The sequence below is a fragment of the Mycobacterium kyorinense genome, assembly GCF_001672775.1.
Lineage (GTDB): Bacteria > Actinomycetota > Actinomycetes > Mycobacteriales > Mycobacteriaceae > Mycobacterium > Mycobacterium kyorinense_A.
Genome location: NZ_LZKJ01000080.1, coordinates 57,235 through 98,543 on the forward strand (window position 1 = coordinate 57,235; position 41,309 = coordinate 98,543).

38 protein-coding genes and 1 pseudogene (1 of these 39 running past the window's edge) are annotated in these 41,309 nt (G+C 67.6%); 16 read left to right on the forward strand and 23 right to left on the reverse strand.

All coding sequences use genetic code 11. The annotated features are described in order from the left end of the window. From ruvX to A5707_RS08390, 3 genes are all read right to left on the reverse strand, one after another. A protein-coding gene (gene ruvX, locus A5707_RS08380) for a Holliday junction resolvase RuvX (protein ID WP_065014037.1) crosses the window boundary here: on the reverse strand, positions 1-372 show its 5' portion. 129 nt of this gene lie to the left of the window's left edge; only the first 372 of its 501 coding nucleotides appear in the window; the start codon lies at positions 370-372; the stop codon falls past the left edge of the window. Continuing rightward, a complete protein-coding gene (gene alaS, locus A5707_RS08385) occupies positions 373-3,066 on the reverse strand; it encodes an alanine--tRNA ligase (protein WP_065014038.1) in 2,694 nt (897 codons plus the stop codon). It lies immediately after the preceding gene. A gap of 92 nt (positions 3,067-3,158) precedes the next feature. Beyond that, entirely contained in the window at positions 3,159-3,548 is a 390-nt protein-coding gene (locus A5707_RS08390; RefSeq protein WP_197495289.1) for a secondary thiamine-phosphate synthase enzyme YjbQ, read from the reverse strand. A 177-nt stretch (positions 3,549-3,725) separates the two neighbouring features. Here A5707_RS08390 and A5707_RS08395 point away from each other — a divergent pair, with 177 nt between their 5' ends. Continuing rightward, positions 3,726-4,346: an antibiotic biosynthesis monooxygenase gene (locus tag A5707_RS08395; protein ID WP_065014075.1), complete on the forward strand. Its 621-nt coding sequence runs from the start codon at positions 3,726-3,728 to the stop codon at positions 4,344-4,346. Positions 4,347-4,395: 49 nt separating this feature from the next. On the opposite strand, the gene A5707_RS08400 is transcribed toward A5707_RS08395, so the two are convergent. The 3 genes from A5707_RS08400 to A5707_RS08410 are packed head-to-tail and all read right to left on the reverse strand — an operon-like array spanning position 4,396 to position 7,854. Beyond that, positions 4,396-5,304, reverse strand: a complete 909-nt coding sequence (locus A5707_RS08400; RefSeq protein ID WP_065014040.1) for an HpcH/HpaI aldolase/citrate lyase family protein — start codon at positions 5,302-5,304, stop codon at positions 4,396-4,398. 16 nt (positions 5,305-5,320) lie between these two features. Then, positions 5,321-6,505, reverse strand: coding sequence for a CaiB/BaiF CoA transferase family protein (locus tag A5707_RS08405; protein WP_065014041.1), 1,185 nt, complete (start codon positions 6,503-6,505; stop codon positions 5,321-5,323). Continuing rightward, complete coding sequence (locus A5707_RS08410) at positions 6,505-7,854, reverse strand: LLM class flavin-dependent oxidoreductase (RefSeq protein ID WP_065014042.1); 1,350 nt, start codon at positions 7,852-7,854, stop codon at positions 6,505-6,507. Before A5707_RS08410 ends, A5707_RS08405 begins: the two co-directional genes overlap by 1 nt. A 68-nt stretch (positions 7,855-7,922) precedes the next feature. Here A5707_RS08410 and A5707_RS08415 point away from each other — a divergent pair, with 68 nt between their 5' ends. Then, positions 7,923-8,573 carry a GntR family transcriptional regulator gene (locus tag A5707_RS08415; RefSeq protein ID WP_065014043.1) on the forward strand — a complete coding sequence of 217 codons (651 nt, stop codon included), beginning with the start codon at positions 7,923-7,925 and terminating at the stop codon, positions 8,571-8,573. Here the strand turns inward: A5707_RS08415 and A5707_RS08420 are convergent. Next, a complete protein-coding gene (locus A5707_RS08420) occupies positions 8,570-9,910 on the reverse strand; it encodes a replication-associated recombination protein A (RefSeq protein WP_065014044.1) in 1,341 nt (446 codons plus the stop codon). The genes A5707_RS08415 and A5707_RS08420 overlap by 4 nt on opposite strands. 97 nt (positions 9,911-10,007) lie before the next feature. On the opposite strand from A5707_RS08420, the pseudogene A5707_RS24920 reads away from it, so the two are divergent. Further along, a pseudogene (locus A5707_RS24920) lies at positions 10,008-10,912 on the forward strand (hypothetical protein); the annotation flags it as partial. Positions 10,913-10,916: 4 nt separating this feature from the next. On the opposite strand, the gene A5707_RS08430 reads toward A5707_RS24920, so the two are convergent. Beyond that, positions 10,917-11,762: a DUF3097 domain-containing protein gene (locus tag A5707_RS08430; protein ID WP_065014046.1), complete on the reverse strand. Its 846-nt coding sequence runs from the start codon at positions 11,760-11,762 to the stop codon at positions 10,917-10,919. A gap of 10 nt (positions 11,763-11,772) precedes the next feature. Continuing rightward, a complete protein-coding gene (locus tag A5707_RS08435; RefSeq protein WP_065014076.1) occupies positions 11,773-12,699 on the reverse strand; it encodes a DUF389 domain-containing protein in 927 nt (308 codons plus the stop codon). A 36-nt stretch (positions 12,700-12,735) separates the two neighbouring features. Here A5707_RS08435 and A5707_RS08440 point away from each other — a divergent pair, with 36 nt between their 5' ends. Continuing rightward, positions 12,736-13,125, forward strand: a complete 390-nt coding sequence (locus A5707_RS08440) for an MmcQ/YjbR family DNA-binding protein (RefSeq protein WP_065014047.1) — start codon at positions 12,736-12,738, stop codon at positions 13,123-13,125. A gap of 308 nt (positions 13,126-13,433) precedes the next feature. Then, positions 13,434-13,826 (forward strand): transglycosylase family protein, encoded by a 393-nt coding sequence (locus A5707_RS08445; protein WP_082969345.1) that lies wholly within the window; start codon positions 13,434-13,436, stop codon positions 13,824-13,826. A 19-nt stretch (positions 13,827-13,845) separates the two neighbouring features. On the opposite strand, the gene A5707_RS08450 is transcribed toward A5707_RS08445, so the two are convergent. Beyond that, positions 13,846-14,238 carry a PaaI family thioesterase gene (locus A5707_RS08450; protein WP_065014049.1) on the reverse strand — a complete coding sequence of 131 codons (393 nt, stop codon included), beginning with the start codon at positions 14,236-14,238 and terminating at the stop codon, positions 13,846-13,848. Positions 14,239-14,366: 128 nt separating this feature from the next. On the opposite strand from A5707_RS08450, the gene A5707_RS08455 reads away from it, so the two are divergent. Then, the gene (locus tag A5707_RS08455; RefSeq protein WP_065014050.1) at positions 14,367-15,221 is read left to right on the forward strand and encodes a hypothetical protein; all 855 of its coding nucleotides are present in this window, start codon (positions 14,367-14,369) and stop codon (positions 15,219-15,221) included. Between the two features lie 26 nt (positions 15,222-15,247). Here A5707_RS08455 and aspS read toward each other — a convergent pair whose 3' ends face one another. After that, positions 15,248-17,023 (reverse strand): aspartate--tRNA ligase, encoded by a 1,776-nt coding sequence (aspS, locus tag A5707_RS08460; RefSeq protein ID WP_065014051.1) that lies wholly within the window; start codon positions 17,021-17,023, stop codon positions 15,248-15,250. A gap of 176 nt (positions 17,024-17,199) precedes the next feature. Between aspS and A5707_RS08470 the strand changes: the two genes are divergently transcribed. Both A5707_RS08470 and A5707_RS08475 read left to right on the forward strand, forming a co-directional pair. Then, positions 17,200-18,081 carry an oxidoreductase gene (locus tag A5707_RS08470; protein ID WP_082969343.1) on the forward strand — a complete coding sequence of 294 codons (882 nt, stop codon included), beginning with the start codon at positions 17,200-17,202 and terminating at the stop codon, positions 18,079-18,081. Between the two features lie 87 nt (positions 18,082-18,168). Continuing rightward, positions 18,169-19,047, forward strand: a complete 879-nt coding sequence (locus A5707_RS08475) for a neutral zinc metallopeptidase (RefSeq protein WP_065014053.1) — start codon at positions 18,169-18,171, stop codon at positions 19,045-19,047. Here A5707_RS08475 and A5707_RS08480 read toward each other — a convergent pair. From A5707_RS08480 to A5707_RS08490, 3 genes are read right to left on the reverse strand one after another with little or no spacing between them, the layout of a single operon-like run. Further along, positions 19,044-20,054, reverse strand: a complete 1,011-nt coding sequence (locus A5707_RS08480) for an Rv2578c family radical SAM protein (RefSeq protein WP_065014054.1) — start codon at positions 20,052-20,054, stop codon at positions 19,044-19,046. The two genes, A5707_RS08475 and A5707_RS08480, sit on opposite strands and share 4 nt — an antisense overlap. Positions 20,055-20,084: 30 nt before the next feature. Next, entirely contained in the window at positions 20,085-20,960 is an 876-nt protein-coding gene (locus A5707_RS08485; RefSeq protein WP_065014055.1) for a dihydrodipicolinate synthase family protein, read from the reverse strand. Positions 20,961-20,975: 15 nt separating this feature from the next. Then, positions 20,976-21,761 carry an aldolase gene (locus tag A5707_RS08490; protein WP_065014056.1) on the reverse strand — a complete coding sequence of 262 codons (786 nt, stop codon included), beginning with the start codon at positions 21,759-21,761 and terminating at the stop codon, positions 20,976-20,978. 153 nt (positions 21,762-21,914) lie between these two features. Between A5707_RS08490 and A5707_RS08495 the strand changes: the two genes are divergently transcribed. Together A5707_RS08495 and A5707_RS08500 are read left to right on the forward strand one after the other, a co-directional pair. Then, positions 21,915-23,468 carry a purple acid phosphatase family protein gene (locus A5707_RS08495; protein WP_065014057.1) on the forward strand — a complete coding sequence of 518 codons (1,554 nt, stop codon included), beginning with the start codon at positions 21,915-21,917 and terminating at the stop codon, positions 23,466-23,468. A gap of 77 nt (positions 23,469-23,545) precedes the next feature. Continuing rightward, on the forward strand, positions 23,546-24,772 hold the full coding sequence (locus tag A5707_RS08500; protein WP_065014058.1) for an acyl-CoA dehydrogenase family protein: 1,227 nt from the start codon (positions 23,546-23,548) through the stop codon (positions 24,770-24,772). Between the two features lie 74 nt (positions 24,773-24,846). On the opposite strand, the gene hisS is transcribed toward A5707_RS08500, so the two are convergent. Together hisS and A5707_RS08510 are read right to left on the reverse strand one after the other, a co-directional pair. Next, on the reverse strand, positions 24,847-26,109 hold the full coding sequence (gene hisS, locus A5707_RS08505; RefSeq protein WP_065014059.1) for a histidine--tRNA ligase: 1,263 nt from the start codon (positions 26,107-26,109) through the stop codon (positions 24,847-24,849). A 45-nt stretch (positions 26,110-26,154) separates the two neighbouring features. Beyond that, positions 26,155-26,814 (reverse strand): MBL fold metallo-hydrolase, encoded by a 660-nt coding sequence (locus tag A5707_RS08510; RefSeq protein ID WP_065014078.1) that lies wholly within the window; start codon positions 26,812-26,814, stop codon positions 26,155-26,157. 90 nt (positions 26,815-26,904) lie between these two features. On the opposite strand from A5707_RS08510, the gene A5707_RS08515 reads away from it, so the two are divergent. Both A5707_RS08515 and A5707_RS08520 read left to right on the forward strand, forming a co-directional pair. After that, a complete protein-coding gene (locus tag A5707_RS08515; protein WP_065014060.1) occupies positions 26,905-27,777 on the forward strand; it encodes a peptidylprolyl isomerase in 873 nt (290 codons plus the stop codon). 21 nt (positions 27,778-27,798) lie between these two features. Then, complete coding sequence (locus A5707_RS08520; protein ID WP_065014061.1) at positions 27,799-28,635, forward strand: peptidylprolyl isomerase; 837 nt, start codon at positions 27,799-27,801, stop codon at positions 28,633-28,635. 119 nt (positions 28,636-28,754) lie between these two features. On the opposite strand, the gene A5707_RS08525 is transcribed toward A5707_RS08520, so the two are convergent. From A5707_RS08525 to yajC, 6 genes are all read right to left on the reverse strand, one after another. Beyond that, entirely contained in the window at positions 28,755-31,118 is a 2,364-nt protein-coding gene (locus A5707_RS08525; RefSeq protein WP_065014079.1) for a RelA/SpoT family protein, read from the reverse strand. Positions 31,119-31,167: 49 nt separating this feature from the next. Continuing rightward, positions 31,168-31,674, reverse strand: coding sequence for an adenine phosphoribosyltransferase (locus A5707_RS08530; protein WP_065014080.1), 507 nt, complete (start codon positions 31,672-31,674; stop codon positions 31,168-31,170). Positions 31,675-31,700: 26 nt separating this feature from the next. After that, positions 31,701-33,353: an ABC transporter substrate-binding protein gene (locus A5707_RS08535; RefSeq protein WP_065014062.1), complete on the reverse strand. Its 1,653-nt coding sequence runs from the start codon at positions 33,351-33,353 to the stop codon at positions 31,701-31,703. Between the two features lie 5 nt (positions 33,354-33,358). After that, entirely contained in the window at positions 33,359-34,597 is a 1,239-nt protein-coding gene (secF, locus tag A5707_RS08540) for a protein translocase subunit SecF (RefSeq protein WP_065014063.1), read from the reverse strand. Between the two features lie 4 nt (positions 34,598-34,601). Continuing rightward, positions 34,602-36,326 (reverse strand): protein translocase subunit SecD, encoded by a 1,725-nt coding sequence (gene secD, locus A5707_RS08545; protein ID WP_065014064.1) that lies wholly within the window; start codon positions 36,324-36,326, stop codon positions 34,602-34,604. Between the two features lie 71 nt (positions 36,327-36,397). Further along, positions 36,398-36,721, reverse strand: a complete 324-nt coding sequence (gene yajC, locus A5707_RS08550; protein ID WP_065014065.1) for a preprotein translocase subunit YajC — start codon at positions 36,719-36,721, stop codon at positions 36,398-36,400. Between the two features lie 59 nt (positions 36,722-36,780). On the opposite strand from yajC, the gene A5707_RS08555 reads away from it, so the two are divergent. Both A5707_RS08555 and A5707_RS08560 read left to right on the forward strand, forming a co-directional pair. Next, positions 36,781-37,452: a nitroreductase family protein gene (locus tag A5707_RS08555; RefSeq protein ID WP_065014066.1), complete on the forward strand. Its 672-nt coding sequence runs from the start codon at positions 36,781-36,783 to the stop codon at positions 37,450-37,452. A gap of 58 nt (positions 37,453-37,510) precedes the next feature. Further along, entirely contained in the window at positions 37,511-37,756 is a 246-nt protein-coding gene (locus tag A5707_RS08560; RefSeq protein WP_065014067.1) for a hypothetical protein, read from the forward strand. Positions 37,757-37,761: 5 nt separating this feature from the next. Here A5707_RS08560 and A5707_RS08565 read toward each other — a convergent pair whose 3' ends face one another. Further along, on the reverse strand, positions 37,762-39,195 hold the full coding sequence (locus A5707_RS08565) for a serine/threonine-protein kinase (protein ID WP_065014068.1): 1,434 nt from the start codon (positions 39,193-39,195) through the stop codon (positions 37,762-37,764). Positions 39,196-39,316: 121 nt separating this feature from the next. On the opposite strand from A5707_RS08565, the gene gabT reads away from it, so the two are divergent. Further along, a complete protein-coding gene (gabT, locus tag A5707_RS08570) occupies positions 39,317-40,657 on the forward strand; it encodes a 4-aminobutyrate--2-oxoglutarate transaminase (RefSeq protein WP_065014069.1) in 1,341 nt (446 codons plus the stop codon). Positions 40,658-40,880: 223 nt separating this feature from the next. Continuing rightward, complete coding sequence (locus A5707_RS08575; protein WP_065012709.1) at positions 40,881-41,222, forward strand: hypothetical protein; 342 nt, start codon at positions 40,881-40,883, stop codon at positions 41,220-41,222. Positions 41,223-41,309 lie beyond the last annotated feature (87 nt).

Consider the following 41,309-nt stretch of genomic DNA (forward strand, 5'->3'; position numbering starts at 1 on the left):
GGATCGCTGCGCGGTGACCGTCGTCAGCCGCTCGTCGGCCAGCCGCACCGGGACCGGCGCGATCCGGCGGGCCAGCAGATCGGCCAACTCGATCGCGTCGCGGGCCGACGGGCCGGTGCGATCGGCCAGGGTGCGCGGCAGCCCGACGACCACCTCGACCGCCTCGAGTTCGGCGACCAACTCAGCGAGCCGGCGCAGATGGCTGCCGGACCGGTCGCGGCGCACGGTCTCCACCGGAGTGGCCAGGATCCCGTCCGGGTCACTACAGGCCACACCGATGCGCACGCTGCCGGCGTCGACACCGAGCCGCCGGCCCCGCCCGGGGTCGTCCCGACCCGGGCGATCCGGAAGGCGGTGCGCTGCAGTGTCCACTCAGCTGACCCGCGCAATCTGCGCTCGCAGCGCATCGAGCGCGGCGTCGATGCCCGTCGGGTCCTTGCCCGAGCCCTGAGCCAGATCCGGTTTGCCTCCGCCGCGGCCGGACACCGCGCCGGCCAGCTGCTTGACCAGGTCGTCGGCGCGGAACCCGAGATCCTGGGCGGCCGGGTTGGTGGCGACCGCATACGGCACTGTGCCGCTGTCGCCTTCGGCGATCAACGCGACGACGGCCGGATCGTTGCCGAGTTTGCCGCGGATATCACCGACCAGCGAACGCAGATCACCGGCCGTCATTCCCGCCGACATCCGCTGCGCCACCACACGCACGTTACCGATGCGCTGTGCCCCGGCTGCGGCGTTCACCGCAGCGGCGCGGGCATTCGCCAGCCGCGCGCGTTCGAGCTCTTTCTCGGCGGCCTTGAGACGCTCCACCAGGTTGGCCACCCGGGCGGGCACCTCCTCCGAAGGCACCTTCAGCGACGACGCCAACCCCGCCATCAGCGCGCGTTCCTTGGCCAGGTGCTTGAACGACTCCAGCCCGACGTAGGCCTCCACGCGGCGTATCCCGGAGCCCACCGAAGACTCCCCCAGGATGGTCACCGGACCGATCTGCGCCGAATTGTGCACGTGCGTGCCGCCACAGAGTTCCAGCGAGAACGGCCCGCCGATTTCGACGACCCGCACCTCGTCGGGGTAGCTTTCGCCGAACAGCGCCAGCGCGCCCATCGCCTTGGCCTTGTCGAGTTGCTCGGTGAACGTGTGCACCTCGAAATCGGCCTGCACCGCCTGGTTGGTCACTTCTTCGATCTGGCTGCGCTGCTCGTCGGTCAACGCGCCCTGCCAGTTGAAGTCGAACCGCAGATAGCCCGGCCGATTCAGCGAGCCAGCCTGAACGGCGTTGGGGCCCAGCACTTGTCGCAACGCGGCGTGCACCATGTGGGTGCCCGAATGTCCCTGGGTGGCGCCCTTGCGCCAGCCGGCGTCGACCGCCGCGACGACGGTGTCGCCCTCGACGAATTCGCCGGACTCCACGTTGACGCGGTGCACCCACAGGGTTTTGGCGACCTTCTGCACATCGCTGACCGCCGCCCGGGCGGTCTCGCCGGCGCCGGTGCCACTGATCGTGCCGGAGTCGGCGACCTGCCCGCCGGATTCGGCGTAAAGCGGCGTGCGGTCCAAGACCAGCTCGACGCGATCAGCGCCATCGGTGCCGTGGGCGATCACCGGGACCCGCTTGCCGTCGACGAAAATGCCCAGAATCCGTGCCTCCGAGGTCAATTCGTCGAAGCCGGTGAACTCGGTCGGGCCGGCGTCCACCAACTCGCGGTAGGCGCTCAGGTCGGCGTGGGCGTGTTTGCGCGCGGCGGCGTCGGCTTTGGCCCGGCTGCGCTGCTGGGCCATCAACTCCCGGAAGCCGGCTTCGTCGACCTGCAGCCCCGCTTCGGCGGCCATCTCGAGCGTCAGCTCGATCGGAAACCCGTAGGTGTCGTGCAGCGTGAAGGCATCCGGTCCGGTCAGCACCGTGGCGCCCGACGCTTTGGTGGCGCCGGCCACCTCCTCGAACAGCCGTGAACCCGACGCCAGGGTGCGGTTGAACGCGGTTTCTTCGGCCACCGCGATCCGGTTGATCCGGTCGAAGTCGGCGACGAGTTCTGGATACGACGGGCCCATCGCGTCGCGGACGGTGGCCATCAGGTCGCCCACGATGGGGTCCTCGATGCCCAGCAGCTTGGCCGAGCGGATGACCCGGCGCAGCAGCCGGCGCAGCACGTAACCGCGGCCGTCGTTGCCGGGGCTGACCCCGTCGCCGATCAGGATCGCCGCGGTGCGGCTGTGGTCGGCGATGACCCGGTAGCGCACATCGTCGTCGTGGTTGCCGACGTCGTAGGGGCGCGCCGCCACCCTGGCGACCGTGTCGATGACCGGGCGCAGCAGGTCGGTTTCGTAGACGTTGTGCACGCCCTGCAGCAGAAACGCAACCCGCTCGACTCCCATGCCGGTGTCGATGTTCTTGCGCGGCAGCGGGCCGAGGATTTCGAAGTCCTCCTTGGTGGTGCCTTCGCCACGCTCGTTTTCCATGAACACGAGATTCCAAATCTCGATGTAGCGTTCCTCGTTGACCGCTGGGCCGCCCTCGACGCCGAACTCCGGTCCGCGGTCGTAGTAGATCTCCGACGACGGGCCGCACGGCCCGGGAATGCCCATTGACCAATAGTTGTCGGCCATGCCGCGGCGCTGGATCCGCTCGGCCGGCAGACCGGCGACCTCCTGCCACAATTGCGCGGCCTCGTCATCGTCGAAATAGACTGTGGCCCACATTCGTTCCGGGTCAAAGCCGTATCCGCCATCGGCGATGCTGTTGGTCAGCAAACTCCACGCCAGCTCGATGGCACCGCGCTTGAAGTAGTCGCCGAACGAGAAATTGCCGGCCATCTGAAAAAACGTGTTGTGCCGGGTGGTGATACCGACTTCGTCGATGTCCGGCGTGCGGATGCACTTCTGGATGCTGGTGGCCGTGGGATAGGGCGGAGTGCGCTGCCCCAGAAAAAACGGCACGAACTGGACCATGCCGGCGTTGACGAACAGCAAGTTGGGGTCGTCGAGGATCACCGAGGCGCTGGGAACCTCGGTGTGGCCCGCTTTCACGAAATGATCCAGGAAACGCTTCCTGATCTCGTGTGTCTGCACGTGTCCGTCGCTGTCCTTGTAATTAAATCGACCGCATTACCTTACCGGCCTGCACAGATCAGGGATCGTGCCGACCGGCGCCGCCCGGATGGCTACCCGCTGACGAAACTCAACCGCACCGACCGCTTGGGGTTGTCCCGGTTGAGGTCGACGAGGACCACGCTCTGCCAGGTGCCCAGCAGCGGTTCGCCACCGGCCACCGGCACCGTCACCGACGGCGCCACCAGAGCCGGCAGCACATGGTCGGCGCCGTGGCCCGGTGAACCGTGCGCGTGGCGGTAGCGGTCGTCGCGGGGCAGCAACCGCTCCAGCGTGTCGACGAGGTCGTCGTCGGAACCGGCGCCGGTCTCGATGATCGCCACCCCGGCCGTCGCGTGCGGGACGAACACGTTGCAGAGCCCGTCTGCGCGGGCAGCGCAAAACGAGCGCACCGCCTCGGTCAAATCGACGATGCGGCGGCGCTTGGTGTCCACTTCCAGCACATCGCTGTCCACGTCGACCAGCCTACGGGCCGGACTCGGCACCGTTCCAATTGCAAGCCTCCGACCCGCGGCAAAACCATTGCGACGCTTATCGGGTTGGAGGAAGGTGGTTACTGGACCGGTGGCGCCACCGGGGCGTTGCCGCCGAGCGGATTCGACCAGAAAGGGAGGGTGATCGTGTACGCGCGCTCTACCACCATCGAGGCGCACCCGTCGTCCATCGACGCGGGCGTCGCGCACGTTCGTGATGTGGTCATGCCCACACTCCAGCAGATCGACGGATGTGTCGGTGTGTCGTTGTTGGTCGATCGTGAGGCCGGCCGCTGCATCGCGACCAGCTCCTGGGAGACGCTGCAGGCGATGCAGGCCAGCGCCGAGCAAGTACGACCGGTTCGTGATCAGGCCGCCGGGGTGTTCGGCGGCAGCCCGACCGTGGACGACTGGGAGATCGCCGTGCTGCACCGCGACCACCACTCCGCTCCGGGCGCCTGTGTGCGGGCCACCTGGCTCAAGGTGCGGCCCGATCAATTCGACAAGGCCATCGAGTTCTACCGGGAATCGGTGCTGCCCGCGATCGAAGAACTCGAGGGTTTCTGCAGTGCCAGCCTGATGCTGGACCGCACGTCCTGGCGGGCGGTGTCGTCGTCGACCTTCGACAGCCTCGAGGCGATGGAGCGCAACGGAGACGCCGCGCGTTCCCTGCGCACCTCCCGGCTTCGCGACCTGGGCACCGACCAGTACGACGTCGGCGAGTTCGAGCTGGCGCTGGCCCACTTGCGGGTGCCCGAGCTGGTCTAGGCGATCGCAAGCGCGGCGAAGCCGGGCGCCGCGGGTCGCCGCTAGACCACTAGCCGGCCCGTCCGTCGATCAGGGCGGCGCGCGCCAGCGTCGCCTGCGCCATCTTGACGTGGGCGGCGTCGACCAGGACGCCATCGACTCCGACCGCGCCCAGGCCCTTCTCCTCGCCGTCGCGGTAGGCGGCGACGTTGCGCTCGGCGAGTTCGATCTCCGCGCGCGTCGGTGCATACACCTGGTTGGCAACCGGGACCTGGCTCGGGTGGATCGCCCACTTGCCGGTGTAGCCGAGCAGCCCGGCCCGCCGCGCGTCGCGCTCATACCCCTCGAGGTCGTGGTAGTCGGGGTAGGGCGCGTCGATCGCTTCGATGCCGGCGATGCGGGCGGCGACCAACACCTTGTTGCGGGCGTAGTGCCAAAAGTCACCGGGGTAGTCGCCGAGCGGGACGAAGTTGGTGTCCACCCGGGCCCCCTGCGACAGCGAGAAGTCGCCGACACCGAAGATCAACGCGTCCAGCCTGGGGCTGGCCGCCGCGATCTGCTCGGCGTTGGCCAGGCCTTCGACTTCCTCGATCAGCACCTCAAGGGCGATCGGGCGCCCTAACCCCAGCTTGGCTTCCAGCTGCGTCAGCAGCACGTCGACCCACCAGACGTCGCGGGCGGTGCAGACCTTGGGGATGATGATCGTGTCGAGGTGATCGCGCGCCTGGGTGACGACGTCGATGATGTCGTCGTGGCACCACGGGGTGTCCAGGCCGTTGATGCGAATCGCTCGGACCGTGCGCCCCCAGTTCAATTCCTTCAGCGCCGCAATGGCTTTGGCGCGTGCCGTTTCTTTGTGCGCCGGCGCGACGGCGTCCTCGAGGTCGAGGAACACCAGGTCGGCGCCGGAGCCGGCGGCGTGGGCGAACATGTGGTCGTTGCTGGCCGGGACGGCCAACTCCGAGCGGCGTAGCAGCATCGGCGGATCTCCTTGGTTACAGCACGCCGCGGGCGTGCAGGTCGTCGATGTCGGTGGTGGTCAGCCCGAGCAGCTCGCCGTAGATCTCGGCGTTGTGTTCGCCGAGCCGGGGGCCGAGGTGCTCGACGCGGCCGGTCGCCGCCGAGAACCGCGGCACCGGTGCTTGCACGGTCATGGCGCCCAGTTGGTCGTCGGCGACTTCGACGAACACTTCGCGGTGGGTCAACTGCTCGTCGGCGACCAGCTCGGTGATGTCGTAAACCGGTGCGGCCGCGACGTTTTCAGCTTCGAGGATCGTCATGGCCTCGGCCAGTGTCTTGCCGGCCACCCAGTCGGCGACCACCTGGTCGACGTCGCGGGCTCGCGCCAGCCGCCGCTGCGGATCGGCGAAGTCGGCGTCGTCGACCAGGTCAGCACATCCGATGGCCCGAAACACCCTCAGCGCCAACGCCGGTGAGCTGCCCGACATCGCCAGCCAGCGGCCGTCGGCGGTGCGGTAAGTGTTGCGCGGCGCCGAGATGTCCCAGCGGTTGCCCGCCCGGCTCGGCACCAGCCCCAGTTGGTCGTAGCCCAACAGCGTCTGTTCCAACAGCCGCGCCAGCGGGTCGATCAGGTTGACGTCGATCAACTGGCCGGGCGCCCCGTGCACGTCGCGGTGATACAGCGCCATCATCACCGCGTAGGCGGCGTTCAGCGACGCCACCCCATCGGCCAGCATGAACGGCGGCAGGGTGGGCGGCCCGTCGGCCTGGCCGGTGATGTTGGCGAAGCCGCTCATCGCCTCGCCGAGTGTGCCGAAGCCGGGCCGGTCGCTTTTCGGGCCGGACAGGCCGTATCCGGTGATGTGGCACATGATGATCCGGTCGTTGACCGCGCGCAGCGCGGCGTAGTCCAGCCCCCACCTCGCCAATGTCGAGGGCCGGGCGTTGACGATCACCACGTCGGCGTGCCCGGCCAGCCGGCGCAGCAACGCTTGACCCTCGGTGACCCGCAGATCGCAGGTGATCGACCGCTTGTTGCGCGACACCGACTTCCACATCAGCCCGACGCCGTCGCGCTGGTGTCCCCAGCTGCGGATCGGGTCTCCACCGCCGGGTTGTTCGACCTTGACGACGTCGGCGCCGAACTCACCGAGGTAGGTGGCCACCAGCGGCGCGGCCGCCAGCGTGGCGACGTCGAGCACCCGGATGCCGTCGAGCATCACGCGCTGAGGCAGGCCGGCCGCTGCAAACCCAGGTGGTCGCGCAGGGTCGCGCCCTGGTAGCCGGTGCGGAACAGCCCGCGACGCTGCAACTCCGGAACCACCATCCGCACCACATCTTCGAACGCCCCGGGCAAATGTGTTGCGGCCAAAACGAATCCGTCGCATGCCCCGGTGTGAAACCACTCCTCCATCTGGTCGGCGACCTGCGTGCCGGTGCCCACGAAGCGGGGCCCCTGCAGCAGGGTGGCGCGGTGGCCGGCCAAATCGCGCAGCGTGACGGTGTCGCCACCGATGTGGGCGCGCAGGTTTTGCACCAGCCCGCGGATGCCGGATACCGATGCGATCAACTCGTCGGTGATCGGGTCGTCGAGGTCGTGGCGGGAGAAGTCGTAGTTCATCAGCTCGGAGAGCAGCGTGAGCGACGCCATCGGGTGCACCAGGTCGTTGAGGAAGACCTGTTCGCGGTGCTTGGCGTGATCTTCGGACTCGCCGACCACCGCATAGGCCATCGGGCACAGCTTGACCGACTCCGGGTCGCGGCCGGTGGCGGCGATGCGCTCTTTCTGGTCGGCGTAGTGGCTACGGGCCACCTCGATGCCAGGGTCGCCGGTGAAGATCAAATCCGCCCAGCGCGAGGCGAATTCGCGGCCCCGTCCCGACGAGCCGGCCTGGATGATGACCGGTCGGCCCTGCGGACCGCGGGGCACGGTCAACGGTCCGCGCACCGAGAAGTACTCGCCGACGTGGCCGAGCTCGTGCACCTTGTCCGGGTCGGCGTAGTGCCCGCCGGCCCGGTCGTGCAGCACCGCGTCGTCCTCCCAGGTGTCCCACAGGCCGACCACGGCGTCGAGGAACTCGTCGGCGCGGTCATAGCGCGCGTCGTGACCCAAATGCGCGTCGATACCGAAGTTTTGGGCCTCGCTGTCGTTGACCGAGGTGACCACGTTCCACGCCGCGCGACCACCCGACAGGTGGTCGAGGGTCGCGAACGTGCGGGCCACGTGGAACGGCGGGTAGTAGGTGGTCGAGCAGGTGGCGCCCAACCCGATGCGCGACGTCGCCTGCGCGAGCACCCCGAGCACGATGGACAGGTCCAGCTTCACCGGCCGCGCGCCGTAGCGCACCGCGTCGGCGACCGAGCCGCCGTAGATGCCCGGCATCGCCAGCCGGTCGTCGAAGAACATCAGGTCGAAGCAACCCTCTTCGAGTTGCCGGCCGATCTTGGCGTAGTAGGAGGCGTCGAGGTAGCGGTGCTCGGTGGCGGGGTGGCGCCACGATCCTGCGTACACCGAGGTGCTGCCGGCCTGCATGAAGGCGACGAGCGCTATCTGTCGGGTGGTGGTCATGTCTGATGTCTAACATCTGATATATCAGATTTCAAGTGTTAGATGTCTGTTTCGGTTACAGTCGCGCTATGACCAGCAGCGACGTCGATATCGCCGGGACCGTGCGGGAGCGGGCTGCGCGCGAGTTGCGCGACCGCATCCTCACCGGCACGCTGCCCGCCGGCACCCGGCTCGACCTCGACGCGATCACCAAGGAGTTCGCCACCAGTCGCACCCCGGTGCGCGAGGCGCTGCTGGAGTTGTCCTACGACGGGCTGGTGCGGGTCGCGCCGCGCAGCGGCGTTACGGTGATCGGCATCCGCCCCGACGACGTGCTCGACAGCTTCACCATCCTGGGCGTGTTGACCGGTCAGGCCGCGGCCTGGGCGGCGCAGCGGGTCACTCCCGACGGCATCGAGCGGTTGCGCGAGTTGGCTACCGACGTGGAATCGCGCTCGGGGCAAGGCCGCATCGTCGACGCGAACTGGCGGTTTCATCGCGAGATCCACCGGGCCGCGCACTCGCCGCGACTGATGGCGCAGATCCGCCAGGCCGTGCGGGTGGTGCCGTCGAACTTCCTGGCGGTGTTTCCCGAACACGAGCATCACGCGCTGGACGACCACCAGGCCCTGGTCGCCGCCCTCGCCGACGGCGATGCCGAGCGGGCCCGCGAGACCGCCGAACGCCACGTGTTGGACGCGGGCCGGTCGCTGGCGAACTCGCTGGCGGCTAGCGGCTAGCCGCGCTTGCCGCGGATGATCGCGCGCAGCCGTTCGAGCCGGCCGGCGATTTCGCGTTCGCCGCCGCGCCCGGTTGGGCGGTAGTAGTCCGAGCCGACGAGTTCGTTCGGCGGATATTGTTGTGCGACAACGCCATCCGGGTGATCGTGGGAGTATGTGTAGCCCTGGGCATTGCCCAGTGCGGCGGCACCCGAATAGTGGCCATCGCGCAGATGCGGCGGCACCAGGCCGGCCTTGCCGGCCTTGATGTCGGCCATCGCGGCGCCCAGCGCGGTGGTCACCGCGTTGGACTTGGGCGCGGTAGCCAGGTGCACGGTGGCATGCGCGAGGGTCAACTGGGCTTCGGGCATGCCGATCAGCGCGACGGTCTGCGCGGCGGCGACCGCAGTCTGCAGCGCGGTCGGGTCGGCCATCCCGATGTCCTCGCTGGCCAGGATCATCAGCCGGCGGGCGATGAACCGCGGGTCCTCGCCGGCGACCAGCATCCGCGCCAGGTAGTGCAACGCGGCGTCGACGTCGGAGCCGCGCACCGACTTGATGAACGCGCTGATGACGTCGTAGTGCTGGTCGCCGTCGCGGTCGTAGCGGACAGCGGCTTCGTCCAGAGACTGCTCGATCGTCTCGACGCTGACCTGCTCCCCCGCTTCGGCTGCCACCTCGAGCGCCGTCAGCGCGCGGCGGGCGTCACCGGCGGCCAGCCGCACCAGCAGGTCGACCGCATCGGCGGCGACCTGGACGCGACCGTTCAGGCCGCGCGGGTCCTCGATGGCGCGCTGCACCACCGTGCGGATGTCGTCGGTGGACAGGGGCCGCAGCTGCAGGATCACCGACCGTGACAGCAGCGGCGCCACCACCGAGAACGACGGGTTTTCGGTGGTCGCCGCCACCAGCAGCACCACCCGGTTCTCCACGGCCGACAGCAGCGCGTCCTGCTGGGTCTTGGAGAACCGGTGCACCTCGTCGATGAACAGCACCGTCTGCTCGCCGTGCGCGGCGGCCCGGCGCGCCAGGTCGATCACCGCCCGGACTTCCTTCACGCCGGCGGAGAGCGCCGACAGCGCCTCGAACCGTCGGCCGGTGGCCTGCGAGATCAACGCCGCCAGCGTGGTCTTCCCGCTGCCCGGCGGACCGTAGAGGATGACCGACGCCACGCCCGAGCCCTCGACCAGCCGGCGCAGCGGCGACCCGGATTGCAGCAGGTGATCCTGACCGACCACCTCGTCGAGCGTCGCCGGCCGCATGCGCACCGCCAGCGGCGCAGCCGCCGACCCGTCGTGAGCGGGTTCGGGGAGACTCGCCGGGACGTCGAACAGACCGTCGGACACGAACTCAGGCATACCACGTCACCGTCGGCGGCGCGTTCCCGGCGATGACGCCGAATAGTTGTTACGTTCTGCGCACGCGATACTTCAGCCCACCACCGAGGAGCGGCAGATGAGCGGACCCGAACAGCACCCCGGCAGCCCGACCGACCCGCCGGGCCCGCCCCCCGGCTATCCGGCGCCCGGCTACGGGCGGCCCCCCGCTCCCCGGCCCCCCCTCCTCCGCCGCCCGGGTATGGTCCCCCGCCAACCGGGTATGGCGCTCCGCCCGGCCATGCGCCTCCCCCGCCCGGCTATCCGCAGCCGGGCGGCTACCCGCCACCGCATCAGGGATTCGACGTCGGTGATGCGTTCAACTGGGCGTGGAACAAGTTCAGCCAAAACGCCGGCCCGCTGATCATTTCGACCCTGCTCTACGTTCTGGCGCTGCTGGTCCTCGGTGGTGGGCTGATCGCGCTGATCTTCGCGACCGCCGATACCGACACGGTGACCGTCAGCGGCGACGGCTACTACGACACCTCGGTCACCGGAACGCTGACTGCCACCTCGATCGTGGTCATGATCATCGGCTACCTCGTCATCTTCGTGGCGTCGATGTTCATCCAGGCCGCCTTCCTGTCCGGCTGCCTCGACATCGCCGACGGCAAGCCGGTGAGCGTCGGGTCGTTCTTCAAGCCACGCCACTTCGGCGCGATGATCCTCACGGCCCTGCTGGTCGGGGCGCTCACCGCGGTCGGCTTGGCGCTGCTTGTCGTCCCCGGAATCATCGTCGGATTCCTCGCCCAGTTCGCCATTGCGTTCGTCGTCGACCGGTCCCTCTCACCGGTGAGCGGACTGAAGGCCAGCTTCGGCGCGGCCAAGAACAACGTCGGCGGCGCGCTGCTGTCTTGGCTGGTGCAGTATGCGGTGTTGCTGGTCGGCACGGTGATCTGCGCCGTGGGTCTGCTGGTGGCCGGCCCGCTGGCAACACTCATCCAGACCTACACCTATCGACGCCTCTCCGGTGGGCAGGTAGTGCCGATCAGCTGAGCTGCGGCTGCGTCACGAAGTCGATCAACTCCTCCACCCGGCCGATCAGCGCCGACTCGAGATCCTGCCAGTCCCGCACCCGGCTACGGATGCGCCGCCAGGCCGCGGCGATGTCGGCCTGGCTGGCGTGCGGCCAGCCCAGCGCCTGGCAGATGCCGTGCTTCCAGTCCACGCCGCGCGGTATGACGGGCCACTCGGACAAGCCCAGCCGGTTGGGTTTGACGGCCTGCCAGATGTCGACGAAGGGGTGGCCGACCACCAGCGTGTGCGGCCCACCGGGTCCCCGCTGGACGGCTGCGGCCAGCCGGGCCTCTTTGGAGCCGGGCACCAAATGGTCGACCAGCACACCCAGCCGCCGCGTCGGACCCGGGCGGAACTCCTCGACGACGCCGACGAGGTCGTCGACGCCACCGAGATACTCGACCACCACGCCCTCGAGCCGCAGATCGTCACCCCACACCTGCTCGACGAGCTCGGCGTCGTGGCGGCCCTCGACGTAGATCCGACCGGCCGACGCCACCCGGGCGCGGGCCCCCGTCACCGCCACCGAACCCGACGCCGTCCGCGCGGCGGCCGTGGGCGCGTGGCGGCGCGGCGCGGTCAGGATCACCGGCTTGCCGTCGATCAAGTAGCCCGGGCCCACCGGGAAGCCTTGGCGGCGACCGTGCCGGTCCTCGAGGTCCATGCGCCCGTATTCGATGCGCACCACCGCGCCCACGTAGCCGGTCTGCGCGTCTTCGACGACCATGCCCAGCTCCACCGGCAGCTCGACCGAGCGGATTCGTCGCGCTCGGTGCGGGTCGTTGGCAAGAGCGTCGGTTCCGTAGCGGTCGGTCACCCGAGCGATCCTAGGAACGCATCAGCCGATTTGAGGTGCCGCCGCGCCGCACGGTCAGCACCAGGACACCGGCCACCGTGATGCAAACCAGGTTGATCGCCAACTGCGCCACCGATTTCGCGACCACATCCCAGTCGCCAGTGGTGGCCGCCACCACCGCGAACCCGGCGGCGGGCACCGTGGTGACCGAAATGAACACGCCGACCAGTGCCGCCGACTTCGCCGACACCAACGACAGCATGCCGGCGGCGCCGGCGAACAGCGCAACAACCACCGACAGCGGACCCACTTGAAAGATGAAGTCGACGTGCCTGAACTCCCGCAGGTTGCCCAGATCCACCCAACCGACCGCCTCGCCGGCCAGCGTGGCGAGCGCGGTCACCACCATCGCCACCGGGAACCCGACGGCCAGTGCCGTCGATGCCCGCCGGGCCAGGTCCATCCGCCGCCGTACCAGCGCCACCGAGAGCGCCGCCAACGGGCCGAACTCCGGGCCGACCACCATCGCGCCGACCACGGTCACCGTCGAGTCGGTGATCACCCCGATCGCGGCGATCAGGCAGGCCAGGCACAAAAACAACAGGAACGTCAGGTTGAGCGTGGACTCCTCTCGGGTGCGCCCGATGAGCTCCTCCCAGACCAGCGCGTCGGCGGGGTCTCCCGGCGCTTTCTTCTCGGCCCGGTAGGCGGCCTTGGAGACCACGGTGTCGATGGCCTCCATGGTGATGGCGCCGCGATCGGCCAGCCCCAGCGCCTTGAGCTGTTCGACGACGTCGTTGGCCACTTCCCGGGCGATATCGGCGGTCAGCAGATCGCCGGCCGGGTCGATGCCGGCCTGCTTGTGCAGCGCGATGTGCGCGACGCCGGGCTCGCGCTCGAGCAGCTCCACCAGGTCGTCCCGCAACTCCGGCGGCGCGATCACCCGCAAGTGCAACACGATCCGCACACTAGCTTGCGGGCGCACAATCATGGGGTGGCCACCTGGGACGACGTTGCCAGTATCGTCGCCGAGCTCCCGCTCACCGAGGAGCGGTCACCGCACGATTGGCGGGTCGGCCGAAAACTGGTCGCCTGGGAGCGGCCGCTGCGCGCCTCCGATCGGGAAGCCTTGGCGGCGTTGGGTATTGAGCCTCCCACCGGCGACATCCTGGGTATCCGGGTAGCCGACGAGGGCGTCAAGTTCTCGCTGATCGCCGACGAGCCGGAGGTGTATTTCACCACTCCGCATTTCGACGGCTACCCGGCGGTGCTGGTTCGGCTGGCAGCGATCGACGAGCTGGGACTGGCCGAATTGCTCACCGAGGCGTGGTTGACACAGGCGCCGAAACGTCTGGTCGAGGAATTCCTCAACGAGCCGAACTGACGGCCCAGCGTTTGCCGGAAGCGTCTACTCACACCAGTCACTGCTGTAACTCTAGCAACGCATGCATCTTTAAGCACTTCAGTATCATCAATCACAGAAGCATAAATGCGATATCTCAAACATCAGATATCACTGCAATAACACCGGCATCATCGGCATCGATTTACCGTTTAAAACCGCAGGACAACACCTATCTCGTTAAGTCAATTCAGCCTCAGCTGTTGACACCTTTCACTATGGTTTGTTACATGTCGTTAATGGCACATCGCAGTGCGGCACCCATTTCGAAAACGTTGTGCAAGTCATTGATGAAAGGCGCAATCGTCGTCGTCGCCATTTCGCTGGTGATTGATCCCGCCACCGGCGTGGCGTATGCCGATGCGGTCAATTGGGACGCCGTGGCCGAGTGCGAGTCCGGAAGTGACTGGTCGGCCGATACCGGGAACGGCTTCTACGGCGGTCTGCAGTTCAAGCCGTCGACGTGGGCCGCCAATGGCGGTGTCGGCTCGCCGGCGGACGCCTCCCGCGAGCAGCAGATCGCTGTGGCCGAACGAGTGTTGAAGACGCAAGGGCCTGAGGCCTGGCCCAAATGCGGTCCTAATCAAGCGCTGTTTCCGACGGAAGTGGTCAACATTTTGCGGTCGGGCCATCCCGTTCGAACCACGCTGAGAAAACTGTGGTCGAAAGCGATCCCGCATTAGCGACCGCTGGCCGCACCGCCTATCGGGTCAGCACGGCCTGGGTCTGGGTGACCTGAGCGACCAATTTCCCGCTGTCGTCGGTGAGGTTGGTCTGCGCGACGATCGTGGTGCGGCCGACGTGCAACGGCTCGCAAATCGCGGTGACGGTGCCCGCGCGCACCGCCCGGAATAAGTTCGTTTTCGACTCGATCGTGGCGGTGCCCGCCCCCGGCGGAAGGTTTGCCACCGCGCATAGGGCGCCGATCGTGTCGGCGAACGCCATCAGCGCGCCCCCGTGCAGAATCCCGCCCGTCGTGCAACGGTCCTCGGCCCAATCCATGGTGGCCGTCACCCGCTGCGGGGTCACCTCGACGACGTCGATGCCCAAAGTGCCGGCGAAGGGGATGAGAGTAGCCAGGTTGTCGGTGTCCATATACGCAGCTTGCCCCAACCCGCGTTCCTTGCTATCGCCGAGATCGACGTTAGCGCTCAAATGCGCGCGGAAATCGGCTCTACCGTCGATCTCGGCGACGTGTTGGTGCCCGCTGCCATCATGCCGCCATGGCCGAAGTCTTCATCGGCAGCGAGGCGGTGACGCGCGGCGAACTCACCAAGTCCGACCTACGCGTACGGCATCGCGCCATTTTCCGTGGCGTCTACGTGCCCGGAAACATCGAGCCGTCATTGCGTGACCGGACCATCGGAGCATGGCTGTGGTCTCGTCGACGGGCGGTTATCGGTGGAATTGCCGCATCGGCGTTGCACGGCGCCCAGTGGGTTGACGCCGGTGTTCCCATCGAATTGGTCGCACCGAATGCCCGTCCGCAACGTGGCCTCGTCGTACGCAACGAGACGCTGGATGACCACGAAACGACCCATGTCGTAGGGCTTCCCGTCACTACGCCTGCGCGCACTGCTTATGATCTGGGCCGACGTCTCCCCCGCGGGCAGGCAGTCGCACGACTCGATGCGCTGATGCGCGCAACTCCGTTCTCGGTAGAGGATGTCCTGTTGACCGCTAAGCGTCGTCGGGGCGCTCGGGGTCTACAGCAGCTGCGCGCCGCGCTTCCCCTCGTCGATGGTGGTGCAGCTTCTCCCAAAGAAACGTGGCTGCGGCTGCTATTGATTGACGCCGGGTTGCCCGCTCCGACCACGCAAATACCCATCCTCGACGGCTACCGGCCGGTGGCGTTTCTGGACATGGGTTGGGAGGAGTTCAAGGTTGCCGCCGAATATGACGGCGATCAACATCGCAGCGATCGCCGACAATACGTCAAGGACATTCGCCGCCACGAGATCGTCGGCGATCACGGCTGGATCGCTGTGCGGGTGGTTTCTGAAGACAGGCCGGGCGACGTCATCAACCGCGTCTACGCCGCACTTCGGCGGCGCGGATATCGCCGAGATCGACGGTAGCGCTCAAATGACGGCGGAAATCTGCTCTAACGTCGATCTCGATCTTCGGGGCGAGCATCGATCCCCGATTCCTTGCGCTGCTGCGCGGTGATCGGCGCCGGCGCGTCGGTCAGCGGGTCCACCCCACCGCCGGATTTCGGGAATGCGATGACTTCCCGGATGGAATCCATGTCGGCCAGCAGCGCGACGATGCGATCCCAGCCGAACGCGATGCCACCGTGCGGCGGCGCTCCGAAGGTGAAGGCGTCCAGCAGGAATCCGAATTTCTCCTGGGCTTCCGCCGCGTCGATGCCCATCATCGCGAACACCCGCTCCTGGATGTCGCGGCGGTGGATACGAATGGAGCCGCCGCCGATTTCGTGGCCGTTGCAGACGATGTCGTAGGCGTCGGCCAGTGCGCTGCCCGGGTCGGTGTCGAAGGTGGCCTCCGATTCGGGTTTGGGCGCGGTGAACGCGTGGTGCACCGCGGTCCACGCGCCGGCGCCGACGGCAACCTCGCCGGCGGCGGCGGCCTCGTCGGCCGGCTCGAACAGCGGAAAGTCCACCACCCACGTCAGCGCCCAGGCAGCGGGATCGATCACGTTCAGTCGCTTGGCGATCTCGATGCGGGCCGCGCCCAGCAGGGTGCGCGACGCCTTCGGCGGCCCGGCCGAGAAGAAGATGCAGTCACCGGGCCCGGCACCGACATGGTCGGCCAGGCCGGCACGCTCGGTCTCGGACAGGTTCTTGGCCACCGGGCCGGACAGCGCACCGTCCTCGCCCACCAGCACATAAGCCAGACCCTTGTGTCCGCGCTGCTTGGCCCAGTCCTGCCAGCCGTCCAGCGTCCGTCGCGGCTGCGACGCCCCGCCCGGCATCACCACCGCGCCGACATAGGGGGCCTGGAACACCCGAAATGTGGTGTCTTTGAAGAACTCTGCGCATTCGACGAGCTCCAGCCCGAACCGCAGGTCGGGTTTGTCGGAGCCGAAACGTCGCATCGCCTCGGCGTAGCTGATCCGCGGCAACGGCAACGGCAGATCGTAGCCGATCAGGGCCCACAGCGCCCGGAGCACCTGTTCGGAGATCGCCAGCACGTCGTCGGCGTCGACGAAGCTCATCTCCATGTCGAGCTGGGTGAACTCCGGCTGGCGGTCGGCGCGAAAATCCTCGTCCCGGTAACAGCGGGCGATCTGGTAGTAGCGTTCCATGCCAGCGACCATCAGCAGCTGCTTGAACAGCTGGGGGCTTTGCGGCAGGGCGTAGAACGAGCCGGGCTGCAGCCGGGCGGGAACCAGGAAGTCGCGGGCGCCTTCCGGGGTGGAGCGGGTCATCGTCGGTGTTTCGATCTCGACGAAGTCGTGTTCGGCCAGCACCGCGCGGGCGGCGGCGTTCACCTTGGAACGCAACCGAATTGCCCCGCCCGGCCCGTCGCGGCGCAGGTCGAGGTAGCGATACTTCAGCCGGGTCTCCTCGCCGGCGGATTCGTCGAGCTGAAACGGCAGCGGCGCACACTCGCCGAGCACGGTCAGCGTCGTCGCGTTGACCTCGATCTCGCCGGTGGCGATGTCCGGGTTGGCGTTGCCTTCCGGGCGGATCTCGACCACCCCCTCGACGGCGATGCAGAACTCGGCGCGCAGTCGGTGCGCCTGCTCCAGCACATCAGCCGCGCGGAACACCACCTGCGACACACCGGATGCGTCCCGCAGGTCGATGAAAATCACCCCGCCGTGGTCGCGGCGGCGCGCCACCCAACCGGCCAACGTCACCTTCTGACCGGCATCGGCGGCGCGCAACGAACCGGCGACGTGACTGCGCAGCACGAACTACTCCTCTGCATCGGTTGGGACACCGTGGCGATCGCAAGCGCGGCGGAGCCGGGCGCCGCGGGTCGCCACGCGGCTAGTCTCGTGGCGATCGCAAGCGCGGCGGAGCCGGGCGCCGCGGGTCGCACGCGACAAGCACTGCTCAGTGTAGAGCCGGTAATTTCGGGATAACCATGGATATTGCCCTTGTCGGTCCCGGCGCTGTCGGCACGACGGTCGCGGCGTATCTGCACGCGGCCGGTCACCGGGTGCTGTTGTGCGGACGAACGGCGCGGGACCGGATCGAACTGCGGCCCGACGACGCCGATCCGATCGTGGTGCCCGGCCCGGTGCACACCCAGCCGAGCCAGATCAGCGGCCCGGTCGAGGTTGTCATCCTTGCGGTCAAAACCACCCAGAACGACGCCGCAGCCGACTGGCTGGCCCGCCTGTGCGATGAGCGCACCATCGTGGCCGTGCTGCAGAACGGGGTGGAGCAGGTCGAGCAGGTGCAGCCGCTTTGCCCGTCGTCAACGGTGGTGCCGGGCATCGTCTGGTACACCGCCGAGAACCATCCGGACGGCTGGGTGCGGCTGCGCACCGAACCCCGGCTGGTGCTGCCCACCGGACCGGCCGGCGGCCGGCTCGCCTCGTTATTGCGGGACGCCGGCTGCGTGGTGGACTGCGAACCGGATTTCACCACCGCGGCCTGGCGCAAGCTGCTGGTGAACGCGGTGGCCGGACTGATGGCGCTGACCGGCCGGCGGTCCGGCATGTTCGGGCGCGACGACGTTGCCGCGCTGGCTCGCCGCTACCTCACCGAATGCCTGGCCGTGGCCCGCGCCGAGGGCGCCGCGCTCGGCGACGACGTGGTCGACGAGCTGGTCGAGATCTTCCGGCGGGCCCCGGCAGATATGGGCACCTCGATGCTGGCCGATCGGGAGGCGCACCGGCGGCTGGAGTGGGATATCCGCAACGGGGTGATCGTCCGCAAAGCGCGCACACATGGCCTGGCCACCCCGATCAGCGACGTCGTCGTACCGCTGCTGGCCGCCGCCAGCGACGGCCCGGGCTGAGCCTCGCGGCGCTCATCCACCGGCGCGCCGCACCGTAGTGTGAAAAGCTGGTCCGGCCACCCGATCTAGCGGCAAACGGAGCGTGCGATGACCTTCAACGAGGGTATGCAGATCGACACCAGCACCACGTCGTCGTCCGGTGGCGGCGGTCGGCGGATGGCGATCGGCGGCGGTCTCGGCGGGCTGGTGATCGTGGTGGTGGCGATGTTCCTTGGCGTCGATCCGGGCAATGTGCTCAGCCAGCAACCGATGACCACCAACGAGGACGTCGCGCCGGGCTTCGACTTGAGCACCTGCCGCACCGGAGCCGACGCCAACAAGTACGTGCAGTGCCGCGTGGTGGCCACCGGCAACTCGGTGGACGGGGTGTGGAAGCAGCTGATGCGCGGCTACACCCGCCCGCACGTGCGGCTGTTCAGCGGCCAGGTCAGCACCGGCTGCGGCGCGGCCACCAGCGACGTGGGCCCGTTCTACTGCCCGGTCGACAAGACAGCGTATTTCGACACCGACTTCTTCGACGTGCTCAAAACCCAATTCAATTCCAGCGGTGGGCCGTTGGCGCAGGAATACGTGGTCGCGCACGAGTTCGGCCACCATGTGCAGAACCTGCAGGGAGTCCTGGGACGCGCCCAGCACGGGGCACAGGGCGCCGGCGGCAACGGCGTGCGCACCGAGCTGCAGGCCGACTGCTATGCCGGGGTGTGGGCGCACTACGCGTCGATCACCAAGCAGGAGAGCACCGGGGTGCCGTTTTTGGAGCCGTTGAGCGACAAGGACATCGACGACGCGCTGTCGGCGGCGGCGTCGGTGGGCGACGACCGTATTCAGCGTAAGGCGACCGGGCGCACCAACCCCGAGTCGTGGACCCACGGATCCTCCGAGCAGCGGCAGCACTGGTTCACCGTCGGCTACCAGACCGGTGACCCCAACCAGTGCGACACCTTCCGCGCGGCAGAACTCGGCTAGAACAGCGTGGGCTGCAAAGCCTTTACGGGCACCGCTGCCGGCGCAGGATCGGGGCGGCGCCGATCACCGGTCAGCCGGTATTTTGCGATCAGCGGCGTAACCCGATCTCGTAGCTCGTCTCGGTATCGAGGCGGCAAATATGCTCCGCGCCGGTATAACTCGCGGTACGGCGCTACTAGCTCCGGGTGGGTGCGGGCCAACCACGACAAGAACCAGCCCCGCGTCGAGCCGCGCAAATGCAGGCCCAGCACCGTCACACCGGTCGCACCGGCTGCGGCGAGCTGGCTCAGCAGGCTGTCGAGCTGTTCGGCGGAATCGGTCAGGTGCGGCAGCACCGGCGCCACCATGACATGGCAGTCCAGGCCGGCGGCGCGGATCGCCGAGATCAGCCCCAACCGCGCCCGAGGCCCTGGCGTGCCCGGTTCGACGGCCGCATGCAGCTCGGGATCGCCGACCGCCAAGGAAACGGCCACCCGCACCGGGATCTGCCCGGCGGCATCGGCGAGCAGCGGCAGGTCGCGCCGCAGCAGGGTGCCCTTGGTCAAGATCGACAGCGGGGTGCCCGACTCCGCGAGCGCACCGATGATGCCGGGCATCAACGCATAGCGACCCTCCGCGCGCTGATAGGGATCGGTGTTGGTGCCCAACGCCACGGTCTCGCGGCGCCAGGATTTACGGTGCAGCTCGCCCCGCAGCACGTCGACGACATTCGTCTTGACAACAACCTGCGTGTCAAAGTCGTTGCCGCAGTTGAAGTCCAGATACTCGTGAGTGGGCCGGGCAAAACAGTAACGGCAGGCGTGCGAGCAACCGCGGTAGCCGTTGACGGTATAGCGGAACGGCAACACAGCGGCGTTGGAGATCTTGTTCAACGCGGACTTGCACAGCACCTCGTGGAACGTGATGCCGTCGAACTGCGGGGTCTGCACGCTGCGCACGAATCCGATGCGCTGCAGGCCGGGCAGCGCGCCGTCATCGGCGCCGATGCTCTGGGCGTCCCACCGCATACCCTATTCGAACGCCAGTTCGAGCTCCTGTCAAGCAGGCAGCAGCGCGCGCAACGTTTCGCGGCCCTCGTCGTCGAGCGGCAGCAGCGGGCGGCGCGGGTCCCCGACCCCGGCGCCGAGCAGCTCCAGTCCGGCTTTCACGGTGGTGGCGAGCCCTCCGGCGACGATGAATTGCAACAGCGGCTTGAGGTTGTCGTAGATCGTTTGCGCGGTGTGCAGATCGCCGGCCCGCACGGTGTCGTACAAGTCGATGCAGGGCTGCGGTCGCAGACACGGGGCGGCCGTGCACCATCCGGCGGCGCCGGCCCGCAGCGCGTCGAGCACCAGCGGGTTGCTGCCGTTGTAGAACGGCAGCCGGCCATCGCTGAGCTCGGCGATGCGCTGCATCCGGGACAGGTCGCCGGTGGACTCCTTGACCATCGTGAGGTTCTCGATGCTCTCGAACATGTGCACCAGCAGCTCCGGGCTCATGTCGATGCCACTGGTGGCCGGGTTGTTGTAGGCCATGATCGGAATTCCGATCGCCTCGCCGATGCTGCGGTAGTGCGTGACGATCTCGCGCTCGGTCAGCTTCCAGTAGGACACTGGCAGGATCATCACCGCGTCGGCGCCGGCCTTCTCGGCCACCTGTGCGCGTCGAATGGTGTTGGCAGTGGTCAGGTCTGACACACCGACGACGACAGGCACCCGGCCATCGACGGCGGCCATCGTGGTGTCGACGACGGTGTCGAACTCGCCCTCGTCGAGATAGGCCAACTCGCCGGTGCTGCCCAACGGGGCGATCGCGTGGACGCCGGAGCTCACCAGCCGGTCAACCAGCGCGGTCAACGCCGCGGTGTCGATCGTGCCCGAATCGGCGGCGAACGGAGTCACCGGGTAAGCGATGATGCCGTGAATTTTCGGCACTGCAGACTCCTTCGGTCAGCTCGTCAAGGCATCGGGGTGCTGCGTGAGCGCGCGGCGCGCATAGTAGGCGAAATTCGCCCGGCTACGCTCCGGCCGCAACGTCCAGTCGTGGGCTTCGCGGGCCAACTTCTCCGGCAGTTCCTTGATGGTGCCGGCTGACATCGCGGCCAGTTGCAGTTTGGCCGCGCGCTCGATGAGCACCGCCAGCGAACACGCCTCCTCGACACTGGCACCCGCCACGATCTGGCCATGATGGGCCAGCAAGATGGCCTTCTTGTCGCCGAGGGCAGCGCTGATGATTTCGCCCTCCTCGTTGCCGACCGGAACCCCCGGCCAGTCTGCCAGGAACGCACAGTCATCGTAGAGCGGCGTGGTGTCCATCTGGGACACCACCAGCGGGACCTCCAGCATGGCCAACGCGGCGACGTGGAAGGCGTGCGTATGCACGATGCACTGCACGTCGGGCCGGGCACGATAGATCCAGCTGTGAAAGCGGTTGGCGGGGTTGGCCATTCCGTCGCCGTGGAGCACATTGAGATCCTCGTCGACGAGCAGCAGGTTGGCGTCGGTGATCTCGTCGAAGCCCAGTCCCAGCCGCTGGGTGTAGTAGGTTCCGGGCTGCTCGGCGCGGGCGGTGATCTGTCCGGCCAACCCGGAATCGTGGCCTTGGTCGAACAGGGCACGGCAGGTCAGTGCCAGCTTCTGGCGGGTCGACAACGCCGACTCGCCCACGTTGGCGGCCAGGCTGTCTTGCGCACGGCGCATCAAGTCGGCTTTGGAATCGGTGAACGTGGTTGCCATCAGCGGCTCCCTGAGTCGTAGTGATATGACACTAAGAATGACGTTAGGACACTTTGTGTCATGGCGCAACTCTGTGCGCTCGGCCTGTGCGCAGGCTAGCCGAGCATTCGCGCCAGCGCAGAAATCTGCTGTCGGGTGCGGTATGAAACAAAGATGAGCGACGAGTCGGGTGTCAGCCGCCGCACGCTGCTGACCGCAGGGGCGGCGGCACTTGCCGGTGTCGGCATCGGCGGCGCCGGAGCAACGCTGCTGCGCTCCCCCGGGCCGGGCGTGTGGACGCCACCCGACGCCAGCGGTGCGCCGCCGGTGCGGGGCCTGCATCTGCAATTCGGTCGGAATGCCGCCACCGACGTCGTGGTGTCCTGGCAGACCACCGACGCGGTACGCAATCCCCGGGTGCTGGTGGGCATGCCGACGTCCGGCTTCGGCCGCACGATACATGCCGAAACCCGAACCTACCGGGATGCTAAGTCGCGCAGTGAAGTTCGCGTTCATCATGCGGCGCTAACCGATCTGACGCCAGACACCGAATACGTCTACGCCGCGGTGCACGACGGGACCAGCCCAGAGCTGGGTACGGTGCGCACCGCGCCGTCGGGACGGAAACCGCTGTCGTTCACCAGCTTCGGTGATCAGGCTACCCCGACGCTCGGCAGGCAGACGGGCAGCACGTACACTAGCGACAACCTGGGCTCGCCGGCCGCTGCGGACACCACGACCGCGATCGAGCGCATCGGCCCGCTGTTCAACTTGGTCAACGGCGACCTGTGTTACGCCAACCTCGCCCACGACCGGATCCGGTCCTGGACCGATTGGTTCGACAACAACTCGCGTTCGGCGCGCTACCGACCCTGGATGCCGGCAGCGGGAAACCACGAAAACGAGTTGGGCAACGGCCCAGTCGGATTCGAGGCCTACCAAACGTACTTTGCACTGCCCGACTCGGGAGCCGACCCGGCGCTTCGCGGGCTGTGGTACGCGTTCACCGCCGGGTCGGTGCGGGTGATCAGCCTCTCCAACGACGATGTGTGCTTTCAAGACGGCGGCAATTTCTATGTGCACGGCTATTCCGGCGGTGCGCAGAAGCGTTGGCTCGAAGCCGAACTCGCCGATGCGCGGCGCGATCCCGACGTCGACTGGGTGGTCGTCTGCATGCACCAGACGGCGATCTCGACTACCGACCGCACCAACGGCGCCGACCTTGGCATCCGCCAGGAGTGGCTGCCGCTGTTCGACCGCTACCAGGTCGATTTGGTGGTGTGCGGCCACGAACACCATTACGAACGTTCACATCCGGTGCGCGGAGCGCTGGTCAGCGAAACCAGAACTCCCCGACCGGTCGATACCCGCCCCGACCTCATCGACACCACCAAGGGCACCGTGCACGTGGTGATTGGCGGCGGTGGCACGTCGGCGCCGTCGAACACGATGTTCTTCGACCGGCCCAAATGCCGCGTGGTGACCGGCGTCGGCCGACTCGACCCGGCGATCGGACGCAAAGCGCCGATCTACGTCGTGGAGGATGCGCCATGGTCGGCGTTTCGCGACCGCACGCACCCCTACGGCTTCGCGGCATTCGATGTCGACCCGGGGCCTCCCGGCGGCCACACGTCGATCACCGCGACGCACTACGCGATCACCGGATCGTTCGGCGCGCTGACCGTCGTCGACCAATTCACCTTGACCAAGCCGCGGGGCGACTCGTGACCTTTGGTAATGTCATTTCCGTTTCCGACGAATAAGACTCTCGGGAGGCGCCGCATGCTGTCACGTGGGCTGCCGTCATGACCGCACTTCCCCGCACGAGCGAGTCGGTAGCTGAGTTCGCCGAGCGGGCCCGCGGATGGCTGGCCGAGGCGATGCCGCGCATCGATCGAGGCAATCCGCCGTTTGCCGATCGCGGCGTGCAGGAGTCGTGGCAGCGGGCCCGCGAACTGCAGCGGCGGCTCTACGACGGCGGGTTCGCCGGGATCTGTTTTCCGGTCGAGTACGGCGGGCTCGGGCTGAGCATCGAATATCAGAAGGCCTTCGACGCCGAGAGCGCCGGCTACGAGATGCCGCTGATACTCAACACGCCGACCTTCACGATCTGCTGCGCGACAATTCTGGACACCGGCAGCGAAGCCCAGAAGCGTCAACATATTTCGGCGGCACTGCGCGGCGATGAGGTATTGGTGCAGCTGCTCTCCGAGCCCAGCGGCGGTTCGGATCTGGCCGGCGTGATCACGCGCGCCGAGCGGCGGGACGGCGGATGGGTGGTCAACGGCGCGAAGACCTGGAGCACCGGGGCGTTCGCTGCCGACTATGGGCTGCTGTTGGCCAGGACGAACTGGGAGGTCCCCAAGCACGACGGGCTGACCATGTTCTTGGTGCGCATCGACAGTCCCGGAATCACGTTGCGGCGCATCAAACAAGTCAACGGTTCCACCGAGTTCTGCGAGGAGTTCTTCGACAACCTGGAGCTCAGCGACGACGACGTGCTCGGCGCGGTCGACAAGGGCTGGGACGTCGCCTCACGCCAGCTCTATCACGAGCGGCGCGCCGTCGGCGGCGGCTCGGAGTTCGCCAGCGGCAGCGGCAGCGAGAACGCCCAGGAGAAGACGCCGGACTATTGCGTCCTGCTGCAGGCGATCGGGCAGGCCGGTAACGATCGGCTCCGTGAAAAGGCCGGCCGGGCGCTGGCGCACCGGGCGGTGCGGGAGCAGCTGATCGACCACGTCTACCGCGGTGTGCTCGACGGCTCGCTACCGCCGGCGGCCGGGACGCTGATTCGGCTTTTCCACGCCGAGGCCATCGAACTCGAGGTGGACACCGCATTGGCGATCGCGGGCAGCGCCGGGGTGGTCGGTGACCTGCTCACCGTCGGCGAACGGTATCTGTCCCGGCAGACAGCGGCGCTTGGCGGCGGCAGTACGGAGATGGCGCGCAATGTGATCGGCGAACGGGTGCTGGGTTTTCCGCGTGAATACGCCGCCGATCGGGGTGTGCCGTTCAACCAGGTCAAGCACTGAGGCCTCTTTGGCGCGAGTGTGCGTGTCCCCGGTCGACACGCCGGGCTGATAGCCGGGGACACGCACGCTCGCGGTCAAGGGGTGAGCCGCGAAAGCACCTCGGCGACAACGGCGTCCGTGGCAATGTCGACCTGCTCGCCCGAGGCAAGATCTTTGACGCCGACGATGCCGTCCTCGATCTCACGGTCACCGGCCACCAGCGCGAACCGGGCGCCGGACCGGTCGGCGGCGCGCATCGCACCCTTGAGCCCGCGGTCGCCGTAGGCCAGGTCCACCCGCACGCCGGCGGCCCGCAGTTGACCGGCCAGCACCGCCAGTCGCAGCTTGGCCTGCTCGCTCAGCGGAACTCCGAACACGTCGCACCGTGCCGTCGCGCCAACGGTTTTGCCCTCGGCCTGCAGTGCCAGCATGGTGCGGTCCACGCCGAGGCCGAACCCGATGCCGGACAGATCCTGGCCACCCAGCACCCGCATCAGCCCGTCGTAGCGGCCGCCGCCGCCGATACCCGACTGCGCGCCCAGCCCGTCGTGCACGAATTCGAAGGTGGTCTTGGTGTAGTAGTCCAGCCCGCGCACCATCCGCGGGTTGATCACATATGGCACGCCGAGCGCGTCGAGATGCGCCTGCACTGTTTCGAAATGCTGCTTAGCGACATCGGAGAGGTGGTCGATCATCACGGGCGCGTCGGCGGTCATCGCTTTGATCTCCGGGCGCTTGTCGTCGAGCACTCGCAGCGGGTTGAGCTCGGCGCGTCTGCGGGTTTCCGGATCCAGGTCGAGCGCAAACAGGAACTCCTGCAAGAGCTCTCGGTATTGCGGTCGGCAGGTGTCATCGCCCAGTGAGGTGATTTCCAGGCGGAACCCCGTCAACCCCAGGGAACGGAAACCCGCATCGGCGACGGCGATCACCTCGGCGTCCAGCGCCGGGTCGTCGACCCCGATGGCCTCCACCCCGACCTGCTGCAGCTGGCGGTAGCGCCCGGCCTGCGGGCGTTCGTAGCGAAAGAACGGGCCCGCGTAGCACAGCTTGACCGGCAGCGCACCGCGGTCCAGCCCGTGCTCGATGACCGCGCGCACCACGCCCGCAGTGCCTTCCGGGCGCAGCGTCACCGACCGGTCGCCGCGGTCGGCGAAGGTGTACATCTCCTTGGACACCACATCGGTGGACTCCCCCACCCCCCGCGCGAACAGGGCGGTGTCCTCGAAGATCGGCAACTCGATGTCGCTGTAGCCGGCCCGCCGTGCCGCGTCGAGCAACCCGTCGCGCACCGCGACAAACCGCGCCGAATCCGGCGGCACGTAGTCCGGCACGCCTTTGGGTGCCTGGAATTGGGTCAACTTGCGCCGCTCCTCCTCATCGCTGCGCTCTGCATCGTCACCCGATCACAGCCCTTCGAGGAAGGGGTTGTACCGGCGTTCGGCGCCAATCGTGGTCTTGGGCCCATGGCCCGGCAACACCACGGTCTTGTCGTCGAGCACCAACAGTTTGTCGGCGATCGAGCACAGCAGGTCGCGGCCGCTGCCGCCGAACAGGTCGGTGCGCCCTACCGAGCGCTGAAACAGCGTGTCGCCGGTGAGCACGACGTCGGACCCGTCGCCGGCCACCCGGAACACCACTGACCCGCGGGTATGGCCGGGCGTGTGGTCGACGGTGACGGCGATGTCGGCCAGGTCGATCTTGTCGCCGTCGCGATCCAGTTCGACGACCTGCTTCGGCTCGCGGAACATCGCTGCCAACAGAACCTGGCCCAGCCGCGGGCCGAATCCCTTGATCGGATCGGTCAGCATGAACCGGTCCTCGGGGTGGATATAGGCCGGACAGCCGAAGGTGTCGGACACTTTCTGGGCTGACCAGATGTGGTCGATGTGGCCGTGGGTGAGCAGCACCGCCGCCGGGGTGAGCCGATTCTCGTCGAGGATGCGCCGCAGCGGGGCCATGGCGCGCTGACCGGGATCGACGATGATGGCGTCGGCCCCGGGATGCGGCGCCAGCACGTAGCAGTTGCACTGCAGCAACCCGGCAGGAAACGCGGAGATCAACACGATCCCCAGTTTCCCACGTTGCGCCTGACTGCTGGCACTCTGGCACACTCTGTGCTGACCCACGCGAACGATCGAGGAGGGACTTCGGCGGTGCCGACCAACGAACAGCGACGGGCGACAGCCAAGCGCAAACTCGAACGCCAGCTGGAACGCCGCGCCAAGCAGGCCCGCCGGCGCCGGATTGTGGCGATCGTCGCCGGTTCGGTCGCCGCGGTGGTCGTCATCGCCGCGGTGGTCATCACTGTGCTGGTCACCCACAAGGACAAGAACAACAAAGCGTCGGCAGGCGAGGGCGGTGCGACGACCACTCAAGCCGCACCTCCGGGCGCGCCGTTGCCGTCGTTCAAGCCGTCGGCCGATCTGGGCGCCAACTGCCAATACCCGCCGTCTCCGGAGTTGGCCAGCAAGCCGGTGAAACCGCCGCGGACCGGCAAAGTGCCGACCGAGCCGGCGCAGGTCAGCGTCAGCATGGTCACCGACCAGGGCAAGATCGGGCTGCAACTGGCCAACGCGAAATCCCCCTGCACGGTCAACAGTTTCGCCAGCCTGGCGCAGCAGGGCTTTTTCAACGACACTCAGTGCCACCGGTTGACCACCTCACCGACGCTGGGCGTGCTGCAATGCGGCGACCCGAAGGGCGACGGCACCGGCGGCCCGGGTTACGAGTTCGGCAACGAATACCCCACCGACCAATACCCGCCGGACGATCCCAAAGCCAAGGAGCCCGTGGTGTATCCGCGCGGCACGCTGGCAATGGCCAACTCCGGGCCGAACACCAATGGCAGCCAGTTCTTCATGGTGTACCACGATTCGCAGCTGCCGCCGGAGTACACCATGTTCGGCACCATCCAGGACGACGGGCTGGCCACGCTGGACAAGATCGCCAAGGCCGGCGTGGCCGGCGGCGGCGAAGACGGCCCACCCGCTACCCCGGTCACTATCAAGTCGGTCCTGCTGGACTGATCGAAGGAGCTTGTGGCGCAGATGAATAACTCCGGCAAGAGGTTGTCGACGCCGACAATCCTGCTCATTGCGGGCGGCGTGATCGCCGCGCTCGTCGCGGTGGTCGCGGTGGTGGCCGTCAACCGTAATTCGGACAAGACCGCCAGCAGCGGCACCCCGGAAACCAGCGCCTCACCATGGACGGCGCCCAGTACCTCACGACGGTCGGCGCCGCAGGCGAACGGACAATTGCCACCGTTCACGCCGACCGAGCACCTGGGTTCCGACTGCCAATACCCGCCGTCGACGGATCCGGCCAGCAAGCCGGTAAACCCGCCCCGAACCGGCAAGGTGCCGACGGATCCAGCGCAGGTCAGCGTCAGCATGGTCACCGACCAGGGCAATGTCGGCCTGCAACTGACCAACAACCAATCCCCTTGCACGGTCAACAGTTTCGTTAGCCTGGCGCAGCAGGGCTTCTTCGACGACACCCAATGTCACCGGCTGACCACCTCGCCGAGCTTGAGCGTGCTGCAGTGCGGTGACCCGAAAGGCACCGGCGCCGGCGGGCCGGGCTATCAGTTCGCCAACGAATATCCGACCGATCAATTTCCGCCCTACGATTCGGTGCTGAATCAACCGGTCGTCTACCCGCGCGGCACACTCGCGATGGCTAATGCCGGACCAGGGACCAACGGCAGTCAGTTCTTCATGGTCTATCAAGATTCGCAGCTGCCACCGCAATACACGATTTTCGGGACTATTCAAGACGACGGGCTGGCGATGCTCGACAAGGTCGCGGCCGCCGGTGTCAAGGGCGGAGGCGACGACGGATCGCCCGCCACCAAAGTGACGATCACGTCGGTGCGGCTGGACTGAGCAAGCCGCCGCACGCCGCGAGATTGCAGCCAGGGCTGTAGTTTCGAGAAATCACGACCTTGGCTGCAGTTTCGCGGCGCAGGCCGCCGCCGACTCTCGCGCACGCTCGCGCCAAAAAGTTAGGCCGCGGACGTTACCCGGTAGACGTCGTAGACGCCTTCGACATTGCGGACCACGTCGAGCAGATGCCCAAGGTGCTTGGGGTCGCCCATCTCAAAGGTGAAGCGGCTGATGGCCACCCGGTCCCCGGATGAGGTGGTCACTGAGGCCGACAAGATGTTCACCTTCTCGTCGGCGAGCACCTTGGTCACATCCGAGAGCAGCCGGTGCCGGTCGAGGGCCTCGACCTGGATCGCCACCAGGAACACCGACGACGGCGACGGCGCCCAGTGCACCTCGATGATCCGCTCGGCCTGCTGTTGCAGCGACGCGGCGTTGGTGCAGTCGGTGCGGTGCACGCTGACCCCGCCGCCGCGGGTGACGAACCCCATGATCTGGTCCCCCGGCACCGGTGTGCAGCACTTGGCCAGTTTGGTCAACACTCCCGGCGCGCCGGGCACGGCGACCCCGACATCCTCAGTGCTGCGCGGACGGCGCGGCATCGTCGCAGGGGTGGACCGCTCGGCAAGGTCTTCTTCGGCCTGGTCGATACCACCGAGTTCGGCCAACAGCCGCTGTACGACGTGCTTGGCCGACACGTGGCCCTCACCGACCGCGGTGTAGAGCGCCGACACGTCGCTGTAGTGCAGCTCGTTGGCCACCGCCGCTACCGAGGCGCCGTTCATCAAGCGCTGCAACGGAAGTCCGACGCGGCGAACCTCGCGTGCCATCGCTTCCTTGCCGGACTCCAGCGCTTCCTCGCGGCGCTCTTTGGCGAACCACTGCCGGATCTTGGTCTTGGCGCGCGGTGAGACCACGAACTGCTGCCAGTCGCGTGACGGCCCGGCGTTGAGTGCCTTGGAGGTGAAAACCTCGACGACTTCCCCGTTTTCCAGCTTGCGCTCCAGCGCTACCAGCCGGCCGTTGACCCGGGCGCCGATGCAGCGGTGTCCGACCTCGGTGTGCACGGCGTAGGCGAAGTCCACCGGCGTCGAACCTGCTGGCAGCGTGATCACATCGCCTTTCGGGGTGAACACGAAAATCTCTTGGACCGCAAGGTCATAGCGCAGCGACTCGAGGAACTCTCCGGGGTCGGCGGCCTCGCGTTGCCAGTCGAGCAGTTGACGCATCCAGGCCATGTCGTCGATCTCGGCGGCAGCATGCGGATGCGGAACGCCGTTGCGGCCCTTGGCTTCCTTGTATCGCCAATGCGCGGCGATACCGTACTCGGCGGTGCGGTGCATGTCGCGGGTGCGAATCTGCACCTCCAGCGGCTTGCCCTCCGGTCCGACCACCGTGGTGTGCAGCGACTGGTACACGCCGTAGCGGGGTTGGGCGATGTAGTCTTTGAACCGGCCGGCCATCGGCTGCCACAGCGAATGCACCACGCCCACAGCGGCATAGCAGTCCCGGATCTCCTCACACAGAATCCGGATGCCGACCAGGTCGTGGATGTCGTCGAAGTCGCGGCCCTTGACGATCATCTTCTGGTAGATCGACCAGTAGTGCTTGGGCCGGCCCTCGACCACCGCGTTGATCTTCGACGCGGTCAGCGTCGCGATGATCTCGGCGCGCACCTTGGCCAGATAGGTGTCGCGCGACGGCGCCCGCCCGGCCACCAGCCGCACGATCTCCTCGTACTTCTTGGGATGCAGGATCGCGAAAGCCAGATCCTCCAGCTCCCACTTGACCGTGGCCATCCCCAGCCGATGTGCCAGCGGCGCAATCACTTCCAGCGTTTCACGGGCTTTGCGGGCCTGCTTCTCCGGCGGCAGGAAACGCATCGTGCGCATGTTGTGCAGCCGGTCGGCGACCTTGATCACCAGCACCCGCGGGTCGCGCGCCATCGCGGTGATCATCTTGCGGATCGTCTCGCCCTCGGCGGCGCTGCCCAGCACCACCCGGTCCAGCTTGGTCACCCCGTCGACGAGATGACCGACCTCCTCGCCGAACTCCTCGGACAATGCGGCCAGCGTGTAGCCGGTGTCCTCGACGGTGTCGTGCAGCAGGGCCGCCACCAGCGTGATGGTGTCCATGCCCAACTCGGCCAGGATGTTGGCGACGGCCAGCGGATGAGTGATGTAGGGATCCCCGGAATGCCGCATCTGGTCGGCGTGCCGTTGCTCGGCGACGTCGTAGGCGCGTTGCAACAGCGATACGTCGGCCTTGGGGTGGATCTCGCGGTGCACCGCCACCAGCGGCTCGAGCACGGGATTGAGCGTGCTGCGCTGGGCGGTCATCCGCCGGGCCAGTCGGGCCCGAACCCGCCGCGACGCGCTGCTGGACGTCTTGAGGGTCTCCGGGGCCGGCGGCGCCTGCGGAATATCGGCGATCTGCAGCGGTTGAGTGGGCTGCTGGACAGCCGTGCGCTGGTCATCCGCCACGTTCGTCACCTCCGACCACCCAGGATATCGCTCAACAACGATTGTCCCGCTAGATGCGGCGCAAGCTGTGTACCGGCAGCGGCGCCACCACATCGCGTCCGCCCAGCGCGGCGAGTTCCAGCACCACCGCGGCCATCGTCACCCGGGCGCCGCTGTGAGAGAGCAACCGGTGCGCTGCGGCGACGCTGCCGCCGGTAGCCAGCACATCGTCGACGATGACCACGCTGCGGCCGGCCAACTCGATACCGTCGGCAGGGATCTCCAGCGTGGCGGTGCCGTACTCGAGGTCGTAGGCCTCGGCGAGCACCGGCGGCGGCAGCTTGCCGCCCTTGCGGATCGCCAGCATTCCGGTGCCGAGCCGGGCCGCCACCGCTCCGCCGACCACAAAACCGCGGGCGTCGATGCCGGCGATCACCTCGGCGCCGGCGGCCACCTCGGCCAGCGCATCTGTCACCGCGGCCAACCCGTGCGGATCGGCGAACACCGGGGTGAGGTCCTTGAATTGCACGCCCGCCGTGGGGAAGTCGGCCACCTCGCGGGTCAACGACGCGATCATGTCGGCGACTGGCTCGCCAGGTTGCGTCACCGCACCAGCACCCAGCGGTCCATGTTCCAGCCCGCGCCCCAACGGCTGGGATTGGTGCCCACGGCATACATCTTCTTCGACATCAGCAGGCTGCGCTGCTGGCGGTACAGCGGCAGCGTCGGCATGTCGGCCCACAGCACCGGCGCGCTCTCGCCCAGCAGCCGGACCAACTCGGCCGGATCGGCCGATACCGCCAGCGCACTGATGATCCCGTCGATCTGGCCGTTGTGGTACCCGGAGAGATTGTTGCCGTTGCCGGCGTGCAGGGCATACGCGTCGAACGCCGAGGAGCCGGTGGACCCGCTGCCGGAGGCGCCACCGGTGCTGGCCAGCAGCACGTCGATCTTCCCGTCGCGCAGCGTCTGCGGGCCAATGGTGTCGGAGGTGACGTCGGAGACGGTGATGCCGGCCGGCGCACACGCTTTGACGATCGCGCCGACGGTGGCCGCCAGCCGCGCGTTAGGCCCGCGGTAGCCGATCCGCACGGCCAGCGGCGCCTTGCCCAGGGCATCTCGGGCCGCGTCGGGATTCGAGCGGGCGAATTGCGCGGCCTCGGGCACGTTTTCGGCTTGGCTGATGGCGTCTTCGGCGGCGGTGTGCAGCCGCGCGTTGGCGATCGGCACCTCGGCGTCGCGGGCGATCACGTCGCGCGGCGTGCACAATGCCAGCGCGCGGCGCGCACGGGTCTCGGACAGCGGACCGCTCGGGGCGAAGATCAGCTGTTGAATTCCATCCGACGGCGCGTCGATGCGCTGGTAGTCGTCCGGGGTGATCACCGACCCCGACGAGCCGGTCGCGACGTCGACGACGTCGACGCTCTGGTTGTTGAGCCGGTCTTGAATGTCGGCCTTCTGCGGCCACACCGTGACCCGCTTGGTCATCGGTTTGGCGCCCCACCAGCGGTCATTGGCGACGAGCACCACCCCGCCGTCGTTCAGCACCGATTCGATCTTGTAGGGCCCCGACGACGGGAAATGCTTGGTGTCCAGCCCGGGTTTGAGGTCCCAGATCGTGTTCCACAGCTGGGCGATGCGCTCGATGGCCGGCCCGTTGTTGACCATCACCGCGGCGGCGACGCTCATGCCCAGTTCGTCGGAGATGACGTGCGACGGCATCATCGTGGTCGCCGTGAACAGCTCGTGGTAGTCGACGACGTTGCGGTCGGGCAGAAATGACACCCGGGCCTTCTTCTGGCCCGGCTGACAGTCGATGGACGCGATGTCGACATAGCCCGCTTGGCTGGCGGCGTTGAACGCCGGGAACCGGCCAGACTGAGCCGCCCAGGCCAGCATCAAATCGTCACAGGTGACCGGCTTGCCGTCGGAATACACGGCCTTGTCGGCGATCTGGTAGTCCAGCACCAACGGCGCGCCGCCGACTACCGACACCGTGCCGAAGTCGTGGTCGGCGACGACTTGCCCGTCGGGCCCGTGGTAGCCGAACCCCGTCAGTGTGCGGGCAAACGCCTGCGCACCGGCGGAGGCGGCGCCAGCCACGGTGGTGGTGTTATAGGTGATCAGCGCGCCGTCGACGGCGTAGTCGACGTGCCCGGCGGCACTACCCGAACAGCCCGTCAGGCTCGCCAGCCCCGCTGCCGCCAGGATGGCCGCCAGAGAGCTGGCGGCCACGCGCCGGGGCCAGGCAGCCATCGGGACTACCTCTTTCGCTTGCCGGTTGGCCGTACTGGCCGCGCGCCCGGCGCCGGCTTGCTCGGCGCCGGCTTGCTCGGCGCCGGCTTGCTGGGCGCCGCCACGGTGTCTTGGCGGTCCGGCTCGTCCTCGGCCGATTCCGCGGACTCCGAAGCCTTCTCCGAAGCGCCGCTGCGCCGGCGCATCACCCGGCGGGTGTGGGCGCGCACCAACTCCGTGCGCTCACGCAGGCTGACCAGCAGCGGGGTCGCGAAGAAGATCGACGAATAGGTGCCCACGATGATGCCGACCAGCTGCACCAGCGCCAAGTCCTTCAACGTGCCCACACCCAACAGCCACACCGCCACCACCAGCAGCGCGACCACCGGCAGCACCGAGATCAGGCTGGTGTTGATCGAGCGCATGAACGTCTGGTTGACCGCCAGGTTGGCGTGTTCGGCGAAGGTGCGCCGGGCGGTGTGCTGAAAGCCGTGAGTGTTCTCCTCCACCTTGTCGAACACGATGACGGTGTCATAGATGGAGAACCCGAGAATCGTCATCAAGCCGATGACGGTCGCCGGAGTGACCTCGAAGCCGACCAGCGAATAGATGCCCGCGGTGACGGCCACGTCGAAGAACATCGCGACCAGCGCGGAAATCGCCATGTAGCGCTCGTAGCGCGCGGTGATGTAGATCGCGACCAGCACCAGAAAGACCACCAGCGCGATCACCGCTTTCTTGGTGATCTGGCCGCCCCAGGTCTCGGAGACCGCCGAGTCGCTGATCGCCTGCTTGCTGGGCTTACCGTCGGCGCCTTTCGGCTGGAACTTGTCGAACAGCGCATTGCGCAGCTTGGCCGTCTGGTCGTTGTCCAGAGGCTTGGAACGGATCTGCACGGTCGCCGACGCACCGTTGCCGACGATCACCACGGACTCGGGATCAGAGCCGATGGTGTCGTGGTACACCTCGGTCACCTGGCTGGTCTGGATGTCGCCGCGAGGCATCGACACCTTGGTGCCACCCGCGAAGTCGATACCGAAGGTGAACCCGCGAAACACGATGCTGGCGAGCGCGATCGCGACGATCGCCCCGCTGACGGCGTACCACAGCCTGCGGCGGCCGACCACCTCGAACGCCCCGGTTCCGGTGTAGAGCCGGGACAGGAAGTTGTGGTGCGGCAGCTGGGTGGCGGTGTCGTCGACCTCGGTGCCGGTCGTCTCGGTGATTTCTGCGCTGTTCAAGGCTTCGCCTGCTTCTGCGGCCATTTCGCTATCCCCGTCCTGAGTGGGCTGCGGCACGCCGCTCGCGCGCGACCTGCTGGACCGCGCCCAGGCCGTTGTATGCGGGCTTGCCCAACGTCGGGGACTTCGACGCCAGGTACACCAGCGGCCAGGTCACCAGGAACACCACCACAAGGTCGAGGATCGTGGTGAGGCCCAAGGTGAATGCGAAGCCCTTGACCTGTCCGATCGCCAAAAAGTACAGCACCGCGGCGGCCAGGAACGTCACCGCGTTGCCGGACACGATCGTCTTGCGGGCCCGCGTCCAGCCGCGGGGAACCGCTGACCGGAACGAACGGCCTTCGCGGATCTCGTCTTTGATGCGTTCGAAGAAGACGACGAACGAGTCGGCGGTGGTGCCGATACCGATGATCAGACCCGCGATGCCGGCCAGGTCCAGCGTGTAGTTGATGTAGCGGCCCAACAGCACCAGGATCGCGAAAACCATGGCGCCGGCAGCCACCAGCGACAGTGCGGTCAGCAATCCCAGCACCCGGTAGTACAGCAGCGAATACAGCAGCACTAGCACCAGCCCGATCGCACCGGCGATCAGCCCCGCCCGCAACGACGTCAAACCCAATGTGGCCGAGACGGTTTCGGCTTCCGAGGATTCGAACGACAGCGGCAGCGACCCATACTTGAGGACGTTGGCGAGCTGACGGGCACTGTCTGCGGTGAACGCCGGGTCACCGCCGGTGATCTGGGTTCGGCCGCCGGGGATCGCTTCCCGGATCTGCGGTGCGCTGACCACCTGGGAGTCCAGCGTGAAGGCGGTCTGGGTGCCGATGTGGGCGGCGGTGTAATCGGCCCAGATGTTGGCGGCGGCACTCTTGAACTGCAAGTCGACGACGTAGCCACTACGCGGGTCCAGCCCGGAGGTGGCGTTCTGGATCTGGTCACCGCTGATGATCGACGGCGCCAGCAGGTAGGCGGTTTTGTGGTCCTTGTCGCAAGTGATCAACGGCAGGTTCGGGTCGTCGTTGCCGGCCAGGATGTCGTCTTTATCGCACTGGGTGGCCTGGAATTGCAGTCCGTAAAACTGGATGGCCTTGTCGGTGCTCTGTCGCCATTCCTTTTCTTTGGCGATGCGCTCGGCGAGGTCTTTGCGTGGATCCGAGGGCCCGGGCTGCACCGGCGCCGCGGTCTGATCCGGCGGCGGAGCCGGGCTCGGCGACGGCGGCGGCTCCTGCGGGTAAGGCCGCGGCTGGGGCGGGGGTGCCGGTTGGCCGGTCGGCGCGGGCGCGTTGCCCGGCTTTTCGCCCGGTGGCGGCGCCTTCTCCGGCAGTGGCGCCTTCTCCGGCAGTGGCGCATTTTCCGGCGGTGGCGCGGCCTGCGCGGGCAGGCCGTTGATCACCGGCCGGATGTACAGCCGCGCGGTCTGGCCCAGGTTGCGGGCCTCGTTGCCGTCGTTTCCGGGCACCGTGATGACCAGGTTGTCGCCGTCGACGACAACCTCCGAACCCGACACGCCCAGACCGTTGACCCGGGCACCGATGATCTGCTGGGCCTGCGACAGGGCGTCCCTGGACGGCCGGGAACCATCCGGTGTCCGTGCGGTCAACGTGACCCGGGTGCCGCCCTGCAGGTCGATACCGAGCTTCGGTTCGGCCTGCTTGTCCCCGGTCAGGAAGACCAGCAGGTACACGCCGATAAGCATGACCAGAAAGATCGTCAGGTAACGGGCAGGGTGCACCGGCGCCGAAGACGATGCCACGTTGTTGAGTCTCCTCGCTCACCGATCAGTTCGACTGCTCCCGCCAAAGGGTACGTGCCGGTCGGCAGGACTTAGTCCTTGGGCAGTCGCTCCGGGTCGGCAGTGAGCTCGACGGCGCCGTCGCCCACCTCCGGGTCGACGTCGATACGGTCGCGGATCGCCATCTTCATCCACGTGGTCACTACGCCCGGCGCGATCTCCAGGTCAACGGTGTCGTCGGTGAGCGCGGTGATCGTGCCCTGCAGGCCCGAGCTGGTGTGCACCCGGTCGCCGACGTCCAGCGACTCGTGCAGGTCGATGGTGGCCTGTATCACCCGCTTCTGACGCCGCGACGCGAAGAACATGAACGCCGCCAGGATGATCAACAGCGGCAAGAAGACGAGCAGTTGGTCCATGACCGCCAGTGTGCCATTGTGGCGCCCTGGGCCTTGACGAGCTACTCCATGATGTGGTGATGGAACTCCTCTCGGCATTGCGCACTACCGGCGCAGTTCGCGACTTCACCGATCAGCCCGTCGACGACGACGCCGTGGCGCGCGTGCTCGACAACGCCCGGTTCGCACCAAGCGGCGCCAACGCTCAGGCGTGGCGGATCGTGGTGATCAAGGATCCCGAGCGGCGTCGCCGACTGCGGGATCTGTACCAACGCGGTTCCCGCGACTACATGGCCCTCAGCGCCGCCGGGCTGCGGCCTTGGTCACCGACCAACGACCGCGGCGCCGAGGCCAGCGCCCTTGCTGCCGAAAAGCCGGACACCACGGGAGCCTTCGCCGAACGCTTCGACCAGGCCCCGGTCCTGATTGCGCTGTTCGCTGACCTGTCCCTGCTGGCGGCGGTGGACCGCGACGCTGACCGGTATACCTTCGCCGGCGGCGCGTCGATCTACCCGTTCGCCTGGAACATCCTGCTGGCCGCCCGCGAAGAAGGCCTGGGCGGTGTGATCACGACGATCGCGATCCGCGAGGAGTCGCAGGTCAAAGCGTTACTCGCGGCGCCGGACCCGTTGGCGCTGGCCGCGGTGATCGCGCTCGGGCACCCGGTTCGCCAGCCGCGCAAACTGCGCCGCGCGCCGGTCGCCTCGTTCGCCACCGTCGACACGATCGACGGCCCGGTGTTTGGTCAATGACGGCGCCGTCAATAGATAAGTCATTGCATGTCCAACACGTTTTCCCGGGAGGTCTGTCATGAATAACCTCGTCGGCCGATTGGCTGCCGCAATCATGCTGGCGGCGGCGACGATGGCGGTCGCGGTGGTCGGAACACCGGCCCTGGGCTCGGCGGAGCCGTTGAACTGCCCCGAGGGCCAGTACTGGGAGCCGACCGGCAACGTCTGCCGCCCGCTGGGCGTCGGCCCGCAACCCATCAATTGCCCCGAAGGCCAGTACTGGCACCCGGGCGACAACGTGTGCAAGCCACTCGGTCAGCCCTGACCGGACTAATCGGCCGCGTAGTCGACGATCGGCTCCATGAAGTGCCGACCGTCGGACAGCTTGATGGTCAAGCCGTCGCCGCGCACCTCGTATCGGGTTCCGTCGACCGGATTGACGACGTCGAATCCGCCCGATGAGCGGACCGCGTTGGCGAGTTCGATCGCGGCGCCGTCGCTGAGCCGCACGCCGCGGTAGTAATAGCGGCTGGGCCCGGCCTGACAGATCACCAGCACCGACTCTTCGGTACGGGCCAGCACCGTCGGCCGATTTCCCGGGTCACAGCGGGCGCCGGGATAGTCGACGAAGCCCTGCGCGTCGGTGCCCGGCAAGCTGAGCGGCGGCTGGGCGGCCGTCGACGACGACGACCGCGGCGGCTGCACCGTCGTGGTCGTGCGTGCGGGCGGTGGCACCGCAACGTCGGGCTGGCGATCCGCCCCGAATCCCCACCACAGCGCGCCGGCGACAGCGGCAATCAGCACCGCAGCGGCGCCCGCGACCAGCAGCGGCCACCGGTGCCGCGACGACGCGGCCTGGTGTGGGGTCAGGCTTGGATCGGTCGGGCTCGGATCGGGCCGTTTCGCCACAGACGACGGCACCCCGGCCGACCAGACCCACGCCGTGTTGGCGGCCTGGGCGAGCTCGCCGGCCGACGGAAATCGTTCCCCTGGTTGTTTGGCCATGCCCCGGGCGATGACCTCGTCGAAGGCCAGCCCGAGGTCTGGCCGGATCTGGCTGGGCCGCGGCGGCGGCGTCAACAAGTGGGCGCCCAACAACTGATCCAGCTCGCCCTGCGGGAACGGCGGTTGGCCGGTGAGGCATTCGTAGAGAACGCACGTCAACGAGTAGATGTCGGCGTGCGGTCCCACCGGCCCGCCGCTGAACCGCTCCGGGGCCATGTAGAGGTAGGTTCCGCTCAGCGTGGCGGCGCTGGTCCCGCTGGTGTCCGAAGTCGAACGGGCAATACCGAAGTCGACGAGGTAGGCAAAGTCGGTGCGCGTCAACAAGACGTTCTGCGGTTTCACGTCGCGGTGCAACAGCCCGTCGGCGTGGGCGGCATCGAGTGCTGCGGCGACCTGCGCGACGATCGACACCGCCCGGCCCGGGTCCAGCGCGCCGCTCTGGCGCAGCATCGCTTTGAGGTTGCCCCCTTCCACCAGCCGCATCTCGATGTAGAGGACGCCGTCGATTTCACCGAAGTTGTGCACCGGGATGACATGCGGTTCCTGCAGCCGCGCCACGAGTCGTGATTCGCGGCGGAACCGCTGCTGAAAAGTGGTGTCTGCGGCCAGTTCGGGGCGTAGCAGCTTGAGCGCAACGGTCCGGTCCTTGCCGGTGTCGTAGGCCCGGTACACCTCCCCCATGCCGCCGCGGCCCAGCAACGCCTGCAGCTCGTAGGGCCCGAACAAGGTGCCGATGCGTGAGCCTTCCGCGGAGGCCATATCGGCATCTTCTCAGGCAGTTCCCATAGTGATTGCGGTTTCGAGCGCTCGCCCGGCGGTTCGGGTATGCCCGCAACTAGGCTCGGATATCAGACAAGCCCGCTGCCTGAAGGAGACACTCGTGCCCACTCTCGAACAGAGTCGCCACCTCGTCACCGAAATCCCGGGCCCCGCGTCGCTGGAATTGGCCAAGCGCCGGTCGGCAGCGGTCGCCCGAGGTGTCCGCAGCACGATGCCGGTCTATGCCGTGCGCGCGGGCGGCGGCATCGTCGAAGACGTCGACGGCAATCGGCTCATCGACTTGAGCTCCGGCATCGCAGTCACGACGATCGGCAACGCCTCGCCGCGGGTCGTCGATGCGGTGCGCGGGCAAGTCGCAGACTTCACTCATACCTGCTTCATGGTGACCCCTTACGAGGGGTATGTCGCCGTCGCCGAGCAACTCAACCGCCTCACCCCCGGCTCCGGGGAGAAGCGCTCGGTGCTGTTCAACTCCGGTGCCGAAGCGGTGGAGAACGCGATCAAGGTGGCCCGCGCCTTCACCCGCAAGTCTGCGGTGGTCGCCTTCGACCATGCCTTCCACGGTCGCACCAATCTGGCCATGGCCCTGACCGCACAGTCGATGCCCTACAAGAGCGGCTTCGGGCCGTTCGCGCCGGAGGTCTATCGAGCGCCACTGTCCTACCCGTACCGCGACCGGTTGCTCGACAAAGAGCTGGCCACCGACGGCGAACGGGCGGCCGCGCGGGCGATCCGCGTCATCGGCAGGCAGGTCGGCGCGGACAACCTGGCGGCCGTCGTCATCGAGCCGATCCAGGGCGAAGGCGGCTTCATCGTGCCGGCCGAGGGGTTCCTGCCGACGCTGCTGGAGTGGTGCCATCAGAACGATGTCGTGTTCATCGCCGACGAGGTGCAGACCGGATTCGCCCGCACCGGTGCGATGTTCGCGTGCGAGCACGAGGGCATCGAGCCGGACCTGATCTGCACTGCCAAAGGCATCGCCGACGGGTTGCCGCTGTCGGCGGTCACCGGCCGCGCAGAGCTGATGGACGCTTCCCACGTCGGTGGGCTGGGCGGCACGTTCGGCGGCAATCCACTGGCGTGCGCGGCGGCGCTGGCCACCATCGCGACCATCGAGAGCGACGAGCTCATCGAGCGCGCCCAGCAAATCGGGCGGTTGATGACCGAGCGACTGTTCCGGCTGCAGGCCGACGACGACCGGATCGGCGACGTGCGCGGCCGCGGCGCGATGGTCGCCATCGAGCTGGTGAAATCCGGCGGCACCGAACCCGACGCCGAGCTGACGAACAAACTGGCCACCGCCGCCCGCGCCGCGGGAGTGATCACGTTGACCTGCGGCACCTTCGGCAATGTGGTGCGGTTTTTGCCGCCCCTGGCGATCAGCGACGAGTTGCTCACCGAAGGCCTCGACGTGCTGGCGGGGCTCCTCGGCGAGATGTGACGTCACAGTAGTCCCAGCTGTCGCAGGGAATTCGGGATGCGACGATGTGCCCGCCTCGTAGCGACAACGCGGCGTATGGCCAGGTGGCGCCGCGGCGCCGGAGTCACTTTGACCACTCCTGTCTTGGTTTGCCACACCTGTCACGGCCTGACCCGGTGTTTCGGGGTGCCCGCCTATCAGCGACAGCGAACGGGTTGTCGGACGTCCATGCGACGGTCGGCCGATGAATGAGTCGCTGCTACTGCGGGGGACCGAACTCCGCTACGTACTGACAATGCAGTTATTTCGCCATGGGCCCGCCACCGTCGGCGAGTTGGCCGAGGCGCTCGCGCAGCACGGTTTTGCCGTGGGCGGACGGACATCGAAATCCATCTCGGACGCGTTGCGCTGGGAAATGGGCCACGGCCGGGTGCGCCGGCTGAGGCGCGGTCGATATGGACCCGGCTGGATGCCGCGTGGCACTGAGCACCGAATCCACACGCGTGAGCTGGCGCTGCGCGACCAAGCCAAGTGTCGCTCGGAGCCGGGCACCCTGCCACCAGCGACAACTGGGCCACTCGCGTGACTGGCGTGGCGGAAGTGTCCCCAGTGAACCATTTGTTGCCGCGTCGCCACGCCAAATCCTCAGTTGTCGCTACGAGGCGGGCACGTC

Bases quoted from the DNA above. Each gene is read 5' to 3' on its own strand.
- A5707_RS08400 (WP_065014040.1), bottom strand. From the start codon at position 5,304: ATGCTGCTACGCCGCTCGGAGTTGGCCGTCCCGGCCAGCAACGACCAC.
- A5707_RS08405 (WP_065014041.1), bottom strand. From the start codon at position 6,505: ATGCTCGACGGCATCCGGGTGCTCGACGTCGCCACGCTGGCGGCCGCG.
- A5707_RS08410 (WP_065014042.1), bottom strand. From the start codon at position 7,854: ATGACCACCACCCGACAGATAGCGCTCGTCGCCTTCATGCAGGCCGGC.
- A5707_RS08415 (WP_065014043.1), top strand. From the start codon at position 7,923: ATGACCAGCAGCGACGTCGATATCGCCGGGACCGTGCGGGAGCGGGCT.
- A5707_RS08420 (WP_065014044.1), bottom strand. From the start codon at position 9,910: ATGCCTGAGTTCGTGTCCGACGGTCTGTTCGACGTCCCGGCGAGTCTC.
- A5707_RS08445 (WP_082969345.1), top strand. From the start codon at position 13,434: ATGAAAGGCGCAATCGTCGTCGTCGCCATTTCGCTGGTGATTGATCCC.
- A5707_RS08450 (WP_065014049.1), bottom strand. From the start codon at position 14,238: ATGGACACCGACAACCTGGCTACTCTCATCCCCTTCGCCGGCACTTTG.
- A5707_RS08455 (WP_065014050.1), top strand. From the start codon at position 14,367: ATGGCCGAAGTCTTCATCGGCAGCGAGGCGGTGACGCGCGGCGAACTC.
- A5707_RS08470 (WP_082969343.1), top strand. From the start codon at position 17,200: ATGGATATTGCCCTTGTCGGTCCCGGCGCTGTCGGCACGACGGTCGCG.
- A5707_RS08475 (WP_065014053.1), top strand. From the start codon at position 18,169: ATGACCTTCAACGAGGGTATGCAGATCGACACCAGCACCACGTCGTCG.
- A5707_RS08480 (WP_065014054.1), bottom strand. From the start codon at position 20,054: ATGCGGTGGGACGCCCAGAGCATCGGCGCCGATGACGGCGCGCTGCCC.
- A5707_RS08490 (WP_065014056.1), bottom strand. From the start codon at position 21,761: ATGGCAACCACGTTCACCGATTCCAAAGCCGACTTGATGCGCCGTGCG.
- A5707_RS08495 (WP_065014057.1), top strand. From the start codon at position 21,915: ATGAGCGACGAGTCGGGTGTCAGCCGCCGCACGCTGCTGACCGCAGGG.
- A5707_RS08500 (WP_065014058.1), top strand. From the start codon at position 23,546: ATGACCGCACTTCCCCGCACGAGCGAGTCGGTAGCTGAGTTCGCCGAG.
- A5707_RS08520 (WP_065014061.1), top strand. From the start codon at position 27,799: ATGAATAACTCCGGCAAGAGGTTGTCGACGCCGACAATCCTGCTCATT.
- A5707_RS08530 (WP_065014080.1), bottom strand. From the start codon at position 31,674: ATGATCGCGTCGTTGACCCGCGAGGTGGCCGACTTCCCCACGGCGGGC.
- A5707_RS08535 (WP_065014062.1), bottom strand. From the start codon at position 33,353: ATGGCTGCCTGGCCCCGGCGCGTGGCCGCCAGCTCTCTGGCGGCCATC.
- secF (WP_065014063.1), bottom strand. From the start codon at position 34,597: ATGGCCGCAGAAGCAGGCGAAGCCTTGAACAGCGCAGAAATCACCGAG.
- yajC (WP_065014065.1), bottom strand. From the start codon at position 36,721: ATGGACCAACTGCTCGTCTTCTTGCCGCTGTTGATCATCCTGGCGGCG.
- A5707_RS08555 (WP_065014066.1), top strand. From the start codon at position 36,781: ATGGAACTCCTCTCGGCATTGCGCACTACCGGCGCAGTTCGCGACTTC.
- A5707_RS08560 (WP_065014067.1), top strand. From the start codon at position 37,511: ATGAATAACCTCGTCGGCCGATTGGCTGCCGCAATCATGCTGGCGGCG.
- A5707_RS08565 (WP_065014068.1), bottom strand. From the start codon at position 39,195: ATGGCCTCCGCGGAAGGCTCACGCATCGGCACCTTGTTCGGGCCCTAC.
- A5707_RS08575 (WP_065012709.1), top strand. From the start codon at position 40,881: ATGAATGAGTCGCTGCTACTGCGGGGGACCGAACTCCGCTACGTACTG.